The sequence below is a fragment of the Tenacibaculum pelagium genome (genome assembly GCF_014062345.1).
GTDB lineage: Bacteria > Bacteroidota > Bacteroidia > Flavobacteriales > Flavobacteriaceae > Polaribacter > Polaribacter pelagius.
Window position 1 is genome coordinate 1 of record NZ_JACGLS010000001.1, and the last position, 57,671, is coordinate 57,671.

Here is a 57,671-nt window from a genome sequence, read left to right on the forward strand (position 1 = left end):
GATAGTAACTTAGTAGTAATCAAGAGTGAAGTAATTAGCGGAGATCAAGATGAGTGTGGTGTAGAGTATTTAATCACAAGAAAATGGTCAGTATCGGATTGTGCTGGAAACACAACGGAATATATCCAATTAGTAACCGTACAAGACACGGCAGCACCAGAATTCGAAGGAGATTTACCAGCTCAGGAAATTGTAGCGAGTTGTGACGATGTACCAACAATGGTTGATTTAACAGCGACAGATAATTGTGATAGTAATATAGAAGTAATCAAGAGCGAAGTAATTAGCGGCGATCAAGATGAGTGTGGTGTAGAGTACTTAATCACAAGAAAATGGTCAGTATCAGACTGTGCCGGAAACAGAACAGAGTATATCCAATTAGTAACAGTTCAAGATACAGTAGCACCAGTATTTGTAGAGGATTTACCAGAGAATGTGACAGTAAATTGTGATGATATACCAGAGGCAGTGGTATTAACAGCAACTGATAATTGTAGTGCATCAACAGATTTAGTAGTTAATTACACGGAAGAGTTTACAGGACAAGATGATGATTGTGCAACGGTTTATACGATTACTAGAACTTGGGAAGTATCCGATTGTGCAGGCAATAACGTAAGTCATACACAAACAATTAATGTAGAGGATAACGCTGCTCCAGAGTTGGTAGGAGATCTACCAGCAAATGTAACAGTAAGTTGTGATTCGATTCCAGATGCAGCGGTATTAACAGCGACGGATAATTGTACATCATCAGGAGACTTGGTAGTTAATTATACGGAAGAGTTATCAGGACAAGATGAAGGATGTGCATCAGAATATACGATAACCAGAACTTGGGAAGTATCCGACTGTGCTGGTAATAGTGTAAGTCATACACAAACAATTACAGTAGAGGATAACGAAGCACCAGAATTAGTTTCTTCTTTAGAAGATATTAATGTAGAATGTGATTCAGTTCCAGAAGTTCCAACATTAGAGTTTGTTGATAATTGTTCAGAGAATGTAACTCAAACGAACTTTGAAGAGGAGAGTACATTTGATGGAACTGATAGCGATTATCAAATTATAAGAACTTGGACAGTAAGTGATGATTGTGGTAATACCGCCGATTTTGTTCAAACAATTAATGTTACGGTAAAAACATCAGTTACAACCATTGCAGATTCAAAATGTACAGATGACGGTACCATAGATTTAAACGATTATATAACAGATGGATTAAGTACTGAAGGAACATGGGAAGTAACAACAGGAGATGTATCATTATCTAGTGATGCTACTTTCGATCCATTAGATTTAACACTAGGAGATTATGTATTTACTTATACAGTTTCTAACGAAGGATGTTTATCATCAATAGCAGTAACAATTAATATTCATGACGACTGTATTGTATTACCATGTGGTCAAGAAGATGTAAGAATATCAAAAGCAGTAACACCAAACGGAGATTCATGGAATGAGTTTTTCGAAGTAACCGGAGTAGAATCATGTGGATTTATCACCAATGTTAAAATATTTAACCGTTGGGGAGCACGAGTATATGAATCAGACAATTATGCGAATAATTGGAACGGAGTATCAGAAGGAACCACTTTTGGTAGCGCAAAAAGGTTACCAGCGGGAACTTATTATTACATCGTAGTATTAGAAAACAGTGGTTTAAAACCATTTACAGGAGCAATTTATTTAGGAACCAAATAATGTAACGCTATGAAGCACAATTACAAACTATATACAGTTTTAGTACTATTAATTACTACAGTATTTAATGTAGAGGGGCAGCAATTACCTCAATTTACGCAATACATGTACAATACAATATCGATAAATCCGGCATATGCAGGAAGTAGACAAGTATTTAGTGCAGTAGGACTTCATAGAAGTCAATGGGCAGGAATAGATAGAGGGCCAGAAACCCAAACATTATCGTTGCATACACCGTTACGAAATGATAAGATAGGAGTAGGGTTGTCATTCATTAATGACAAGTTAGGATATGAGAAGTTTACTTATTTGTATGGAGATTTTTCATATACAATTCAGTTAAATGATGAGATAAAATTAGCTTTTGGATTAAAAGCAGGATTTACACAATATAATTTAGATGATGATTTAATCGCAGCAGAAGCTTCAGATCCTGGAGTAAGCGGTGTAAGAAACCGATGGGAGCCTAATATTGGTAGTGGAGTTTTTATGCATACAGATAGATGGTATGTAGGTTTCTCGGCACCAAGATTATTAAATATAGACCATAATGATTTAACCATTGGTGGAGTAGATTACGGAATTATAGATCGGGTAAGTTATTATTTAACCGGAGGGTATGTTTTTGATGTAAGCGATAATGTTAAATTCAAACCAGCTACTTTAATTAAAGCAACAAGAGGAGCCCCTTTATCATATGATATAACTGCTAATTTTTTATTCAATGAAAAGTTTTGGTTAGGAGGTTCTTACAGGTTTAATGAGTTTACTGGAGCCTTAGGCGCTTTAGTTGATTTTCAAGTAACAAAGCAATTTAGAGTAGGATATGCGTATGAATATCCATTATCAGATATCAATCAATTCTCAAGTGGTACTCACGAAGTATTATTAATGTTTGAATTGAATAAGCCGAAGTCGTATAGAGCAAAGTCCCCTAGATATTTTTAAAGAAATAGATATGAAGACAAGAATAACATTTTTAGTATTACTTTTTTTATCACTTAGTATTTTTTCACAAAGAAAACTTGCTGATAAATTCTATAAGGAATATGCATATATAAAAGCGGCTGAGTTCTATAAAAAAGCAATAAAGATAGAAGGAGATAATGGAGTAGATTTATTTGCAAAGTTAGCAGACTGTTATTACAACAATTCTAACTCAGAACAAGCAGTTTACTGGTATACTTTAGCCGATCATAGAAAGGTAGGATTAGATAACGAACGTATATACAGATTAGCGCAATCGTTAAGAAGTGTAGGCGAGTATGAGAAAGCCGAGACTTGGCTTAAAAAACTACCAGATGCAGATTTAAAATTAAGAAATGTAGATTATACTAAATTAAAGGAACTGAATAGAGACTCTATAAGAATTGCGAATTTAAATATCAACACAGAGAACTCAGATTTTGGTCCGTACGTACATAACGGAAAGTTCTATTTCGCATCAGCAAAAAATAAGAATGGAGAAGTTTATGAATGGAACCATGAACCATATTTAGATTTATATCAAGCAAAAATTAAAGAAGACGGTACAGAGAAATCAATAGAAGATATTGTTCCAGTAATCTCTACAAAAGTAAATACAGGATTTCATGAATCAAGTATAGCCATTACGAAAGATGGTAAAACAATGTACTTTACAAGAAATAACCTAGATGATAAAAATAAATTAGACCACAACAAAGAAGGAACCGCACATTTAAAAATATTTAAAGCTACATTTTTAGAAAATGGTACATGGAATGATTTAGAAGAACTACCATTTAATAGTGAATTATATTCCAATGGACATCCAGCTTTAAGTCCAGATGAAAAGACATTATACTTTGTTTCAGACAGATCCGATGGCTTTGGACAGACAGATATATACAAAGTAGCAATATTAGAAGATGGATCTTATGGTACTCCAAAAAACTTAGGAGCCAATATCAATACGAAAGGAAAAGAAATGTTTCCATTTGTAGCGAATGACAATACCTTGTATTTTTCTTCAGATGGATATCAAAACTTAGGTCTGTTAGATATTTATAAATCAGATATATTAAATAATGCTTCATCATCAGAAGTAAAAAATATAGGAGCGCCATTTAATAGTGGTTATGACGACTTTGCTTTTTTTATAAATAACGACAATAAAACAGGCTATTTTTCTTCTAACAGACCAGAAGGTAAAGGGCGTGATGATATTTATAGTTTTAGTACCCATGAATGTTTACAATATATTACGGGTAAAACTTTTGATAAACGAACCCAAGAATCATTACCAGAAACCTTAGTAGAATTAATCGATGTAAACGGAAAAGTTATCGAAAGGTTTGTAACAGCAGAAGATGCTACTTATAGATTTGAAAGAAAATGTAAGAAGAACAAGTATACTTTACGAGGCACAAAGTTAGATTATAAAGATGATTTAGGAAGTGTAGAAACCACAGAAGAGCGAGATGCAGAAATAAAACAAGATTTGTATCTAACACCATTAATTGTAGGAAAAGAGATTGTGATTAATCCAATATTCTTTGATTTTAACAAGTGGAATATTCGACCAGATGCAGCTTACGAATTAGAGTTTGTTGTAAAGGTATTAAAGAATCATCCAGATATGATTATTAAGATAGAAGCACATACCGATAGTAGGGGTACAGCTAGGTATAATGAAAGATTATCAGACCGAAGAGCAAAATCAACTAGAGATTATATTTTATCAAGAGGATTAGATGCTTCAAGAATACAAAGTGCGATAGGATATGGAGAAAAGCAGTTGGTTAATAAATGTAAAGATAGAGTAAAATGTACCGAAGAGGAGCATCAAGAAAACAGACGTTCTAAGTTTATCATACTAAACGATTATAATTAAAAATATTGTTTCCCGAATTTTTAATTTTCCTAAACCCTAGCTTTATAAAATAAGTTAGGGTTTTTCTTGTTTTTTAATCAAGTATGTAAGTTTTTATTTATTGATCGACTCAATAAAAGTATAATCAAAAATTTACATAATTATGAAAAGAGCATTTTTAAGCCTATTGGCCATTGCAGCAATTTCATTTACTTCTTGTAGTGATGACGATGATATTGCAACAACAAAAACAGTAAGTCAATCATTTCAAAATTTACCAGATGTAGGTAGTAACTATGTTTATGAAGGTTGGTTAATTGTAGGAGCAGAAAAAATATCAACAGGAAGGTTTACAAATACAGAAGGAGCTAGTCATACAAGCGCAGCGTTAGATATAACAAAAGTAAATGCAGCTACAGAATATGTATTAACGATTGAGCCTACGAATGAAACAGGAGCAGATTTATCAAGCCCGAGTGGGTGGATATTTTCAAAAGGAACATTTACAAATACAACAGCGAATCCATCAACAGATGGTGCGATATATGAAGCAGGCTCTAATTTAGAAACTGCGACTAGTCAATTTTTCTTAAAGGCTCCATCTGCAGGAATGGATGGAACGGATGCTAATGGTATCTGGTGGATTAATGCTTTACCTCCAACAACAGGTGGATTTACGAATTTACCAACTTTGGGAAGCGGTTGGATTTATGAAGGTTGGGTTGTTGTAAATGATAATTCAGGAAGTCCAGTGCCAATTTCTACAGGTAAATTTTCAGATCCAAATATGGCTGATGATAATAATAATGAATTTAAAGGTGCAGGAATGGTACCACCATTTCCAGGTGAAGACTTTATTATGGATCCTAATAATAAATATCCTAATGTTACTTTTCCTATCGATTTAACTAGTGCGAATGTGGTAATTTCTATAGAACCAACTGTAGGAGATGATCCAGCGCCATTTGGTTTAAAACCATTTACAAAACAATTAGATAATCAAACAGTTTCTGTTGCAGTAACTATGGATAATGGTTATGCTAACAAAGTAATTTCAGGAACTGTAACGAGATAAATTTTATATGAATTTTCTAATTCGTTTAGAAATTCAGATATTTGAACCGCCTAAAAAAAGGCGGTTTTTTATGAAATATAGACAACTTACTAAAGAACAATTTGAAGGATTACACGAAGAGTTTGCTCGTTTTTTAGCTTCACAAAGTATTGATGCTAAAGAGTGGAAAGAGTTAAAAGAAGAAAAGCCTCATGTAGCAGAGGAGGAAATGAATGTGTTTAGTGATGTAGTTTGGGATGATGTGCTTACCAAGACTTCTTATTTAGAACATTTTTCGAAAAAGGTGGTAAACCTATTTAAATGTGATGAAAAAGAAATGCATCGTATTGTAATTAATGTGGATAAAGAGATTGATTTATTAACTCAAGAAGGTTTTGAATGGTTAATGAAAAATCCGAATGATGAGAAAATTGAATTTTTTACAGGAACAAAAAAATATGCAGAAGAAAGAAATTCCGAAATATTTGACTTAATAGAAAAAGGAAGTGCCATTTCTAAAGGAGAAATATTCGAATATTTTAATCGATTAACTTCTTAAGTAATTCATCGGTTCCTAAACTAGCAATGTCTTTAATAATTGTTAAATTGTTAAAGGCGTTTTTATTTACAGCAGGTTTTGGGTCTATAAAATAAATAGGCACATTTTCAGAAACATAATCAATTAAACTAGCTGCTGGATATACTTGCATGGAAGTACCAATAATTACTAAAATATCTGCTCTCAATGTAATTTCAATAGCTTTTTCAAGCATAGGAACATCTTCACCAAACCATACAATATGTGGGCGTAATTGAGAATTCTGTTCGCAGGTATCTCCTATAATAATATCAGACTTCCTATCGTAAACTAAATATTCGTAAGCAGTGCTCCTAGCTTTTAATAGTTCCCCATGTAAGTGTAAGACGTTGGTACTACCAGCACGTTCATGTAAATCATCAACATTCTGTGTAATAATAACCACATCAAAATACTTCTCTAAATCAACAAGATTGGTATGTGCTTTATTCGGACTTACAGTAAGTAATTGTCTTCTACGTTGATTGTAAAAATCAAGGACTAATTCTGGATTAGAATGAAACCCTTGAGGAGAAGCTACTTCATAAATATCATGTCCTTCCCATAAACCATTAGCATCTCTAAAAGTATTAATGCCACTTTCTGCACTGATACCAGCGCCTGTTAAAACAACTAATTTCTTTTTCATCTCTAAATAATAAAGCTTAAAAATAGTAAATTTTAGTATGTTTGCTATATGATAGATGAAGGATTATTAGCCTATTTAGAAGGTTATATTACTGAAAAAAGAAAAGCAACTTTCGAAAAGGTTTTAAATGAGCGTACCCGTCATTTTACTGTTGTGTTAGAAGACATATATCAACCGCATAATGCAAGTGCAGTGGTAAGAAGTTGTGATATTTTCGGGGTACAAGATGTATATGCGATTGAAAATAGATTTACAAATAAAGTTTCCAGACATGTTGCGAAAGGAAGTCAGAAATGGTTAAATATTAATCGTTTTAAGGAAGATGGAGATAACACAAAAGCTTGTTTAAAAGACTTACGAGCAAAAGGATATCAGATTATAGGAACAACACCACATACTGATTCTTGTGTGCTATCTGATTTTGATGTAACAAAGAAGTCTGCTTTTGTATTTGGAGCTGAGAAAGAAGGGATTTCAGATTATATTAAACAAGAGGCTGATGGATTTTTAAAAATACCAATGGTTGGCTTTACCGAGAGTTTAAACATATCGGTAGCAGCTGCAATCACTTTAAACGATGTAACTTCACGCTTACGTAAGACTAATGTTGATTGGCAATTAACTGATGAAGAAAAAAGAGTTTTGTATTTTGAATGGATTAAAAATACAATTAAGAACCCTGATAAGTTAATCGAGTATTATCAAAAAGAAAACGAGGCTGAATAGCCTCGTTTTTTATTGTTAAAAATTTCCTCCTGGAGTTTCAGGACTCTGTGCTTGTGCTTTCTGCGGATTTAAAATCATGTAAGTTCCTAAAGCTGTTAAAGCGCTATATTTTCCATATGTACCTAGCTTTTTTAAAGCTTCTTTTCTGGAGATTTTGTTATCTTTTTTATCTATATTTTTGTTGTTCATTGTTTTATTTTTTAAGGATGACTTTCTTGGTTTTTATTCCAATATTGGTTTCCAGACTTATTACATACAGTCCAGTTTCTACAGAAGGTAAATCAATAATATTATTACCAGTTCCATTAAAATGATTTGTATATACGACAGCACCTAAAGTATTGAAGATCGTAAGCTTAAAGGAGTCTCCAGATATCCCTTTTACAAATAATTTACTGTTTAGATTGTAAAGCATAATATCTGCTAGTGTAGTTTCTAGAGTTTCTACTTGTGCTTTGGTGTGTAAATAAAATCTTCCTATTCCGTTTGTAGTTTTTGCTATTGTTAATGAGTATTCTTCTTTATTTAAGTTGATAAACTTTCCTAATTCTCTATCTTCTAAGTACATTTCTATTCCTCTTGGTAATGAAATTCCTTTACCAGAGATAGTTATTGATGTTCCTTCTTTTACTTTAACTCCTATTGGAATAATAAATGATTCTTTCGATTCACTTGGTAAGGACTGATACGTAAAGTTTTTTCCTGAAGAACCATCTAATAATCGGGTATAAATATCTAATCCAGCTCCATCAAAGTTTCCTAAATCATACCCTGCATCTAATCCTTTAGTGGCATTGTTTCTATAACTAATTGTGGTATTTACTTGAACACCTTTAGAAGCTATTGATAATTTAATTGTCGGAATATTTGATCCTTTACCAAAAGTTCCTCCTGTAGCTGGTTGTACCATTCGTTGTGCTTGTTTAAAAGCCATGGAACTTGCACTATTCGTTGTTTTTACAAAAAATCCTTGTCCTGGAGCCAATGAACTCTCTCCACTTACTAAAGTTTTAGGAATGTATTTACTTTGTGTATTATCCCATACATATACTCCTACATAGGTAGGATCAAAACTAGCCAAGTTATCATTGATAAAGTTGGTTCCTGAGTTTTCATTGATTGGTAAAAACGCTGTATATGGATTTCCAATAGCATTCCATTCTGAAACTACAACTGATTTATTTACATCAGTAGTTTCTAAAGATCCAGTAAAGCTAATTGAACCATTACTTGCTCTAGAGATAGCATAACTTTGTCCTTTTTGAAAGGTAATGCTGTTCGATGCTAAATCATCTACAGTATAATACACCCATTTATCACCTGCTGATCTACTATCATCATAATATCCCACTGCATATCTATTTGGTGTAACCGTAGTATTTACTCGAATAGCATTAGAAGAATCTTCAACAAAATCTTTTACACTCTGACCAGATACTGGCGCAGCTACAATACTCCATTGATTTGCCAATAAACCTCCACGTGCATAGGTTACTTGGCCGTTTGAAGTTCCTTTTACTACTAAACTAGCACTATTAGAAGCCGTTGATACCATTGCGAAAGTTCCATTATTAACAAAGTTTCCATCCACCATTATTCCTCCGTTAGCATTGATATCAAAAGAAGAAAGTGATTCAACGGTTAAATCATTTATTTGAATGGCACTAGTTACTTCTGGTGTATTGGTTACATTCGGAACAATTACACTTTGAGTAGTAAGTGGTTCTAGATTGGTAGACCAATTTCCATTGGTTGTCCAACTGGTATTTACACTTCCATTCCAAGTAACTTGTGATGGATGTACTACATTTACTGTTCTAATAACTTCAACTGCTGCGTTTCCTGAAACCCCCGTAGCGTTATAAGTAATACTATAACTTCCAATGGCATCAACAAATGCACTTGCATCTATGGTAACATTAGAACCGTCATTTACACTAGCTCCCAACTCTGTATAACCACTGCCTAATGCAATGTTTTGTGGATTGTCTCCTGTTAATGTAATAACTGGGGTACTACAACTGTCAGTAATATCTTGCACGCTATCCCAAGCGGTTGGATGGGTTCCAACAAATGATAGGGTAGAAGAGCCGTTACCATTATGGATATAATTGAATAAACCACATAAGCTTGTAGTATTTTCTTGGTTCTGGATTACTAATGTATTGGTTACATTTTGTAACCCAAATAAATCAATTGTTAGTAAAGCATTGTTATTTCTAATAGTAGAATCTGTACTAGTTAATTCCGTAACGTTTTGTAAAGCGCTTATATCTGCCAGATTTCCATTAAAGCTAATACCTAAAATACCAATAGATGTTAATGATGCTAAGAAAGAATTATCGAATGTTGTAATTAATTCATTTTCAGAAATACTTAAGGTATTTATAGATGTAATAGTTAATTTAGGAAAACCTTCTAAACTACTAACTAAATCACAATTAGATAAATTAAAACTTCCTAAAGTAGTTAATTCATCAAGTCCCTGAAGATTATTTAAACTAACAAGATCTCTTAATAAAAGTTGACCGCTAATACTTGTTAGATTTTGAAGGAAACTCAAATTGGTTATTCCTAAGTTGTCTAAACTGAAATTACCACCTATGGTTGATAGCGCTGGTGTTGTAATGGTAGTTAGTTGTTGACAATGATCAATAGAAGCATTGTTACTAATACTTGTTAGCTTAGAAATACTTAATGTAGTTAAACCACTACAACTACCAATGGCTAGACGACCTGTAACTGTTTGTAATTCTGGAGCGGTGATAGATTGTAAACTATGCATATCAGCAATTAGAAAATTCCCTGTACTTTCTAGAAGAGCTAAATTAAGATTGGTCATTCCACCTACATTATTATTCATTCTAAATTCTCCACTTACTTGGGTCAATTTTGGAATTGAAATAGAACTTAATGAGCTATTGAATGTAATAGAAAAATTTGAACTTATAGTTTGTATTTCATCAAAAGCAATCGTTGATAATATTGAATTATTTGTGATAGCTATACTTGAAATAGAAGTAAGTTGATTAAGAATTGAAATATCTGTTAGTTGGTCTAGATTGTTAACCTCAAAACTTCCCCCCAAACTTGTAATGTTTGAAAAACTTACTATTGATGTGATGTTAGACATGTCTTTAAATGTGATATTACCTCCAATAGTAGTTAAGTTTGAAAATCCTGATAAATCATTAGAAATATTTCCTTCTAAATGTAGGTTACCAGAAATAGTATGAATCTTAGAAAAACCTGATAAATCAGTAATAGTACCGTTAATAGTTACATCTCCTTCAATAATTCCGCAATCTCCTAAAGTTGCTGTAAAAGTATCTACTTCGGTTTGTGAGGTTAATGTTACATCTCCTATTACTATACAGTCGCAACTATTAGAAACATTATTAGCAGAAGCATCAATCCAGTTACTAGTAACACCTGATAAAGCAAAATTGCTTAAAGTTCCATTAAAATTGTTAGAAGAGCTATCAGTTAAAGTTGTTAATCCGCTATTGTCTGCACCAGAAATCCCCGAATTAAAATTATAACTAGCTATTAAGTTGTTTTGTGACATATCAGCTGTACAACCATTTAATTGACCAACTTCAAATGCACTTAATGTTTTTGTCCAGATACGTAATTCATCTAATTGACCATCAAAATAACCACCCGTATCTCCACTTGGACTATCGGCGGCTGTATATCCTAATTGAATATTTGCCGTGGTAGATGTTACTGTAGGAGTTCCAACCCAACCTGTTGATCTTGCTAGCGTACCATCAATATAACATCGAGCATTTCCTGAATCTAAGGTAATTGCCACGTGATGCCACTCATCATCATCTACTTTAGTTGCTGGACTTAATAAACGAGTAACATAATTTGAAGTACTTGCATAGTAGTAAAATTCTATTCTTCCTCCATCAAGATTAACTCTCCATCCGTTATTGCCATTTGGTGTAAATTTATTAATAACACCACCAAGACCGTCTGTAGTTTTAATCCAAAAATCAACAGAGAAATTTAGATTGTTTTGAGAAGTATTGTGTGAAATAGTTACCAAATCATCAGAACCATCAAAATCTAAACCTGTTCCCGGAGGAATACCAGTTCCTTGGATAGTAAAACTATAAGTAGGTTCATCACAATCATCACTACTAATAACTACCGTAGCCGTTTTTATTCCACCAGAGGTAGGAGTAAAAGTTATAATTAATGAAGCAGATTCTGTAGCGGGTATTGGATTATTACTTGGATTTCGAGTAATTGAAAAATCACTAGTATCACCGGTAAGTACTATTCCACTAACATTTAATGAAGCTGAACCATCAGAATTACGAATAAAAAAGCTCATTTCTTTAGAGCTACCTACATTAACACTATCAGCATCAGTATTATCACCAGAAATAGGAGTAGTGTCTCCAGTTAAGATATCATTACCATTACCTTGTACATTGATTTCAGGAATAGCCACTGAACAATTTCCTGAAATATTATTGGCTGTAGTATCTACCCAATTAGAGCTAGGACCTGTTAAAGAAAAGTTTGTTAGCGTACCATCTAAATTATTGGAAGTTTCGTCATTTGCAGTGGATTTAGATGAATTATTAGCATTTACATTTCCTTCATTCAGTTTATAATAAGCAACTAATCCAGATTCATTTCCTGTTAACTCACAAGTTTCCTGAGCACTTAGTTCATCTGAGCATAATGCACGACTCCAAAAACGAATTTCATCTAATTCACCTGAAAAGTATTGATTAGAATAGCTAGAATATCCAATAAAAGTACTTTCTGTATTGGTAGGTGCATTGGGAGTTGTAGCATAAGAATTACTTGAATTTGCAGTTCCATCAACATAAAACTGAACAGTATTATCTCCAAAAACAATAGAAAAGCGATGCCAATTACCATCATTTAAACCAGAAATACTCGAATTTACTGTAGTGGTTATATTGGAACTTTTATAGTAAAAACGTAACCTCCCTGTATCTGATAATTGAATAGAAAAACCGTTTTCATTGGTAGCATCATATTTACTAATTATTGGGTTATTATCTGTCGTTGAAGATGTTTTAAAATAGCCTTCCACAGTGAATGTGTTGGTGTTAAAAGAACTATTATGACTAATACTTATATGGTCATCCGTTCCGTCAAAATCAAGTCCCGTTGCAGGAGTATATCCTGTTCCTTCGATTGCAAAAGTGAAAGTTCCATTGTCACAATCATTATTTGAAATTTCAACAGTTGCTGTTCTATGTGCATTTGCTGAAGGAGTAAAAAGGATACGTAAGTTTCCTGACGCTCCTGCGGCTATGGTTGTAGGCGATTCAATAATAGAGAAATCTGTAGAACCATTAATAGTAATATTTGAAATGTTCAAACTTGCACTTCCTGAATTATTGATTGTATAATCTGCAGGTTCTGCTTGTCCTAATTGTACGTTACCAAAGGAAGTATTATTAGTTACGACTACATCGGTATCTCCGTTATTAATATCCTTATTATTTGAAGAAATTTTAATAATTGGTTCTGTGTAGGTACTGCAAGTTCCAGTAAGCCCATTTGAGCTAGCATCAATCCAATTTGAACTTGTTCCTGTTAATCCAAAATTATTCAAAGTACCTTGAGGAGGAATACCTGAACTAATGGTATGTTTTGGATCAAGTGTTGAAAACATAGGAAAGTTATTTCCGTTTTCTACACCATTGTTAAATGTATAGTACGCAATTAAATTATCTTCACTTCCTGTAAGTTGACATTTAAACTGATTAGAAATTCTACAACTAGATAAATCCATATCCCATACACGAAAATCATCAATTGCTCCTGCATAGTATTGTACACCACCAATAGCACTACCGATGGTTAAATTATTGCTATTATCTATAAGTGCTTCAGAAAGAGTAAGTGTATTTTCAAGAGTTCCATCAATAAAAATTTGATAATTACTTCCATTATAAATAATAGCTACGTGCTGCCATTGATTGTTTACAATAGGAGGAGTCATAAAGGTTTTAGGACCACTTGAAGTAAAAAATGTAAAATTTAGCTGTAAAGAAGTGTCTATTCGTAAATTATACCCAGAACTCCCACTCATATTATCAAAAATGAAATGTTCATTAGTACCAGAAATTTCAGGTTTTATCCAAAATTCTAAAGTGAAATTCCCACCATTTATATTATAATTACCACTATTAAATGTAATATTATCATTCACACCATCAAAGTGTAACCCACTTCCTTGTTCGTAAGCGGTTCCTTGAATAGCAAACGTAAAAGTACCGTTGGTGGCATCGTCACTGGTAATGGTTACAGTAGCATTTTTAGTACCAACGGTTTGGGGGGTGAACTTGATATTTAATTCTTCACTTGCTCCAGGTGCTACCATTGTAGGAGATGTTCCTTCAATTTCAAAATCGCTTGCGTTAGCCCCAGTAATAGTAATACTAGAAATATTGAGAATATCCATTAGGCTCATGTTTTCAATTGTGAAAGTTGAAAGATTTGTTTCCCCAGCTGCAGTATTCATAAAAAGAGTGCCATCTGGTTCTGATACATTGGTTTGTCCATTGGTAAACGGACTTCCCATAGGATCAAATCCTTTTACTTTAATTTGACCAGCAAAAGTTTTTGCAGGATCTGTTCGTTTGTTTGCATGGATACTTTCTGAAAGAAAGATACATGTTATTGCATACAGCAATGTGAGTATTAGTAGGGCCGTTTTTTTCATAAGAGAGAAGTTTGGTAGACTTTATTAAACTTATAGTTTGTTTTGTGACACAATGGTACAAAACTGTTCTTATTACCAAGCTTTTTTATGGTTACAAAAAGTTTCATCCCTTTGTTCTTAGGGGGTTTGGAGAATTTTGTTTATTTTGGAATTGTAAAGTGTTTATCTTTATCTATTTATATTTGTGTTACTTTTTTAACACTCCCACAGTTTATGAGGCTATTTTTATTAGTTGTTTTTTATACGGTTATAGGTACAGTTTTTGGACAAGTACCTCAAGATTCTTTGGTTATTGAATTAAGGGGGAAAGTTGAAAATGCTCAGAACGACTCTGTAAAGGTTCATTATTTGATTAAGCTTACAAAAAAGGTAGAAAAATCTAATATAGGTCAAGGAAGAGAATTAATAATGGAGACTTTGGGAATTATAAATGATATAGAAATTCCAAATGACTATTTTTTAAAGCAAAAAGCATCTATATTAGATGCCTTAGGTAAATACGAATCCCGACAAATTAATTATCAAAATTCTCTTAATTTTAGGCTACAAGCTTTAAAGATTAGAGAAGCGTTAAAAGACTCAATTGAAATAGCCAAAAGTTATCATAGTATGGGGATGTTATTTCGATATCAAAAGGAATATGATAAGTCAAAATTCTATTTCCTAAAGTCTCTTGAGATACAAAAGAAAAATATAGATAGTGCCCAATTTGCTAGAACTTATAACATGTTAGGAGTAAGTTATTATTATAACAAGCAAAATGACTCGGCAATGTACTGCTATAAACTTTCTAGAAATTATTACCCTACAGCTTTTGGAAAAACAAGACCTAATGAAAACATAGCTGCAATCTATTACACTACAGGTAATTATGAGAGAGCCATTGAAATATATAAAAAAAACTTAGCATTGTATAAATCAGAAGAAAACAACGATTTTATCATTAATGTTCAAATGCATCTTGCTAAAATTCATTCTGATTTAGGTAGACATCAACAAGCAATACATTATATTGATAAAACATTATTCTATGCTAAAAAATATGGAAATACTTCGAAATTGCCACTTATATACCAATTAAGAAGCCATATTTTCGAAAAAATGGGCAATTATAGGTATGCCCTTGGTTATTACAAAACCCATAAATATTACTACGATTCTATTTTCAATGTTAAAAATGCAAAGAAGATTACTGAATTAGAGTTGAATTATAAATTTCAAAAAGAAAAACAAGCTGATAGTTTGCAATTCGCAAATGAAAAACAAGCGTTGGAATTAATGACTGAGGTAAAGCAAGCAAGAAATAGACTTTACATTGTTGTATTATTATCAATTTCTATACTCGGTATTACACTTTTGATTATTGTGAATAATAGAAGAAGACTCAACAGAGAACGTTTTAAAAAGGAACAGTTTGCAAAAGAATTGTTAGATGAGCAATTAAAACATACTACTTATCAAGCAAAACAATTGGTGGCAGATAATAAAATGCGTTTGCAGTTTAAGCAAGAGTTTTTGACTAAGCTAAAGAAGGTAAAAAAGCATGGAGATGATGTAGATGCTTCTGGCTTTCAATCGTTAATCGTAGACTTGACCTCACAAATACAAACTGAAAGTAAATTTGATTCTATTGGAGATAATATTGAACAACTAGACAAAGAGTTTAATGAAAAACTTAGAATTCAATACCCAGATTTAACTAAGTCTGAAAGAGAGATTTGCGCTTTGATGCGAATGAATTTAAGTATCAAGGAAATTATGATCATTAGAAATGTTAGTATGGGATCTGTAAAAGCTTCTCGTCACCGTATTCGAAAAAAAATGGGACTAGAAAGAGGGCAGGAGTTAGAACAAGCTATAATGGAGTTGGTGTAACCTAATTATTAGAACTTAATATTTCAAGAACAAATTCTTTAGTCAATGGTTTTCCGTTGGCTATTTTTTTGATGTTATCGAAGGTAAATACAAAATCACAACCGTTCTTGTATTCAGAACAACCATAGGCCGATTTTCCTTTTAAAACAGTTCCTTTTTTACATTTTGGGCAACTTATAATTTCTGGAATTTTATTTGTAGTAGCTACTTTTTTAGGTTCAAATTTTAAATTAAAATTATCATCAAAACGAATTAAACCTTCAACTTTATTTTCGTTGTGTTTAAAACCTTTTAAGTTAGTTGTACACCCTTTATCTAATAATCTAATTAACTGATTTTCGGATACTTTTTTAGCCATAAATTCAAAAGGCAATTTAAAGTCGCATCCACTTTTGTAAGCAGAACATCCGTAAGCAGTGCTACCTTTTAGTAATTGTCCGTTTTTACACTTTGGACACTCTTTACCAATAATAGTTTTTTTCTTAGAAGTAGATTTTTTTGCAGGAATTTTTCTTGTCTTTTTTTCTGAAGAAAGACGTTTTATTTTATTGCTAGAACGAACTTCGTATACTAATTCGTCTACCATTTTTTTCATGTTATTGATGAAAGTTCCTGCATTAAATTCACCACGTTCAATTTCTTTTAACCGTTTTTCCCAACGTCCCGTTAATTCAGCAGATTTAAGTAGTTTATTATCAATTAAATCAATTAAATCGATTCCTGTTTGTGTAGGAACTACTAGTTTTTTCTGACGCTCGATATATTTACGTCGAAACAAGGTTTCGATAATACTTGCACGCGTTGACGGACGACCAATTCCGTTTTCTTTCATCAATTCTCGCATTTCATCATCATCAACTTGTTTACCTGCGGTTTCCATAGCACGTAATAAACTTGCTTCGGTATAATTACGAGGTGGTTTGGTTTCTTTTTCTAAGAAACTTGGTTCATGCGGTCCTTTTTCACCTTTTTCAAAAGTGGGAAGGATGTCTTTTTCTTCTGATTTTTTTGATTCACTTCCGTATTCAAAAACTTCTCGCCATCCTTTGGTTAAAATTTCTTTACCAGAAGTTCTAAATGGAACTTTATCGGCTTCTCCTTTAACTTCAGTCTTAGAAACCTCACTATCTGGATAAAAAACAGCAATAAAGCGTCGTGCAATAATATCATACACTTGCTGTTGATTATACTGTAAATTATTTTGAATTCCAGTTGGAATAATCGCGTGGTGATCGGTTACTTTTTTATCATCAAAAACCTTTTTAGATTTCTTTATTTTTTTTCCTAATAAAGGTTGTGTTAATTCACTATAATTAGTCAGTTTACTTAAAATACCAGGTACTTTTGGGTAAATATCATTTGGTAAAAAAGTAGTATCAACTCTAGGATATGTAACTACTTTCATTTCGTATAACTTCTGAACTATTTTTAAGGTTTCATCCGCAGAAAATCCGAATTTATTATTACAATATACTTGTAATCCTGTTAAATCAAATAACTTAGGCGCGTATTCTTTTCCTTTCTTTTTGGTGACTGAAGTAATTTCAAAATCACTTTGTTTTACCTTATCAGCAAAGGCTTGACCTTCTTCCTTTTTTAAAAACCGACCTTCTTCACAACTGAACAGTGTATCGCGATATAAGGTTTGCAATTCCCAATAAGGTTGAGGCTTAAAATTTTCAATTTCTTTATAGCGATTTACCAACATGGCTAGGGTAGGAGTTTGCACTCTACCGATGGATAATATTTGTTTATAGCCACCAAATTTTACGGTATATAAACGAGTTGCGTTTAAGCCTAATAACCAATCGCCAATAGCACGAGAAAATCCTGCGTAATATAGGTTATCGTATTGTTCAGCAGGTTTTAGATTATTAAAACCTTCTTTAATGGCTTCTTCGGTTAAGGAAGAAATCCATAAACGTTTTACTTCTCCTTTATAATTCGCTTGGTTTATTACCCAGCGTTGTATTAATTCTCCTTCTGTACCCGCATCCCCACAGTTTATAATTTCATCAGCTTTTTCGAATAAACCTTTTACAATATTAAACTGTTTTTTAATACCAGCATCGTCTGTTACTTTGGTATTAAAACGTTCTGGAAGCATGGGTAAGTTGTTTAAATCCCAACTTTTCCAATGCGGTTTGTAGTCTTTAGGTTCTAAAAGCGTACATAAATGACCGAAAGTATAGGTTACCGCGTATCCATTACCTTCGAAATAACCATCTCGCTTGGTATTGGCACCTAATATATTAGCAATTTCGCGAGCTACACTCGGCTTTTCGGCGATACAAACTTTCATTATTCTAGTTTAGAAACTCGAAAGTAATAAAATATTATGGAATCTATTAATGGTAATTTTTGAATAAAATGATATAGTTTTTGCTAAATGATTTATTGCTTGTTTAAGTATATTATATTGAAAATAATTTAACAACCAAATTTATTCCATCTTTTCAAAGAAAGTCAATTCGTAATTAGATAATAATTCAGGGTGTGTAATTTTAATAATATCTTTTAAAACTAAATCTGGTCGGGTAGGTGCTAATTCAAAATACAAAACACCTCCTGTTTTTCCTTTTTTTAAACTAGGAGAATAAATCTTATCGTTTTTAAAAGCTTTAAATTCAGCATAGTGATTATTACTATTCAGCATTTGTTCTTTTGAAGAAAAATAACCAGGAGCAATCCAAAAATCAGCATTTTTTCCTTTATCTAAAATAGATTCAAAGCTTAACGATAAACTTCCTTTACCTTTGGAATCTTTCCATAAATAATCAAGATTTGCATCTTTTAAATATTGTGCAACAAAACTTTCACCAGCAGGTAAATTCCAAATATCTTTACTCATAATGGCTCCAGAAAGAATTGTAGGTTTATTCGTAGCTCTTTCAGCAATTTTAATAGCTTCTAAGTAGTTTGTTTTTATAGTATTAAAAATACTATCTGCCTTTTTGTTTTCATTGTAAATAGCTCCAAAAACTTTAATCCATTCAGCTCTTCCTAACGGTGTTTCTTCAAGCCAATCTCCGTTAATAATCACAGGAATTCCTGCTTTTTCAATAGTAGTAAATGTTTTGTTAGTTTTACCCATAGAGAAACCAACGACTAATTCTGGTTGAATATCTAATAAAACTTCAGTGTTTAACGATTGCTCTTTTCCTAATTCTCTTACAAATCCGTTGTCTATTAAACCTCTTGTTTTTTCAGATGAAATATACTTTGTGTGCGGAAAACCAATTAAAGTTTGCTCTTTTCCTAACAATTCTAATACAGGAATATGCGTAGTTGAGGTTACAACTATTTTATTAATAGGAGTTTTTATATCTGAATTTTCATTTCCTAAGGTATAAGTAAATGTTTCCTTAGAATTAGGGTATGGAGTTTTAATAATTAATTTGGTTTGATTTTCTTCTTTTACGATATCAAAACCTGTAGCGTGTTCAATGCTAAATGATTTATCATTATTGGCTTTTACAGTATCTTTTTTATCAGTTTTACAGGATGAAATTAAAAGAATTACAAAAAGTATAAGTGTAGCTCTAAATAAAGAAGTAGTCATAGTTGTTAATTTTCTTCAGCAAGATTACAAAACTATTTTGTAATAACAATTTTTGAGCTACATTTGCGGCGATTTTGGTTTTCTATAGGTATTCTATCTAAAGAAATTAAAAGGGAATTTGGTGTAAATCCAAAACTGTTCCCGCAACTGTAAGCTATTAAGCTTGTAACTACAACTTTTGCCACTGTTTTTATAAAATGGGAAGGTAAGTTACAAGACGCAAGTCAGGAGACCTGCCAACATCACAAACGAGTAAAAACTTTCGGGATAAAAGTTACTGTACTTAATACTGTTTCGTACAAAAATTTAACCTGATTAATTGTAAAAATTAAATCATTAAAAATGAAAAAACAATTACTAATTGTTGGTGCTATCGCGATGTCTTTTGCGAGCACAAAAATTACTGCGCAAGAGCAGGAAAAAAATGAAGAGTTAGATGAAGTTGTAGTAACTGCAACTAAAACTAAAATGAGTAAAAAAAATATTGGTAAAGTAGTTTACAAATTAACTTCAAAAGAAATTGAAGAGAGGCAAGGAAAAACACTAACTGAAATTTTAAATGAAATTCCCGGTATTGAAATTAATGGTTCTCAGAGTAATAGAGGGCAAAATAACGAAGTTTATATTAGAGGAGGTCGATCTCATCAAGCAGCTATATTGATTGATGGAGTTAATGTTAATAATGGATCTACAATATCTAACAATTTTGATTTAAGACAATTAGATCTAAATCAAATTGAATCTATTGAGGTTTTGAAAGGAGCTTCTTCTGTATTATATGGTTCTGGTGCGGCAACAGGTGTAATTAATATTAGATTAAAAAAAGCATCTAGAAAAGAGTTTTCAGGAACATTTACAACTTCTTTAGGAAGTAACAGATCAGCTGAGGGTACAAAATTTTCTGGTGATGAATTACAAGCTAATTTTAATTTTAATGGAACTGTAGGGCAAGTTGATTATCTAATTGGCTTAAATTCAAATAGTTCTTCTGGTTTATCAGCTATAGAAAGTAGCAATATCAATAGTCCTAATAAAGAAGATAAGTTTTATCGTCAAAATGCTTTATTGAGAGTGGGTTATAAAGTTGATAATAATTTAAAATTTGGAGTTCAAGGAAGTTTTAATAAATTTTTCTATGAATACGATGATTCTTTTTCTGTAGCAGACGCAGATGACTTTTTCGACGGACAACAAAAAAGAGCATTATTTTTCACAGATTTCAAGTATAACAAAGGTAAATTAAGGGTTGATGCTTTTTATACTAAAATTGACGGAGCTTTTGATACAGCATATGGAGTATACCAATCAGAAGGTAAAGAATATGGGTTTGATGTTTTTAATAATTATAAGGTTTTAGATCAATTCTCTTTTATCGTAGGTTTAGCTGCTCAATATCAGGATATGGAGTCGGGAGGGATTAAATTCGGAAGCGTATCTCAACATTCATATGACCCTTATGTATCTGTAAATTACAATTCAGATTTTGGTTTAAATGTTAATGCAGGAGTTAGAGCTAATATCCATAACGAATATGGAACAAATCTTATATATAATGTGAATCCTTCATATAATTTTGAAGTTTTAGAAGATAAAAATTTAAAATTATTTGCTTCGTATAGTACAGCTTTTATTGCTCCATCTTTATATCAAATATTTAATAAAAGAGCAGATGTGGAAATTTTAGATCCTGAAAGTAATTATACAATAGAAGGAGGTTTAGAGTTTGAAGTTTTAGATAATTTAAATATTAATACAGTTTACTTTTATAGAGAAGAAACAGATAAAGTAGCATATGATAATACAACTTTTAAGTACTTTACAAATAACGGAACGTTTAACTCAAAAGGATTTGAGACTCAAGTTAATTATTCTCCTTTAAATAAGTTAAATCTATCTTTTGATTATGTTTATACGAATTATGCAGGTCTTTTAGAAACTTTAAAATTACCAAAACATAAGTTTGGTGGTAGAGTAAATTATCATGTACTACCAACAACTTATATTAGTGCTAATTATAGATTCACTGGAGAAAGAGAAGGAGGGAGTTCAGCATTAGAATCTTATGGTTTGTTAGATTTTTTTGTAAATCATAAAGTGTTAAAAGACAAAATAACATTATTTGGTAATGTAACTAACCTTTTAAATGAGAATTATCAGGAAATTCCTAATTACACTACTAGAGGTAGAAACTATAATTTAGGATTAAAAGTTCAGTTTTAAGTATTACCTAAATATTTTAAAAAGCCCACTTTAGAGTGGGCTTTTTGTTATAAAAATTTTTCTTGAATTTCTTTAGTAGGAATCATACAGGCTTCTTTTTTACCAAACCATTTGTAACGGTTTTTAGCTATAAAATCATATATAATGTTTCTTAAGATTTCAGGGAATACCCAAAATATCTGTGAAGTACTCCAGAAACCGCCAAATTCTTTCATTATTTTTAAAGCAGCTGAAGATTTTATATCATAAGAAACAGATGATTCGTATAAAATAATAGAGTCAATTTTAGAGGTGTCAATCCCTAAATAGTTTGTTATTTTAATTCCTATTTCAGATTGTAAAGAGGTAAACACAAATTGATTTTTTTTATCATAATGAATAATTTTTAACACTGCATCATTGCAAAAATTGCAAACTCCATCAAACAAAATTATTTTTTTATTAGTAGGTAAATCAATCATTTATTGAATATTAAATAAGATAAAATTAAAAATACATCAATATGTTGTAACATAAATCAAAATTAAGCGTCTAGTAGAAAAGTAAATAATGATTTAACATAAAATTAGTAATCAAACGATGTATCAATATTTATTTTAGTTTAAAAATTAACTAACACTATGATTCGAATAGAAAATTTACACAAATCTTACCCTATTGGTAAAGACTCACTTCACGTACTAAAAGGATTAGACTTACATATTAAAGAAGGTGAATTTGTATCTATTATGGGATCTTCCGGTTCTGGAAAATCGACTTTATTAAACATTGTTGGTTTATTAGATGGTCATGATGAAGGAAATTATTTTTTAAATGGTCAATTAATTGAAAATTTAAACGAAAAGAAAGCAGCAATTTTAAGAAATAAGTTTCTAGGATTTGTTTTTCAGTCATTTAATTTGATATCATATAAAACTGCACAAGAAAATGTTGCACTTCCTCTTTATTATAAAGGAGTGGGAAGAAAAGAACGTTTAAAAATTGCTTCGGAATACTTAGATAAAGTAGGCTTGAAACCATGGGAAAATCACTTGCCTAATGAACTTTCAGGAGGTCAAAAACAACGTGTGGCTATAGCTCGTGCTTTAGCAACTAGCCCCAAGGTAATTTTAGCAGATGAACCAACAGGAGCATTAGATTCTACAACTACAGATTCTGTAATGGATTTGTTAAAAGGAATTAATGATGAAGGTATGACCGTTTTTGTAATTACACACGAAGAAGAAGTAGCAGAACAAACTGATAGAATTGTACGTCTAAAAGATGGAGTAATAATTAGTGATGAATTAACTGAATCTGGTAAATCAAAAACATTACAGAATGTTCGATAGAGATCTTTGGGCAGAAATATTTCACAGTATAAAAAAGAATAAGTTAAGAACTTTCTTAACTGGTTTTTCTGTGGCTTGGGGTATTTTTATTTTAGTATTACTATTAGCATCAGTTAATGGGATGAAAAATGGATTTACACAGCAATTTAATGATGATGCGACGAATTCTATTTTTATATCTCCTTCTGTAACCACCAAACCTTACGAAGGTTTTGAAGCTGGTAGAAGGATAAAATTTACTAATAATGACTTAAAATATATTCAAGGGAATTTTGATGAAGAAGTAGAGTATATTACACCTAGATTTAGAAAAGGAGTTACTGCTAAGTATAAAAAAGAAACAGGAAGTTATCAAGTTAGAGCTGTTTATCCAGATCATAAACATATCGAGAAAACTATTATGAATGCCGGTAGGTATATTAATAGTAATGATGTAGATAAAAAACTAAAAGTTGCTGTAATTGGTAAAATGATTAAAGCTGATTTATTTCCTGATGAAGATCCTATCGGAAAAACATTTGTTATGAATAACTCAACATATCAAATCGTAGGAGTTTTTTCTGACAAAGGTAATGAACGGGAAGAACGAATTATTTATGTTCCTGTTACAACAATGCAGCGATTGTATAAAAACACAGATGAAATTAGTCAGATAGTATTAACATACAATCCAAAATATTCTTATGCTGAAGCTATAAATTTTAGCGATATACTAGAAGTAGTTTTAAAACGAAGACATAAAGTTTCGCCAGATGATCAAGGAGCTATTTATGTAAATAATAACGCTGAAGGTTTTTCAGATGTTTCTAATTTTACAACGATGTTAACATTTGTTAGTGTTGGCGTTGGGTTGTTAATTTTACTAGCAGGTATTGTTGGTATAGGAAATATTTTAGTATTTATTATAAAAGAAAGAACAAAAGAAATTGGGATTAGAAAAGCACTTGGAGCAAGACCATCTCAAGTAATTAATTTGGTTTTGTTAGAAAGCGTTTTTATTACATCGATTTCAGGAGCAGGAGGAATGTTGTTTGCTATGGGATTAGTTAGTTTAATAGCAAAAGTAATACCGAAATCACCAGCATTTGCTGATCCATCTGTAAATGTAACAACCGTAATTATTGCAGGTGTAATATTAGTAATAGCAGGAGTTCTTGCAGGTTTAGTTCCTGCAATACGTGCTGCAAGTGTAAAACCAATTGTAGCTTTAAGAGCCGATTAATTATGAAGAGATTATTCGATAGAGATTTATGGGCAGAGGTATATAGTACGTTAACCAAAAATTTATTACGTACTGCATTAACAACACTTGGAGTATTATTTGCAATGGTAATTTTAATACTATTGTTAGGTGCTACTAATGGAATGAAAAATGGTTTTGATAAACTATTTACAGGAACTGCTACTAATAGTATGTTTGTTTGGGGACAGCGTACAGGAAAACCATACAAAGGTTTTGAAAGAGGAAGACGAATTAGTTATACTTTCGATGATGTAAAGTTAATTGAAAGTCAAGTGAAAGAAATAGATGTGCTTTCTCCTCGAATTCAATTAGGAGACTTTAGAGGTGTAAGTTCTGTTACTCGAAATGGACAATCAAGCGGTTCATCGGTATTTGGAGATTTTCCTTCGATAGATAAAATATCAAAAAAGAATTTAGAAGAGGGACGATTTTTAAATCAAGATGATATTGAGAATCGTCGTAAAGTAGCTGTAATTGGAGATGAAACTTATAAACTATTATTTAAAAAGGATGAAGATCCAATAGGAGAGTATATTCGAGTTAATGGAGTCTATTTTCAAGTAGTAGGTGTTTATAGAAAAACTAAAGGGGTAAATTTTGATGGTCAAAACTCAGTATTTATTCCGTTTACAACTTTTCAAAAAGCATTTAACAGTGGTAACAGAGTTGGTTGGATGGCAATAAATATAAAGTCAAATCATACTGTTGCAGCTGCATTAAAAAAGATTAAAAAATTATTAAAAGAAAAACATAATATTCACCCTAAAGACACACGTGCAATAGGTTCTTTTAATTTATCAGATGTATTTAAAGGTATATCAGCATTTACAACTGTGCTGCAAAGTTTTTCATTTTTTATTGGAATATTTACATTGTTAGCTGGGGTAATTGCAATTAGTAATATTTTATTAATTACAGTAAAAGAACGTACCAAAGAAATTGGTATTCGAAGAGCACTAGGTGCAACACCCAAGATTATAAAAACTCAAATTATTTTTGAAGCGATAGCTTTAACTGTATTTTCAGGTTTACTCGGTTTTGTAATTTCTATTGGGATTTTACATATTTTAGATATAAAATTTAGCGGGTCAGACTTTCCGTTTGTTAATCCAACAGTAAGTTTTCCGCAATTAATAGGTTCGTTTATTTTAATGTTAGTTTTAAGTTTATTGGTAGGATTAATTCCTGCAAATAGAGCAACTAAAATAAAACCTATAGAAGCGTTAAGAGAAGAATAAATTATACACCACAATCAAACAAAAATGAAAAAAACATTAATTTACGTAGGATTAGCTGTTTTAGCTATGGCAGTTATAATAGCTGTTGTTAAGGTAAATAAATCTAATAGTAAACCTGTAAAAAAATATAAGACAGAGCAGCTTAAAAAGATGAATATTGTTAATAAAGTTGTTGCTACAGGAAAAGTAATTCCATTAGAAGAGGTAGAAATTAAACCTCAAATTTCTGGGATTATAGATAAAGTATATTTAGAAGAAGGAGCAATTGTTAAGACAGGGGACTTAATTGCTACGGTAAAAGTTGTGCCAAATGAGCAATCTTTACAAAGTGCTAGAGGAAGAATTAACTCTGTACAAATTCAGTTATCAAATGCAAAAACTCAATATGATCGTAATAAAGCATTATTTGATAAAGGTGTAATTTCTAGTCAACAATTTGAAGCCTCTCAATTATCATATAATCAGGCAAAAAATGATTTAAGAAATGCTAATAATGATTATCAGATTATTAAACGAGGTTCTGCAGGTTCAGGCGGAGCGAATACAAATATTCGCGCAACAGCATCTGGTATGGTTGTAGAAATTCCTGTGAAAAAAGGATATCAAGTTATTCAAGCGAATAATTTTAATGCAGGAACTACCATTGCTACTATTGCGGATATGAAAAAAATGATTTTCGAAGGAAAAGTTGATGAAGCAGAAGTAGGTAAATTAAAAATGGGAATGGATTTAGATATTACTGTAGGTGCTATCGAAGAAGAAAAGTTTCCAGCTAAATTAAATTTTATTGCTCCTAAAGGTGTAGAAGAGAGTGGAGCTATTCAATTTAAAGTTAAAGGAGATATAAGAATTGATAGCGTTAAGCAAATGGTACGTGCAGGGTATAGTGCTAATGCATCTATTATTATTGAAAAGAAAGATAGCATTTTATCAATAAGAGAAGCTTTATTACAATACGACAAAGAAAGTAAAAAGCCTTATGTTGAAATATTAGTTAATAAAGAAGAGGGAAAGTTTGAAAATAAAGATGTTGAGCTTGGAGTTTCAGACGGAATTAACGTTGAAATAATTTCTGGTATAACTAAAGATGATGAAATTAAAGTTTGGAATAAAGAAAATAAAAAAGATAAAAAGAAAGATGATTAATAAATATTAGTTAAATCAAAACAAAAAACCAGCTCTTTGAGCTGGTTTTTTATTTTATAAGTAATTTAAATTATCCTTTGTAAAAAGGTAATTTTACAACCTTAGCAGGAATTTGCTTTTTACGTACTTGGATAAAAATTTCAGAATCTACTTTCGATAATTCTTTAGGTACATACCCTAAACCAATACCTTTACTTAAAGAAGGACTCATAGTACCAGAAGTAACTCTACCAATTTTTTCACCATTAGCATTTACAATATCATAACCTTGGCGAGGAATACCACGCTCTGTTAATTCAAAAGCTACTAATTTTTTAGTAACACCAGCTTCTTTTTGTGCTTTTAAAGCTTCTGCATTTACAAAGTCTTTGGTGAATTTAGTAATCCATCCTAAACCAGCTTCTAAAGGAGAAGTAGTATCATCAATATCATTACCATATAAACAATAACCCATTTCTAAACGTAAAGTATCACGAGCAGCTAATCCGATAGGTTTAATTCCCCAATCTGCACCAGCTTCAAAAACTTTTTTCCAAAGTTGTTCAACATCTTCATTTTTAACATAAACTTCAAATCCACCAGAACCAGTATAACCAGTTGCAGAAACAACAACATTCGGTAAGCCAGCAAAATCGGTAATTTCGAAAGTGTAAAATTTAATTGCAGATAAATCTACTGATGTTAATGATTGCATTGCCTCAGCAGCTTTTGGTCCTTGAATTGCTAATAAAGACCATTCTTCTGAGCGATCTTCCATTTCAACTTTTAAGTCGTTGTGTTGAGAAATCCAGTTCCAATCTTTTTCAATATTAGATGCATTTACTACTAACATATATTCATTCTCAGCAATCATGTAAATAATTAAATCATCTACAATACCTCCATCTGCATTTGGCATACAGCTATATTGTGCCTTTCCAGGAGCTAATTTTGAAGCATCATTAGACGATATTTTCTGAATTAAAGCCAACGCATTTTCCCCTTTTAAGAAAAATTCACCCATATGGCTTACATCAAAAACACCAACGCCATTTCTTACTGTTTCGTGTTCGATATTTACACCTTCGTATTGTACAGGCATGTTATAACCAGCAAAAGGAACTAATTTTGCACCTAATGCTTCATGAATATGTGTTAATGCAGTATTTTTCATTTAATTGTTTGTTTAATGTTTCAAAAGTATTGAAAAATTAAGAAACAAATAGTCAGATTTTGTTTAATCTTTCAATGAATTATTACCAAAAACTTTGTTAATGTTTTCTTGAATTGGTGTAAGAATCTTACATTTGATAGACTATAAAGCTTTATTAAAATGAAACTTAAAAATTTACTATTTATTTGTTTGTTAGGAATGTTGAATGTTGTCATAGCGCAAACACCAGCAGATTATTTGTCAGCTGATTTTCATAAAGATAGAAGAGAAGTTTTACGTTCAAAAATGCCTAAAAATTCTGTAGCTGTTGTATTTGCAAATCCAATACGTAATAGAGCAAATGATGTAGATTATGTTTTTCATCAAGATCCTAATTTTTATTATTTAACTGGTTATCGAGAGCCTAATGCTGTTTTAGTATTGTTTTCTGATAATCAAACTGATGGTAAAGGGAATACTTATAATGAAGTTTTATACGTGCAAAAAAACGATCCCAGAGCAGAAATGTGGAATGGTAAGCGTTTGGGTATAAATGGAACAAAAAAAGAACTTGGTTTTAAAATTGCTAAAAATGCAGAAGAATTTATTTCTGATAAAATAGATTTTAAAAAGTTCGATCAAGTTTTTGTAGAAAAATTTAAAGACGATTATCGTAATTCTGATAGAAATAAAGGTGAGGTTTATGATTTGGTAAGTGAGTTTAAAAATAAGTCAGGATACAGCCCCTCATCATTTTTATCAAAAGAAAAGAAGTACGTGTACGAGTTAATAAAATCTACACCTATTGAAAATAGTGCTAACGTTGCTCAAGTTATAGGAAAAGCAGTTACATATTATCCAAATTTAAGAAAAGATAAATTATTAATGGGTTATAAAAATGCTACTAACGACAAACTAAAAAAGGAGTTTCAGCAAAAAGCAGCGTTAAAATTGGAAGCTAAATCTAATATAGATCTTCAGTTTTTACAAACACGATTAGCTGAAATGCGAGAAGTAAAAACTTCTGAAGAATTAAAATTGTTAACTAAAGCTATTCGTATTTCGGCAGTAGGGCAAATTGAAGTAATGAAAGCAATGAAACCACATATGTCTGAAACGGAGATTCAAGGTATTCATGAATTTGTATATAAAAAATACGGAGCAGAGTATGAAGGGTATCCTAGTATTGTTGGGGCAGGAAATAACGGATGTATTTTACACTACATAGAAAACAATAAAACCAAAGTTAACGATGAATTAGTGCTAATGGATTTAGGTGCTGAATATCGCGGATATACCGCAGATGTTACACGAACTATTCCTGCAAACGGTAAATTTTCTCCAGAGCAAAAAGCGATTTATAATATTGTTTTAAAAGCGCAAGATGCGGGTATAGCTGTATCAAAAGCAGGGAATCAGTTTTGGCAACCGGGTCAAGAAGCAAAAAAAGTAATCAATCAAGGATTATTAGATTTAGGAATTATAAAATCTTTAGATGAAAAGCATATGTATTTTCCTCACGGTACGTCGCATCATATTGGTCTAGATGTGCATGATCCAGGTACTTATGGGAAGTTTCAAAAAGATATGGTGATTACTGTAGAGCCAGGGATTTATATTCCAGAAGGTAGTAATTGTGATAAGAAATGGTGGGGAATCGCAGTGCGTATTGAAGATGATATTTTAATTACTGATGGAGCTCCTGTAAACTTATCAAATGAAGCGCCAAGAACTGTTGAAGCTATTGAAAAAATGATGGCTAAGAAAAGTGTGTTAGATGATTTTGTTCTGCCTAATTTAGATTAATGAAGTTTACTAAAAAAGGAATCTCTAATATTGTATTTGTTGTAATTATTGGCTTGTTATTATACCCGCCAACAAAAGAATATTTTATAAAGTTAATTTCTTTTTCACCTTCAGAAATTAGTATTGATGAGCGTAAACAGTTAAAAAATTATAATTGGAAATTAAAAGGGTTGAATACTTCAAATATTGATTTTAATTCAACTAGAAATAAAGTAGTTTTTGTAAACTTTTGGGCTACTTGGTGCCCACCTTGTAGAGCAGAAATGCCGAGTATTCAAGAATTATACAACGATTATAAAGATAAGGTTGAGTTTGTGTTTGTAAGTAATGAGGATTGGAAAACAATAGCTGGTTTTTATGAAGAGTACAATTACGTTTTACCAACGTTTAATATTTTAAGTAATATCCCAGAGCAATTTAAAAGTAAAACAATACCTGCTACTTTTATTCTTGATAGGAAAGGAAACATTGTTGTAGATAAAAAAGGACCAGCTGATTGGAATAGTGAAAAAACAAGAAAGCTACTAGACGAATTACTAAAGTAGAATCATTATTTTTGCCGATATGAGTCAAGAACAACCAAATAATCCGCTTCACGGAATTAAATTAGCTACCATGTTAGAAGAGTTATACTTAGAATATGGTTGGGAAGAAATGGGAGAAATTTTAAACATTAATGCTTTTAAAAAGAATCCTACGTATAAATCAAGTTTAAAGTTTTTAAGAACCACACCGTGGGCAAGAACAAAAGTGGAAAACTTATATTTAAAAATGATAAGTTAAAAACTTATTACTTTAAAACCACATCACTCCATTCTTTAGGGTTTTCTAACATAGGAAAATGGCCTGTGTTTTCTAACCAAAGCAATTTATTGTTAGGAATCTCTTTATGTAACTGTTCTGCAATTGCTTTTACAGCAATTGGGTCGTGAGTTGCCCAAACTATTTTAGAAGGTATTTTAGTTTGTTTTAAGGCACCAATCCAACGGTTCCAGAAAAAATAGCGTTCGTTTATATAATTACTTAACAAATGAATTATATTTCTTCCGTTGTTATAATTAATTTGAAACCACATTTCATTTAATTCTTCTTTTGAAACCTTTGATTTATTAAAATAGATTTTACGAATATTTCTATTAAAAATTGCTTGATTCGCCAGTTTAGCAACCCATTTTCCTGTGATTTTATTCTTTAATAATTTTTGAATCGTTCTTAATTTTGCCAACTCAATATGCATACTTCCGTTGCATAAAATCAGTTTTTCGATATTGATGGTTAACTGACTTTGATTATTTCTGGTAATAATTTCGGTAGCTACACTGGTGCCGTAATCATGCGCTAAAAGAGTAACATTTTTCAAATTCAACTTTTCCCAAAGTAACAAAGCAATATCAGCCTGTTCTATTAAAGAATAGGAATAGTCTAAAGGTTTATCAGAAAAACCAAAGCCTAAATGATCGTGAATAATTACACGATACTGTTTTGTTAAATAGGGTAGAACTTTGTAATAATCGAAAGAAGAAGTTGGGTAGCCATGTAAAATAACTAAGGTTTTATCAGAATTCCCTTCATCAATAACAAAGATTTTTCGGTTGTTAATTGTTAAAAACTCTCCTTTGTATTTCCATTCTAATGAAGTCATAAATACCTTTGTGTTTCTGATTACAATGTAGTGATTTTTGTGTAGTTTTGATATTAGATGAAAAAGCTTTTAGTATATATAATTCCCGCTTTATTAATAGTTATAGTTTCTTGTTCTAAAACTCCAAAAGAAAGAGTTTTAACAATGAGAGATGTTTTTCCAACTCAAAAAAATACTGATTCAACTTTTGTTTTTGATTTAGATACAGTTAAGAATTTTGAATCATTAACTTCCGTTTTTTGTAAAAACTACTACAATAAAAAAGTAAGATATTTTATAAGAGGAAAAAATAATGACATTCCTTTTTCAATAAGAAGTATTATCGTTTGTACTAATGCAGCTTGTGGATTAATAAAATTTAAAAATGTACTATTTATCGATTATTTCACAGATAGTTTGTTTTATCATAATCGAATAAAATATAATTTCAATAAGGTTAATGTTGAAAAAATGTTGAAAAAACAATTTTTTAATAATGGAAAAAACCCTGAATTTGCAAGTAGTCCATATACAAGTTTGATTTTTTTAGAGTTTTCAGGAGAGATAAATAGCTCTAAAACGAGTTTAAAAAATAAAATAGATACTATTTCTAAATCATATTATAATTTTATAATAAGTTTTAATAAGCAAAATATAGATTCTCTTAAAAAACAATATCCATTAAAACTTATATTAAAAGAAGGAATTCCATTTATAGATGATAATGGTAATGTCACAAATTTTTATAATCCACCACCGCCACCAACACCAATAGAAATAGTAGAATAATGACACATTTCATCGACGTCATATTACCCATTCCGTTAAAAAAAACGTTTACTTATTCGGTAACCGAAGCGGAAGCTACATTCTTAAAAAAAGGAATGCGAGTTGCGGTTCCGTTTGGAAAAAGTAAAATTTATACAGCGTTGGTGTATAACATTCATCAAAAAGCTCCAGAATTATACGAAGCAAAAGACATTCATCAAATTTTAGATGAACAGCCTATTGTAAATGAGCGTCAATTAAACCACTGGCAATGGATTTCTAATTATTATATGTGTTCGTTAGGAGATGTATATAGAGCAGCATTACCGTCTGCTTTTTTATTAGAAAGTGAAACAAGTATTTATAAAAACGAAGCTTTAAAAGATGAATCTGTTTTAACAGATGAAGAGTTTTTAATTTTTGAAGCTTTAGAGCATCATTCGCAATTAACAATTCATCAAGTAGCAGATATTTTAGGTAAGAAAACAGTATTACCAATTATTGATGGATTAATAAGTAAAGAAGCCGCTTTTATTAAAGAAGAAATCTACGAAACGTATAAACCTAAATTGGTTAAGTATGTTCGGTTAAATTCTAATTATACTTTAGATAACGGACTTCAAGAATTATTAGAACAATTATCAAGAGCTAAAAAACAAAAAGAGTTAGTATTAACTTATTTTCAATTAGCAGCTGCTAAAAAGCCAATAAAAGCAAAAGATTTAATTGAAAAATCAGGAGTTTCTTCAGCAGTTTTAAAAGCTTTGGTTGATAAAGAAATATTTGATTTTTATCAGATTAAAACCGATAGAATAAGTTACCAAGGGGAAACAAATCAAATTAAACAATTAAATGAGTTTCAACAACAAGCGTATACAGAAGTTAAAGCATCTTTCGAAACTCAAAACGTAACTCTATTACACGGAGTTACTGGTTCTGGTAAAACAGAAATTTACGTAAAACTGATTAAAGAAGTTATTGGTGAGGGTAAACAAGTATTGTTTTTACTACCTGAAATTGCTTTAACAACACAGATAATTATGCGTTTACAAAACTATTTTGGGAATTTTATATCGGTATTCCATTCAAAATATTCCATGAATGAGCGAGTAGAAGTGTGGAACAATGTATTAGAAAATAAACCGAAAGCACAAATAATTTTAGGAGCGCGTTCATCAGGATTTTTACCTTTTTCTAATTTAGGATTAATTGTGGTTGATGAAGAGCACGAATCTTCTTATAAACAATTTGAACCTTCACCAAGATATAATGCACGTGATGCTGCAGTGGTTTTAGGTCATTTACATAAAGCAAAAGTTTTATTAGGCTCAGCAACACCATCGTTAGAAAGTTATTACAATGCAAAGCAAAATAAATATGGTTTTGTTGAATTAACACGCCGTTTTGGGAATATTCAATTACCAAAAATTGAATTGATTGATGTAAAAGAGAAACATCGAAAAAAGGAAATGACTGGTCATTTTTCTGACCGTTTGTTAAAAATGATTAATGAAGCTTTAGACGAAAAAGAACAAGTAATTCTATTTCAAAATCGACGTGGATTTTCTCCGGTGGTAGAATGTACTACTTGTGGTGTTTCACCACAATGTCCTAATTGCGATGTGAGTTTAACCTATCATAAATTCCGAAAAGAATTAAAATGCCATTATTGTAATTATCAACGATCAATGCCAAATAGTTGTGGCGCTTGTGGTACTGCAACTCTTGATACCAAAGGTTTTGGAACCGAACAAATAGAATTAGAGTTAAAAGAACTATTTCCGAACCATAATATTGGACGTATGGATTTAGATACCACACGTGGTAAATACGGATATCAGAAAATAATTGGTGCTTTCGAAGCACAAGAAATTGATATTTTAGTAGGAACACAAATGTTATCGAAAGGATTGGATTTTGAAAACGTATCGTTAGTTGGAGTTTTAAATGCCGATTCGATGTTGAATTTCCCTGATTTTAGAGCACACGAACGCGCGTATCAATTAATGGTACAAGTATCGGGTAGGGCAGGACGCACCAAAAAACAAGGTAATGTAGCCATACAAACTTATAATCCGTACCATCAAATATTACAGCAGGTTTCCACCACAAATTATACTGAAATGTATAAAGAACAATTGCAAGATCGTTGGCAATTTCACTATCCGCCGTATTATAGAGTAATTAAAATTACTTTAAAGCATAAAGATTATACAAGAGTTGATAATGGAATAAATTGGTTGGTAAAAGCTTTACAAAATGTTTTTGGAGAAAATGTTTTAGGCCCATCTGCACCAGCGGTTTCACGTATTAGAAACTTATATATTAAAAATTTGGTGATTAAGATTCCGCCAAAACAATCACTAGGAAAAACTAAAGAACAAATTGCTAAAATTAGAAATACATTTGAAGCGGTAAAAGATTTTAGACCTATTCGGTTTATTATTGATGTGGATGCTTATTAGGGGTTTCGCTAGCGGTTAGTATATGGCAATTAGGGCAGAAGAAAGAGATAACCTTTCAATTTTGCTGACAACCAAAGCGTTGTATTTTGTTTTTATCTTAATCATTTTAAAAGCCAAATCAACTATTTAGCGGTGTTTGTAAATAGCTATGAACTTCAGTAAACCACCGAATGCCCTATTTGCTATATACCGTGTTAGTATCTTTATATTTCTATTTCAGATGTCATATAATCTAATACTTCAAGATTATATTTCCCGTCAACGTACTCGCAAATCGGTTCAATTCTTTCTTCAAATTGCTTTATCCTTTTAATCAAATGTTCTTCATTATCTTTGAATACTTTAGCATATTTTTCAACAGCTAGTTCAACGACTGATTCTAAGTCATTAATCTTAAAGTATTTGATAAAATCAATTGAAATATCATTGTCAATGAAGTGTTTTTCAAATTCCTTAAATTGATCTATATGAGTGATTAAGCCACAGAATACATTTGTTCTATTTGAGTCCCATAAAGCGGTGAAAAATGGAACCCAATATTCAATTGGAATCAAATCGCCATTGTCCACGAATTTATTGATTTCCTTAGCTAACTCAGATTTACCATTTAAAAATTCTTGTCTCAGTCTTTGTCCGTCTATTAAATTCAGATTTTGTTCAGAAACAATCATCTCAGAAATTCTGGGAAAAACAACACTTGAAATATCGTACCTGTATATTATTCCTGTTTTCATTATTGATGCCAACTCATTTGAGAATATGAATCCGTTTAAATGGTTTATATTAATGCTAGAAGTGTATTAGAAATTAGGTTGAAAATAAAAATAAACTATTTATAAATAAGGTATTTATTTCTAATTGTTTTGAAATCTTCTATACCTTCTTTCCAAGAGTTTTTAATTTCTTGTTCAGTTAAACCTTGTTCAAGTTGTTGTTGTAGCTTTTCGGTACCCGCATGAATGGTAAATGTTTTACCAAAAAAAGATTCCTTTTTTGGGGTTTGTTTATAAGCATCAATTAACCATGTTAAATTAATAGTATTTAAATGGTCTGTTTCTCTAAGGTCTTTTCCGTAGCATAATTTGCCTTTGTGCTTTGGATATTTAGCTCCTTCGTTAGATTTTGGAGTATAACTAAAATCTGATTCTTTAAAAAAAGGAGCACCATAAATCTGAAATTGAATATGAGTTCCTCTACCAGCATTAATAGTAGTTCCTTCGAAGAAGCCTAAACTAGGGTATAAGTTAATTGATTTGTCGTTAGGTAAGTTAGGGGACGGTTTAATAGGTAAACTATATTGATAATCGTGTGTGTAGTTTTCTAAAGGAATTACAGTTAAATCACATTGTACACCATCTTTTAACCATTTTTCGCCATTAATCATTTGTCCATACTCACCAATGGTCATCCCATAAACAACAGGAACTGGGTGCATACCCACAAAACTTTTGTGTTTAGGTTCTAATATAGGTCCGTCTATATAATGCCCATTAGGGTTTGGGCGATCTAAAACCATTACCGGAATATTAGCTTCTGCACAGGCTTCCATTACATAATGCAATGAAGAAATATAAGTGTAAAAACGGGCCCCAACATCTTGAATATCAAAAACAACAATGTCTATGTCTTTTAGTTGTTCGGTAGAAGGTTTTTTACTTTTTCCGTGAAGCGATAGAATTGGTAAGCCGGTTTTGGTATCAACCCCATCGTTTACATGAGCACCAGCATCTTCTTTTCCTCGAAAACCATGCTCAGGAGCAAAAACTTTTTTCACATTAATTCCGTTATAATTATGTAGATAATCTACCAAATGATGACTCACCAATTTAGATCCCATAACATTCGGACTTACTTCTGCTCTCTGTAAAACGTTTAAGACAGAAGTTTGATTAGCAACAATTGCAATGTTTTTTCCTTTTAATTTTGAAAGATATAAATCAGTTCTATCTGCTCCTGTTTTTAGTTTCGAATCAGTTTTTTCAACCTTTTTAATTGTAGATTTTTGCTGTTGCGCACAAGATGTAAACTGAAAACAAATAAAAAGTGAAAATATAATAGAGTGTGAGAAGATGTGTTTCATTAAAGTTGAAATTTTAAAAGATAAAGTTACCAATTAAAAATCTTTATATAATCAAAAAAGACAGTCAAATTATATTGACTGTCTTTTTATTTGATAAATGGATAAAGAAATTACTTTTTAATAAATTTCTGAACCATCTTTTCTTCACCATCATTAATTTCTAATAAATAGATTCCAGTGTTAAGGTTGTTAACGTTGATATAATCATTAGTTAAATAACCTCTAGTAATAACTTTCCCTAACATAGAAGTGATTGTATAAGTTACATTTTCTGCCTCAGAATCATTCAATTGAATATTTAAAATATCGCCTGCGACAGGGTTAGGGTATGCTTTAAAGTCAGTTTCAAATAATTCTAATCCAGAATCGAAATAACGTACATGAGTAGTTTTATTACTTGCAACAGTATTTCTAGCAACAGAATTACCTGTTTTACCAGTAATAGTTACTTGATCTATAAAAATTTGATCCGCATTAGCCGAAGCATCATTTTGGAAACGGAATTGCGCATTATTAACAAAATTATAATCAGCTTTATTTAAAGTTACAGTAGCTACATAGAAACTTGTATTTTCGAAATCAGTTCCGCTTACATAAGTTTCAACTGTCTGCCATGAGTTTCCGTCATAATAGCGTAACCAGAAATCTTCTCCGGTTTCCATACTATAAGAATAAAAGTAAAACTCTACTTCTACAGTATCGTAAGAAGATAAATCATATGGTTGCGAAGTCATAGATGAACTCACACCTGAATTATCTCTAATACGAATTGAATAGTTTCCTTCATAAGAAAGAGAACCTGAGTAACGGTGACAATCATTTCCTCCATCAGTCCAATTATCCCATCCACTTTCAAAATATGAAGTTGATAAAATAGTACTAGTATTTGTTGGAGCGGAAGTTGTGGTAACACCAATAGTATTACTTGCAGCAGAAACATTTCCAGCTTCGTCTTTTGCTTTAAGAGAGAATGTATAATTAGTCGCAGCAGTTAACCCAGTAACATTATAGTTAGTAGAAGTAACCGTAGCAATTACAGTATTTCCTTGGTATACATCATATCCAGTAACAGCAACATTATCTGTCGAAGCACTCCAAGCTAAATCAGCCGTAGTTTGTGTTACATTCGAAACCGCTAAGCTAGCCGGAGCAGTTGGAGCTTCAGTATCAGGAGCAGTAGTTGTAGTTACTCCAATAGTATTACTTGTAGCAGAAACATTTCCAGCTTCATCTTTTGCTTTAACAGAGAAAGTATAGTTTGTAGCAGCAGTTAATCCAGTAACATTATAATTCGTAGCAGTAACAGTAGCAATTACAGTACTTCCTTGATATACATCATATCCAGTAACAGCAACATTATCAGTAGAAGCAGTCCAAGCTAAATCAGCCGTAGTTTGCGTTACATTCGAAACAGTTAAACTAGTTGGAGCAGTTGGAGCTTCAGTATCAGGAGCAGTAGTTGTAGTAACACCGATAGTATTACTTGCAGCAGAAACATTTCCAGCTTCGTCTTTTGCCTTTACAGAGAATGTATAATTAGTAGCAGCAGTTAATCCAGTAACATTATAATTCGTAGAAGTAACCGTAGCAATTACAGTATTTCCTTGATATACATCATATCCTGTAACAGCAACATTATCAGTAGAAGCAGTCCATGCTAAATCAGCAGTGGTTTGCGTTACATTCGAAACTGCTAAACTAGTTGGAGCAGTTGGCGCTTCAGTATCTGGAGCAGCCAAAGTAGTAATGAATACTTTATTACTTAAAGCTGAAATATTTCCAGCAGCATCAATTGCTTTAATTGAATAATTATAAGCTGTTTCAACATCTAAACCAGTTACGTTATGACTAGTTGTAGTAACTGTTGTTACTTTTACATCATTTTGATAGACCTCATAACCAGTAACTCCCACGTTATCGGTTGAAGCTGTCCAAGCTAAATCTACACTTGTTTGCGTAAGGTTAGAACTAATTAAATTACTTGGTGCTGTTGGAGCCTCAGTATCAGAGTTTCCTCCATCAACAGAATGCGTACCTAAACCAGAAAAAGTATCTTTTGAAAGAACATCCCATTCAGCAGCTAAATAAGTAGTGTTTGGAGCTGTTATTGATGATTTTCTTTGTAACGTTTTATCTTGAGCAAATGCAGTACTACTATTAGGGTCACCAATAACATCAACTAAAGTACTTCCTTTGAAAATAGCGACAGCATCATTACCGTTGAATGACATTACGCTACTTGTCGTGTTTAAATTTGCTTTATTTTTTAATTCTGTTGAAGCGCTATTATTAACAATTACATAAACATCACCATGATTTAATGTACCTGTTAAAGCTAAAGTGCTTGACCAAGAACCACCACCATTCGTTGCTTTTTGAATTGAGTAGTCAGCTAAGTTAACAGGTGTTCCTGTAAAGTTTGCGATTTCAATAGCTTTGTTATAAGAAGAACCTTCAACATATTCAGAAATTAATAAGTCAGAAGTATTTCCTCCAGATCCACCAGGAAGTGTAGTTATATTAACACTATTGCTAGATTGTGATATATTACCTGCAAGATCGTAAGCTTTTACCGAAAAAGTATAAGAAGTACCTGCTGTTAAATTTGTCACTGAAAAGTTAGTATTTGAAGTGTTGCCTATTTGAGTACTACCATTAAAAATACTATAACGATATACAGCAACATTGTCTGTAGCTGCTGTCCAGTTTAAGTCAACAGTAGTTTGAGTTGTATTAGAAGCTATTAAATCAGTTGGAGTTGTAGGTGCTTCAGTATCCGATGAACCATTACCATTACCAAATAAGTTTTCCGCTTGTGGCCCTCCCCAAATTTGAGTAGCAAAAGCAGGGTTATCAACAAAAGGATTACGGTTTCCTTGCATTTGTTCTAATACAGGGTTACGCTGTTTTTCTATATCAGAAATTGGATCCTCAGCATTCCATTGTAAAAATAAATCAATCATGTTAATATCTGTTGGAACTGTATTACCAACACCAACACCAGTTGGTAAAGATTGATTTCCGTAACGTAAATACATATACATCATCATACGTGCAACATCACCTTTCCATTCATCACCAGGATACCAATATCCTTCAGGTGTAATATATGAAGGAGTACCGCTACCAGCAGCAAATTTTCTATTGCTTCGAGAAGAATTTCTTTGAGCATCACAAGGACGTAGGTTGTGTGCATCAGCACCAGGACCAGTGGTTCCTAAATTTGGATTTGCTAATGATTTTGAATATACATGTTCGCGATTCCATACTCCAGAACCACTTCCATGGTTGTCTTTTCCACGAGTACGATCGTTTGTTATATCACTATCTGAATCATCCCATCCATAAATTAAAACAACATTAGCACTGTTGTTAGGATCAATATCAGTTTGTTTTAAGGCATTCCATACATCTGGAGTATATGTTAATATTGATGTGTGAGAACCTATAATTTTAACAGCAAGTTCATCTTTTAATGCTGAACCTGTTAGGTTCATATTTACATCATTATAGTATGTAGGAATTTGCTGTGAAAAAATTGATAGTGAAGCTATCAATAAAATAAAGGGTAGTAGTTTTTTCATAAAAAAAGGGTTAAATTTTATAAAATCGTTGCAAAATAAGATTTTATGTAGTTGTATGTGTCGTGTTAGTCAGTAAGTTATCAACAAATTGAATCTCATAAGTAAGCCTCATTATGAGATAATGAGGCTTTGGGATTAAAGAAAAGTAAATTTTACTTTTTAATAAACTTTTTAGTAAATGAACGTTGACCATCAGTAACTTCAAGAATATAAATTCCGTTAGTTAAATTAGAAACATTGATGTTTGCATGATCAACTTTACCTGATGCTATTTTCTGACCGATAGTGTTCGTTATATTAAAATAAGCTTCTCTATCGTCAGCCATTTGAATTTTTATAAAATTGGCAGTTGGGTTAGGAAAGATGTTAGCACTAAATACTGGCGCTTCATTTCCTAATTTACCGTTTATAACTACTGAGCTACTATTGTTACTTCTTGAACTTGCACCTATGTTAACTGAATAATCTTCAACTTCTCCATAAGAAAACGTTTCACAAGCAGTTGGAGCTCCATTCCACTTCATAGAAACACGCATTCTAGTTTTTCCTGATAAAGCGGAAGAAGGAACAGAGAATGTATAAGATAAGTTTCCTGAGCTTGATGATGACCCGCTAACAACTTCTTCGTTACTATCAAAAGTTCCGTTTTTGTTAAAGTCAATCCAAACTCTCCAGTTTTCTGTATAAGATGAACCAGAGAAACCAGCGCTTACAATAATAGTGTTATTTCCATAAGAAAGGTTACCTGTTTGAGTAGTGAAATCACCATAACCACCATTTGCAGATGTGCTATTTGAAATTCCACCTATAACAACATTATCAATATATTCATAACTAGAGTTATTTCCTTTAGAAGAACAATAAGTTACAACTACAGATTTTGTAGTTACTCCAACAGTATTGCTAGAAGTAGAAATGTTATTAGCAGCATCTTTCGCCTTAACAGAGAAAGTATAGTTTGTTGAAGCAGTTAAACCTGTTACTGAATAACTTGTTGAAGTAACTGTTGCTATTTTTGTGCTACCATTAAATACATCATATCCTGTAACAGCAACATTATCAGTAGCAGCAGTCCACGCTAAATTAGCCGAAGTTTGTGTTACGTTTGAAACAGCTAAGTTTGTAGGTGCACTTGGAGCTGTAGTATCTGCATTAGATTTTGTAGTAATTCCTAAAGTATTACTAGCTGAAGAAATGTTTCCTGCAGCATCTTTAGCTTTTACTGAAAAAGTATAATTAGTTGCAGCTGTTAACCCTGTTACTGAATAACTTGTTGAAGTAACAGTTGCTATTTTTGTATTACCATTAAATAGATCATATCCTGTTACAGCAACATTGTCAGTAGCAGCAGTCCATGCTAAATCAACAGAAGTTTGTGTTACGTTTGATCCAGCTAAGTTTGTTGGAGCAGTAGGAGCTTGAGTATCTGGAGTAGATCCATCAATAACATGACTTCCTAAACCACTAAATGTATCTTTAGAAAGCACATTCCATTCAGAAGTTGTGTATGACGAATTAGGCGATTTAACAGAAGACTTTCTTTGTAAAGTTTTGTCTTGTGCAAATGTTGAAGAACTATTTGGGTTTCCAATTAAATCGATAAGAGTACTACCTTTAAATAATCCAATTGCATCATTACCATTAAATGAAGTAACGCTAGTTTCAGTTTTTTGAGCTTTATTTTTTATAGTAGTTGAAGCACTACTATTAGCAACAACATAAGTTTTCCCATTTTCTAAAGAACCACTTAAAGTTAATGTGTTAGACCATCCACCTCCGTTAGAAGCTTTTTTTAATGAATATCCTGATAAATTAATTGTACCTCCTGTAAAGTTAGCAATCTCTAAAGCTTTGTTATTTGAAGAACCTTCTACATATTCAGAAATTAATAAATCTGTAGCTGTACCTGAAGTAGGAGCAGCAGTGGTAGTTACATTAACAGTATTACTAGAAGTAGATATATTATTAGCAGCATCTTTAGCTTTTACTGAAAATGTATAAGCAGTAGAAGCTGTTAATCCAGTTACAGAATAAGAAGTTGCGTTAATCGTAGTTATTTTATTAGCTCCGTTATAAACATCATAACCAGTTACTCCTGTGTTATCTGTAGAAGCAGACCAGTTTAAGTTTACTGAGTTTTCAGTAATGCTTGAAGCAACTAAGTTTGTTGGTGCAGTTGGTGCTTGCGTATCGTTGTTACCGCCACCACCATTACCAAATAAATCTTCAGCCTGAGGACCTCCCCAAATTTGAGTAGCAAATGCAGGGTTGTCAATAAAAGGATTACGGTTACCTTGTATACCTTGCAAAATAGGGTTACGTTGTTTTTCAAAATCAGAAACAGGGTCTTCTGCATTCCATTGCAATAACAAATCAATCATATTACTGTCAGAAGAGTTTGCTGTTCCGATAGTAACATTACTAGGCAAACATTGGTTACCATAACGTAAATATACATACATCATCATACGAGCAACATCTCCTTTCCACTCATCTCCAGGGTACCATCCTCCGTTAGAATCTCCTGCATTTCCAGAACCAGCAGCAAATTTTTTACTACTTCTTTGTCCGTTAAAAGAAATGTCTGCAGGTCTAAGATGATGCACATCGGCACCAGGACCCGAAGTTCCTAAATTAGGATTCCCTAATGATTTAGGATATACATGTTCTCTATTCCATTGAGTGCCGGCAGTACCACCACTTGCATCTTTGCTACGAGTTCTATCAGTTACATAGTTACCATCAGAATCACTATAACCGTAAATTAAAATAACTTTAGAGTTGTCAGTAGGGTCAAGGTCTGACTGCTTTAAAGCATCCCATACACCAGGAGTGTATGATAAATTAGTAGCATGCGTACTAATAATTTTTGTAGCTAAAGCATCTTTTAAAGCTGTACTTGTTTGATTTAAATTTACATCGTTATAATAAGATGGAATTTGAGAAAATACTGATAAAGAAGTTATCAGTAATACGAAGGGTAAAAGTTTTTTCATATAAATGAAAGTTGTGTTATGTGAAAATTAAAGGGACTGCAAAAAAACAAAAATAGAAACCAAGTAATGTTATCAAATCGTTAACAGTCAGTAAACTAAACGCTATTAAAAGAGAATGCGTTTTTTTCCTTTATTTTCCGTAAATTTGCGGGCTAAAATTAGAGATTGATTATGAAGATATCATACAATTGGTTACGACAATTTTTACAAACCGACTGGGAAGCTGAAAAAACAGGTGAATTATTGACAGACTTAGGTCTTGAAGTAGAAGGAATTGAGAAGGTAGAAAGTATTAAAGGTAGTTTAAATGGCGTAGTTGTAGGTGAGGTAAAAACATGCGAAAAACACCCTAATGCAGATAAGTTAAAAGTAACTACTGTCGATTTAGGTGATGGAAATCCTGTACAAATTGTTTGTGGAGCACCAAATGTTGATGCTGGACAAAAAGTACCAGTTGCTACTGTAGGTACTTTATTGTATGATGAGAAAGGTGAGAGCTTTAAAATTAAAAAAGGAAAGATAAGAGGAGAGGAGAGTCATGGAATGATTTGTGCCGAAGACGAATTAGGTTTAGGTAAAGGTCATGACGGTATTATGGTTTTAGACGAAAGTTTAACTCCTGGTACTCCTTGTTCTGAGGTTTTTAATATCGAGACTGATTATGTTTTCGAAATCGGATTAACACCTAACCGTGCAGACGGTATGAGTCATTTCGGTGTGGCTCGTGATTTACGTGCTGGATTAATTCAACAAGGAACAAATATCGAATTAATTTCTCCTTCTGTTTCTGATTTTCATGTTGACGAGCGTACTTTAAAGATTGATATTGAAGTTGAAAACAAAGATTTAGTTCCGCGTTATTGTGGAATTACAATGACTGATGTTGAAGTTAAAGACTCTCCAGAATGGATTCAAAATAGATTAAAAGCTATTGGTATTGCTCCTAAAAACAATATTGTAGATATAACAAATTATGTTTTACATGAATTAGGGCAACCATTACACGCTTTTGACGCTGCAAAAATTAGAGGAGGAAGAGTAGTTGTAAAAACTTTAGATGAGGGAACAAAATTTACAACTTTAGATGAACTAGAAAGAGAGTTATCATCAGAAGATATTATGATTTGTGATGCAGATAACAACCCATTATGTATTGGTGGTGTATTCGGAGGAATTAAATCTGGAGTTACTGAACATACCACAACTATTTTCTTAGAAAGTGCCTATTTTAACCCAGTATCGGTTCGTAAAACAGCAAAGCGTCATGCATTAAATACAGATGCATCTTTCCGTTTTGAAAGAGGTATTGATGTTAACTTAACAAAGTATGCTTTAAAAAGAGCAGCTTTATTAATTGAAGAATATGCAGGAGGTAAAATGTCTTCAGATGTTTTAGATTTCTATCCTGAGAAAATTGAAGATTTCGAAGTGTTTTTATCTTTTGAAAACGCATATAAGTTGATTGGTCAAGAGATTCCGCAAGAAACAATCAAAAAGATTTTAGCCTCTTTAGATATTAAAATTAATAGTGTTACTGAAGCTGGTTTAGGGTTGGTAGTACCATCTTATAGAGTAGATGTGCAGCGTGAAGCTGATATTATTGAAGAAATTTTAAGGGTTTACGGATATAATAATATCGAGTTTTCTCATAAGTTAAATACTTCTATTTCTTTTGATAGTGATAAAGAAGTTAAGATTGAAAACATTGTTGCAAATCAGTTAACAGCTTTAGGTTTCAACGAAACGATGGCAAATTCGTTAACAAAAGCTGACTATATTGAGTTATCAGAGAATTTAAGCCCTGAACATAATGTAGAGATGTTAAATCCTTTAAGTAATGATTTAAAGGTAATGCGTCAATCATTATTGTTTAGTGGATTAGAATCTGTTTCATATAATATTAATCGTAAGAATAATGCGCTTAAGTTTTATGAATTTGGTAAGACCTATCATAAATACGAAAGCGGTTACCAAGAAGATAAGCATTTAACCTTATTTGTTACTGGTAATAAAACACAAGATAGTTGGAATACAGAAACTCAAACTTCTGACTTCTTTTATTTAAAAGGGATAATAACAGCAATGTTAAGCCGTTTAGGATTGAATAGCTTAAAAACTACTCCTGTAAAATCTGATATTTTCTCAGAAGGAGTTTCATTAAGTTTAGGAAAAACGAAGCTAGTTGAATTCGGAGTGGTAAAAAGAGCTATTTTAAAAGGATTCTCAATTAAACAAGAAGTTTTATTTGCAGATTTTAATTGGGATAGCATTTTAAAGTTAGTAGGTAACAAGAAAATGAAAGTGACCGCTTTACCTAAATTCCCTGCTGTAAAACGTGATTTAGCTCTATTGTTAGATAACAAAGTTGAATTTAAAGAGATCTACAATTTAGCTTTTCAATCAGAAAGAAAGTTATTAAAAGAAGTAGATTTGTTTGATGTTTACGAAGGTGATAAACTACCAGAAGGTAAAAAATCATATGCTGTAAGTTTTGTTATTCAAGATGAAAACAAAACGTTGGCAGACAAACAAATTGATAAAATAATGCAAAAGCTACAGCAATCGTTCGAAAAGAATTTAAACGCTGTTTTAAGATAATTCAGAAGCTCCAATAATATTGGGGCTTTTTTTATATTTGATAATTATGTACAAACTAATCATTCGTCCAATCTTCTTTCTTTTCGATCCAGAGAAGATTCACCATTTTACTTTTTCATTGGTAAAGTTTTTATCTAAAATTCCTTTTGTTCCATCAATTTTTAGAGGAATGTATCAGGTAAATGATAAAAAACTAGAACGTAATTTATTAGGATTGACTTTTAAAAACCCTGTAGGTTTAGCAGCAGGTTTTGATAAGAACGCAGTGTTATATAATGAATTAGCTAACTTCGGATTTGGTTTTGTAGAAATAGGAACTGTTACTCCTAAAGGACAAGTAGGGAATCCTAAGAAGCGATTGTTCCGTTTAAAAGATGATAAAGGAATCATTAACCGAATGGGTTTTAATAATGAAGGCTTAAATACTGCGATAGAGCAATTAAAAAAGAATAAAGGCAAGATAATTATTGGGGGTAATATTGGTAAAAACACCAATACAGCCCCTGAAAATTACACTGAAGATTATGTGGAATGCTTTAAAGGTTTACATCCGTATGTAGATTATTTTGTGCTGAATGTAAGTTGCCCGAATGTTGGTAGTCACGCAAAGTTAGATGATGTTGAGTATTTAAAAGAATTAATTACTGAAGTTCAGCAGTTAAATAATAAGGAAAGTAAGCAAAAACCAATATTATTAAAAATTGCTCCAGATTTAAACAATCAACAGTTGGATGAAATTATTGATTTGGTTGCTGAAACTAAAATAGATGGAGTAATAGCTTCGAATACATCAGTAAACAGAGAAGGTCTTAAAGCATCTGAAGAGCGTTTAAAAGAGATAGGTAATGGAGGTTTAAGTGGTCAACCAGTTAAAGACAGAAGTACACGAGTTATTAAATACTTAGCAGATAATTCTAACAAAGCATTTCCGATAATTGGAGTAGGAGGTATACATTCTGAAAAAGATGCTTTAGATAAGCTAAATGCTGGAGCAGATTTAGTTCAGATTTATACAGGTTTTATTTATGAAGGTCCAAGCTTGATAAAAAGAATCAATAAGGCTATTTTAGCTGAAAACTAGAAAGAGTTATGAAAGCTTATATATTATTTGTCTTTTTATTTATTGTATCAATTACTTTTTCCCAGAAAGTAGATAGAAATGGAATTGTATATACTAACCCTAAAAGTTTATTTAATGAATTAAACGGTCAATGGAAAGTTGTTAGTATGAGTGTTGAAAATTTTGAAGTTGATTGCGAAAAATTTGAAGAATCTTTTTTAAATCAATTGAAAAAAAATAAAATAGATAGTTTAAGTCTAAGGGAGAAGTTAAAATTATCCTGTAGAAATATGAATAAACAAATTATTAGTATTTCAAAAGAATCAATGGTGCAAGGAAGAGATACTTTACATGTAAAGAGAGATAATAATTTAAAAAGAAATACTTTAATAACTAAAACTGAGAATAAAGAGTTTGAATTAAAGATAGAAATAATAGATGATAATTATTTCAAATTAATTTCAGCCAAAAAAATGTGGTTAAAGCTTAAAATAATTAATGACTAAATGCTAGAAACCCTTATTTCTTTTGTATTAGCAACTGCAACCTTAGCTTTTTCACCAGGACCGGATAATATTTTTGTACTAACACAAAGTATTGTAAATGGAAGAAAGTATGGATTAGCAACTGTTACTGGTTTAATGACGGGTTGTATTATTCACACCACTTTAGTGGCTTTTGGAGTTTCAGAAGTTATAAAGCAGAATCCAAATTTGTTTTTCGTTATTAAACTATTTGGTGCTGCTTATTTATTGTATTTAGCATATCAAGTATACAAGAGTGATTCTAAAATTGCATTTTCAACCGATAATGTAGAGAAAAAGTCCACATTAGAGTTATTTAAAAAAGGCTTTTGGATGAATGTCTTAAATCCGAAAGTAACTATTTTCTTTTTAGCTTTTTTTCCTCAATTTTTATTTTCAGACACGATTTCTACAGTAATACAGTTTTATGTTTTAGGAGGTTTATTTATTTTAACTTCTTTTATAATTTTTTCAACAATAGCAGTTTTAGCCGGAACTATCTCAGAATCAATAAAGAAGAATGAAAAGATAGGTGTGTTCTTAAAGTGGGCTCAAATAATTGTTTTTATAGGTATAGCAATTTTAATATTATTATAATTTATATTTGGACAACCAAGCTTATACTATGAAAAAAATTGTATTTATTTTTTTGCTATTTAATAGCGTGTTCATCTTTTCTCAAAAACTAAAATTACCTAAAGGATGGAATCTAATTTCTTTAAAAGGAAAACCAGCTTATATTAATTTAGTTACAGGTAAAGTTACTAGAGAATTCCCTAAAAAAGTAAAAGAGAATCTTGACTTTATTATTGAAGAAGAGGATGATGACGATGAAATCTTTGATCCAACAATTACACATAAAATAAAAAAAGGAGAAACAGTTGAATCGATAGCTCAAAAATATGATTTAACCACTGATGACTTATTTCAATTAAATAATTCAAAAGTAATTAAAGAACTAGTAGTTGGTAAAGATATTATTATTGGATATGCTCATAATATGGAAGAGAAGAAAGCTTTTTTAAAAGGTGATATTAGTGTACTTAAACACGAACATTAATTACCAGCCTTTTCTTTTTAAAAGGTTTTCTATATGCGCATAATGATGGTTGCAATGCCATGCATAAATACCAATGTTTTCTTTTAAACCAACATCTTCAAATCCATCTGGATGAATGAAGTTTTTGTTTAAATCATCTACGGTTAAGCCTTTTAAAAAATATACCCATTTAGCATGTAAGGCTTTTAATGAATTTAGTGATAGTTCAATAGGAGCAGACTTAGAATCAAATAATTCAGCCCATCGATCTTCATAATATGCTTTAATTACAGGTTTATCTTCTGTTAATGCCCATTTAAAACGAGTATATGAATTATGATGGCTATCGGCACAATGATGTACAACCTGTCGTATAGTCCAACCACCATCTCTATATGGAGTATCTAATTGTTTTTCAGATAAATTGTTAACTAAAAGCTCTAATCGATTTGGAAAATCCTCTAAAATGGTTATCCATTCAGATATATCTTTAGTTGAAATTTTTTCAGGAATTGTTGGTTTCCCAATCGGATATTTTAATTCGTACATTATTAGTCGTTTTCTTTTTTAGTTAACTTTTTTAATGCTCTTTTAGAACTTCTATTTTCAGGGTTTATACTCAACGACTTTTTGTAATATGCGATAGCATTAACAGTATCTTTCATTTTTAAGTAAGCATCACCCGTACTGTCATATGTGTTAGAACTTTTTGGGTATAATTCAATATTAATTTTAAAAACATTTATAGCTTCTTCAAATCTATCTTTTGATAAATAACGATAACCTAATCTATTTAAGTTTCGTTCTCTAATTACTGGATTTAAACTATCTTTTGCTTTAATGTTTTTGTATCCATTTAAAGCAGCTTCAAAATTGTTAGCAGCTAAATATTCACTTGGGGTTTTTTCACCTTGTTTTAATTTATTGAAAACATATTTTTTTCCTTCATGCTCACGTTTTTCAGCAAGTTTTATATAGTTTTCAGAAGTGTTAAAAACTAGTTTTTCATTTAATTCACGAGCGTAAAATGTACTATCGTTAATTTTTAAAGGCTCTAGGTTTTGTTTTCTCCAGTTTAGTAATAGCTTGCCTTCATCAAATTTTATTTCTATTACTTCATCAGCATTAAAAAAATAGCGTCCAGAGGCTTTTTGTATAAAGTCTTCAGAGTTTTTCTTTGAGGTACAACTTGTAATTAATAACAGAATTGAGATAAAGAATAGTTTAGTTTTCATTGTTAGTTAGCTTTTTGTAAAAATATAATAATATGACGACTGAACGAATAAATAGTTACAAGTAAATTGTAAAGTTTTACTTGGCATAAGAATTGACTTATATATGTGGATAAAAAGATGTTCTATTTATACATCTCTGTTTATCAAATATTTACAGATTTAAGAGTGGTTTTTCTATTTAATTATAAAATGGAGAAATGTCACTATGACAGATACATAAGATATGAGTAAATCAAAAATAATACATTTAGACAATTTGTCGCTTCAAGATGCTTTTAATGAGAATTCAGAGTTAATTCCATTATTAACACCAGAGGATGAAGAAAATATGAATAAGGAAGAGATTCCTTCAGAATTATCAATTTTACCTTTAAGAAATACGGTGTTATTTCCAGGTGTTGTAATTCCTATTACAGCAGGTAGAGATAAATCGATTCAGTTAATAAAAGATGCGAATAAAGGAGATAAGGTAATTGGAGTTGTTTCTCAAAAAAATAGTGAAATTGAAGATCCTGGTTTAGATGATATTCATAAAACAGGTGTAGTTGCACAAATTTTAAGAGTTTTAAAAATGCCTGATGGTAACACAACGGTTATTATTCAAGGTAAAAAGCGTTTTGAAATAAATGAAATCACACAAGAAAATCCTTATTTAAAGGCTAATGTTCAAGAAGCTGTTGATGATAGAGATATTGATAATAAAAAAGAATTTGATGCAATTATCGAATCTATTAAAGAGCTAGCATTAGAGGTTATTAAAGAAAACCCAATGCTACCTTCTGAGGCTTCTTTTGCTATTAAAAACATACAATCTAGTTCTTTCTTGGTGAATTTTATTTCATCAAATATGGAGTTAAGTGTAGCGCAAAAACAAGTTTTATTAGAAAAAGACAATTTAAAGGAACGTGCACTTTTAACTTTAAAAAACTTAGATAAAGAGCTTCAAAAATTACAACTTCGTAATGATATTCAATCGAAAACAAGATCTGATTTAGATCAACAACAGCGTGAGTATTATTTAAATCAGCAACTAAAAACTATTCAAGATGAATTAGGTGGAGTTTCTCATGATCAAGAGTTAGATGAGATGAGAAAAAAATCTAAATCAAAAAAATGGAATAAGAATGTAGCAGAAACATTTGAAAAGGAGATAAATCGTTTAAAGCGTATGAATCCTCAAATGGCTGAATATGGTGTGCAACGTAATTATTTAGAGTTAATGTTAGAATTACCTTGGGGAGAATATTCTGAGGATAAATTCGACTTGAAAAAGGCTCAAAAAATATTAGACAGAGATCATTTCGGACTTGAAAAAGTAAAGGAACGTATTATAGAACATTTAGCTGTTTTAAAATTACGTGGTGATATGAAATCTCCAATTATCTGTTTATATGGACCTCCAGGAGTAGGTAAAACTTCATTAGGAAAGTCGGTTGCGGAAGCATTAGGGCGTAAATATGTACGTATGTCGTTAGGTGGTTTACGTGATGAAGCTGAAATTAGAGGACATCGTAAAACGTATATTGGTGCAATGCCAGGGCGTTTAATTCAGAACATTAAAAAATCAGGAACGTCAAATCCTGTATTTGTTTTAGATGAGATTGATAAGTTAAGTCAAAGTCATCAAGGAGACCCTTCTTCAGCAATGCTAGAAGTATTAGACCCTGAGCAAAATACAGAGTTCTATGATAATTATTTAGAAGTTGGTTACGACCTTTCTAAAGTATTGTTTATAGCTACTGCAAATAATTTAGGACAAATTCCTTGGGCACTTCGTGATCGTATGGAACTTATAAATGTTACTGGTTATACAATAGAAGAGAAAGTTGAAATTGCTAAGAAATATTTATTTCCAAAGCAATTAAAAGAACATGGACTTACCACAGAACATTTAACTGTTGCTAAAAAGCAAATAGAAAAAATTGTTGAAGGTTATACTCGTGAATCTGGAGTTCGTGGTTTAGAAAAGCAAGTGGCTAAGGTTGTTCGTTTTGCAGCGAAGTCGATTGCGATGGAAGAGGAATACAATATCGTTTTAACAAATGAAGATATTGAAGCCATTTTAGGACCTGCACGTTTAGAGCGTGACAAGTATGAGAATAATGATGTGGCTGGTGTTGTTACAGGTTTAGCTTGGACAAGTGTTGGAGGAGATATTTTATTTATAGAATCTATCTTGTCGAAAGGAAAAGGTGCACTTTCTATAACTGGTAACTTAGGTAAGGTGATGAAAGAATCATCTACTATAGCAATGAAGTATATTAAATCTAATGCTGAAGAATTTGGAATTAATCCGGAAGTAATAGAAAATTATGATGTTCATATTCACGTACCAGAAGGAGCTACGCCAAAAGATGGACCTAGTGCAGGTATTACCATGTTAACGTCGTTAGTATCGGTATTTACACAACGTAAGGTTAAGAATAAATTAGCCATGACTGGAGAGATCACTTTAAGAGGTAAAGTATTACCAGTTGGAGGAATTAAAGAAAAAATATTAGCTGCAAAACGAGCTAATATCAAAGAAATCATTTTATGTGATGAAAACAGAAAAGATATTCTTGAGATTAAAGAAAGTTATTTAAAAGGAATGAAATTTCATTATGTAACTGAAATGAGTGAAGTAATTGATATAGCACTTACTAAACAAAAAGTTAAGAATGCTAAGAAATTAATTTAATTGATAAAAATACTACTAACTAATTTTAAAATTAGTTAGTAGTATTTTTAATAGATTTTATCTTTCGTCTGGTCTATCATCTATTTCAGCTTCGCACCAGCAACCTAGCCAATTACATCTTAATACAGTTCCTCTTGGACATTGTATTTGTCCTCCATTAATAGTTTTTTGTTCAGCTTTATTTAAAACTTCACCTAAGTTTGTTATTGTTTTTAACATAATTTCATGTTTTTAGTTTTCCTTACTCTATTTTATACTTTTCAGGTTCCGTATTATCTAATATCTTCTCCTGGTAGTGCAATTGCTTGACACCAACAAGATCTCATAGGAGGTAAACCGATACATACGTACCTAGTACCGTCAGGACATTTTATTATTCCTCCATTAATAGTTCTTTGTTCAGTTTTATTTAAAACTTTACCTAGATTTGAAATAGATTTTAACATTATATTTTTTTTAGTTTCCTTACTCTATTTTATGCTTTTCAGGTTACGCATTATTTAAGTTAACTCATTTACAAATATTGATAGTTTAACGAGATAAAAGAAGTAGATATAGGTGTAATTTATAAAAAAAGGATACATAATTTAAAAATTATGACCTTTAAAAGCATCTTTAACTTGTTGTTTTTTAAGGCTTTGTGTTTTTGTTTAGTGATGAGGGATATAAAGTTGAGTAATCATTTATTAAATAATATAACTTTACCTAAACAAAACAAATACATTATGAAACTATTATCGATTGATACTTTAAAGGCTTATATGTTAACAAGAGAAGAACAATACAATGTTAAAGCTGAAGGCCCAAGTTTAACAAAAGGTGGGCCTGATACAGATGGAGAAGAGAATTGTTTTAATTTACCGTCGGGATCTACATACATTAATAAAAAGGGTGAACCTGTTACATGTTTGTAATCTGTAATAAATAATTAGATATAACTATGATTCCTTATCAATTTTTTCTATAAATTGGTAAGGAGTTATCCCTGTATAATTTTTAAAAATTCGAGTAAACGATTTAGCATTTTTATAGCCTCCAATTTCTCCAATTGCTTGCGTAGTATATGCTCTAACTTTTTTGTCATTACTCATTGTATTTACAATATAATTTATCCGCAACTCATTAGTGTACTCACTAAAACTCATTTTTTTATATTCTCTTATAACCTTTGATAGATAAGTAGTGTTAGTTCCTATCTTTTTAGCGGCATTGTATAAATTAAATTCTTCTTTTAAAAAATATAATTTTTCTTCAATTTTTAATAATCCATTAATGATTTGTTGATGTTGTTCATCTTTTATATTTAAGTTTTTAGAAGATGAAAAGTTTTTATCTTTTACCTTTTCTTTTTTAGAAACCTTTAATAGTAATTCACTCAATCTTTTTTTTGCCTCTTTTTTTTCTTTAATATTTTTAACAATTAAATAAATACTAACCAATAAGATTAGTATTAAACCAATAATAATTGCAGTATAATAATAATTTTTTTTGATAATGCTTTTTGTTAATGTATCAATCTTCTTATTATAATTATTTTCAGCATCTAGTTTAACGGCTCCTATAATTTGTTTATTCTCTTTTATTGAAGCTAGATTAAGTAGTTTATGATAACGATTTGAATAATAACTAGCAGAATCATTATTTTTTTGTTTCAAATATATTTGAAACAAATATTTATGGGTGTTTACGTATTTAGAATCTAAAAGGGTGTCCTTTTTTATTTGAAATACAGAAAAAAAACTTTTCTTAGCTTTTTCAAGATTATTAGCCATATAGTAGTTATAACCGTTATTAAAATGACTCTTGTATAAAAAAGAAAATGAGTTGTTTTTTTTAAAAAGTTTTATACTTTTTTCTAGAAAATGATTAGCTTTTGAATATTCTTTTTTTAAAGTATAAATAGTTCCTAAATTATAATTTATTCTTGCGTATCTATAAGAACTAAGCTTATAATATTTATTTTTGAGTAATGAGTTGTAATGAAATAAAGCTGAATCTGCATATTCATTATTAGTTATACTATCTCTATATAATGTAGTGTATATTGCTCCTAAATTTAATCTGGTCTTATATTTTCTAAGTTGGTATTTGTCAGCTAAAGCATCTTTATTATTCTCTATAAGTTTAAGAGTGTTTTTAGCTTCATTCAAGGCTTTACTAAGTTCTTCCATGTTTTGGTAGATTAGTGCAACATTACCTTTTATTTTAATAATTCGTTCAATATCATTTGCAGATCTGGCATAATTTTCAGCTTTTATATAGTTCTCTAAAGCAGGTTTTATAAGTCCTCTTCTTTTATTGGTATTCCCTAGTAATATATGTATATCAAAAAGTATTGTATAGTTCTTTTTTGTTTTTAATACCTTAGGAAGGTATTTATTAATACTATCTTTATAAAATTGAATATCAACAGCTTGTTTTTCTCTAGTTTTTAAATACTCAATAGCTGCATAAGCAAAAGTTTTATATGAAACATTATCAGTACTTAACATTTCATTCATGTAATATAAAGAGCTGTCAATTCCTATTGTTCTATTCAAATAGAACTTCTCTTTAATTTTATCTAATTGTTCTTGATTGTACTTATTATGTGATTGAGAGTAGCTTACAGTAAGTGAAAAAAAAAGATAAAAGATAAAAAAGCAATGCTTACTCATAATTTCTGAAGGATCAATAGTTAGTTAATACTGCAAAATAAAAAAAAACTTACAGTGTTTATATTATTAATTGTTTAATGATAATTTATTTGAGTTTATACTTAATAGTTTAAGTGATGTTATTTGTATAAAAAAACCGCAGCTAATTAGCTGCGGTTTTTTTATACAAACGATGATAAATATTCTTATCCTTTTACTTTATTTTTAAACTTATCAAACTTGTTAGCTGTTTTCTTAGGCCAGCTATTGTTTGAAGTATCAATATCAGCAGTTTCTAAATCAGGATCTACTACAATGCTTTTGATTTCTTGATCAGATGAAAATACTCTATATGCTTTCGCATCATTTTTCATCCAAATTTGAGCTGGGAAAGTTTCACGCTTCTTAGTTCCATCTGCATAGGTTAGCTCTACTATAATAGGCATTGGTAAACCTCCTGGTTTTTCAAACTCTACTTGATACATATATTTAGGTAACTTTTTTAAGTTTGCCTTTTTTTCAGCAGATAACCCGTTGATATAAGTTTCAACTTCTGTAGCATCTGCATCTTCTTTATTAGTTGTTAAGAAAACTAATTTTCCTAAACGAGCAAAGTAAGAAGGGTATTGTTCTTGTAATTTCTTAGTTCTTTCGTTTGGTTTATTAGTTAAAAATAAAGGTTTAACTTCTTTAATTCCAATATCAGAATAGTCAGTAGTATAGAACCATCCTCTCCAGAACCAATCTAAATCCATTCCAGAAGCATCTTCCATTGTTCTAAAGAAATCTGCTGGGGTAGGGTGTTTAAACATCCATCTTTTAGAGTATGTTCTAAAAGCATAATCAAATAATTCTGGCCCCATAATAGTTTGGCGCAACATGTATAAACCAGCTGCTGGTTTTGTATATGCATTAGGTCCAAAGTTTTTAACATAGTCACCTTGAGACATGATAGGAGATAAACGTTTTTGATCTAAGCTCATATAACGAACAATATCTTTAGGTAAGTTTCCAGTATTAAACTTAGGGTCGTAATCTAATTCAGCTAAAATTTCAACAAAAGAGTTTAAACCTTCATCCATCCAAGTCCATTGACGCTCATCAGAATTTACAATCATTGGGAAGAAGTTGTGACCAACCTCATGCGTAATTACTCCAATCATTCCATTTTTAACTCTATCTGAATATGTTCCATCAGGATTTGGACGACCATAGTTAAAACAAATCATAGGATATTCCATTCCTTGATTCTTTGCGTGTACAGAAATAGCTTTAGAATACGGATAGTCAAAAGTCATTTTAGAATACTCTTCTAAAGTATTTGCAACTACTCTTGTTGAATGCTCTTCCCATAAAGGATTTCCTTCTTTAGGATATAATGAAACAGCCATAACGTCTTTACCGTTAATATTTACTGCCATTGCATCCCAAATATATTTTCTTGATGAAGCAAATGCGTAATCACGTACGTTATTTGCCTTGAAATGCCAAGTCTTTGTTTTTGTAGAACGACCTTTTTCAGCTTTTTCTGCTTCTTCTTGCGTTACAATAAAAACTGGATCTTTATATGATTTTCTAGCTTTTGCCCAACGCTTACGTTGTTCTTTAGTTAATACTTCTTTCTCGTTTTGTAATTCACCAGAAGCATCTACAATATGATCTGCAGGAACTGTTAATTTAACATCGTAATCACCAAATTCTAAAGCCCATTCACTACGACCCCAAAATTGCATGTTTTGCCATCCTTCTACGTTGTTATAAACAGCTAAACGAGGAAAAAATTGAGCGATAGTATAGTTTTTGTTTCCGTCAGGAAATAACTCAAAACCAGAACGACCACCATCTTTAACAGAATTGTTTATTAAATAGTTCCATTTAATACTGAATTTGAAAACCTCACCAGGAGCTAATGCTTTTGGTAAGTTAATACGCATCATAGTTCTATTAATAGTATAAGGTAAATCTCTACCATCAGCATATTTTACAGCTTCTATTTTAAAACCAAAATCTTTTGCTTTCCCCATATTATCGTTAACAAACTTTTCAGGAGTTTGAAAACCACTTGCACCTTTAGATTCCGCCAAAGGAGTTTTAGAATCTGGAGCACGCATATTTTGATCTAACTGCACCCATAAATATTCTAAATTATCTTTAGAGTTATTATGATAAGTAATAGCCTCATCACCATATAATTTATTATTAGCTTCATCTAAACGTAAATCCATTACATAATCAACCTTCTGTTGAGTATACTGATGACCAGGAGCACCAGAGGCAGTTCTTTGATCATTAGGTGTTGGTAATACGTCTTTTAATTGACGAAATTTGTTTTGGTCTATATGACCTTTTTGAGGTTCTTTTTCTTTTTTAGTTTCTTGAGCAAATAAAGATGCCGAAACGAAAAGAGCTGATAACAATAGCGAAGAGTATTTTCTCATTTCTATTTTTGATTGAGTTAAAAAAATAAGCGGGAAGTTACTGATTTTTGATTGGTATAAAAGGAATTTTGTTAAAACTTTAACAGACCTTTAACTTTGTAGTGACTTCAATAAAAAA

42 protein-coding genes and 1 riboswitch are annotated in these 57,671 nt (G+C 31.3%); of the genes, 24 read left to right on the forward strand and 18 right to left on the reverse strand.

Features of this window, described 5'->3' with window-relative positions:
• The 5 genes from H3Z83_RS00005 to H3Z83_RS00025 all read left to right on the forward strand — a co-directional run.
• Positions 1 to 1,707: gliding motility-associated C-terminal domain-containing protein (locus tag H3Z83_RS00005; protein WP_182123430.1), on the forward strand; the 1,707-nt coding region annotated here is incomplete at its 5' end.
• A 9-nt stretch (positions 1,708 to 1,716) separates the two neighbouring features.
• Positions 1,717 to 2,658: a PorP/SprF family type IX secretion system membrane protein gene (locus H3Z83_RS00010; RefSeq protein ID WP_182123431.1), complete on the forward strand. Its 942-nt coding sequence runs from the start codon at positions 1,717 to 1,719 to the stop codon at positions 2,656 to 2,658.
• Positions 2,659 to 2,668: 10 nt separating this feature from the next.
• Positions 2,669 to 4,564 (forward strand): OmpA family protein, encoded by a 1,896-nt coding sequence (locus H3Z83_RS00015; RefSeq protein ID WP_182123432.1) that lies wholly within the window; start codon positions 2,669 to 2,671, stop codon positions 4,562 to 4,564.
• Between the two features lie 142 nt (positions 4,565 to 4,706).
• A complete protein-coding gene (locus tag H3Z83_RS00020; protein ID WP_182123433.1) occupies positions 4,707 to 5,618 on the forward strand; it encodes an anti-sigma factor in 912 nt (303 codons plus the stop codon).
• A 70-nt stretch (positions 5,619 to 5,688) separates the two neighbouring features.
• Positions 5,689 to 6,156, forward strand: a complete 468-nt coding sequence (locus H3Z83_RS00025) for a DUF6495 family protein (protein WP_182123434.1) — start codon at positions 5,689 to 5,691, stop codon at positions 6,154 to 6,156.
• Here the strand turns inward: H3Z83_RS00025 and H3Z83_RS00030 are convergent.
• A complete protein-coding gene (locus H3Z83_RS00030; RefSeq protein ID WP_182123435.1) occupies positions 6,137 to 6,823 on the reverse strand; it encodes an SIR2 family NAD-dependent protein deacylase in 687 nt (228 codons plus the stop codon). The two genes, H3Z83_RS00025 and H3Z83_RS00030, sit on opposite strands and share 20 nt — an antisense overlap.
• Positions 6,824 to 6,871: 48 nt before the next feature.
• Between H3Z83_RS00030 and H3Z83_RS00035 the strand changes: the two genes are divergently transcribed.
• The gene (locus H3Z83_RS00035; RefSeq protein ID WP_182123436.1) at positions 6,872 to 7,549 is read left to right on the forward strand and encodes a TrmH family RNA methyltransferase; all 678 of its coding nucleotides are present in this window, start codon (positions 6,872 to 6,874) and stop codon (positions 7,547 to 7,549) included.
• 15 nt (positions 7,550 to 7,564) lie between these two features.
• On the opposite strand, the gene H3Z83_RS00040 is transcribed toward H3Z83_RS00035, so the two are convergent.
• Together H3Z83_RS00040 and H3Z83_RS00045 are read right to left on the reverse strand one after the other, a co-directional pair.
• Positions 7,565 to 7,738, reverse strand: coding sequence for a hypothetical protein (locus H3Z83_RS00040; RefSeq protein ID WP_182123437.1), 174 nt, complete (start codon positions 7,736 to 7,738; stop codon positions 7,565 to 7,567).
• A gap of 4 nt (positions 7,739 to 7,742) precedes the next feature.
• Positions 7,743 to 14,276: a LamG-like jellyroll fold domain-containing protein gene (locus H3Z83_RS00045; protein WP_182123438.1), complete on the reverse strand. Its 6,534-nt coding sequence runs from the start codon at positions 14,274 to 14,276 to the stop codon at positions 7,743 to 7,745.
• A 213-nt stretch (positions 14,277 to 14,489) separates the two neighbouring features.
• On the opposite strand from H3Z83_RS00045, the gene H3Z83_RS00050 reads away from it, so the two are divergent.
• Positions 14,490 to 16,151 carry a tetratricopeptide repeat protein gene (locus tag H3Z83_RS00050; protein WP_182123439.1) on the forward strand — a complete coding sequence of 554 codons (1,662 nt, stop codon included), beginning with the start codon at positions 14,490 to 14,492 and terminating at the stop codon, positions 16,149 to 16,151.
• Position 16,152: 1 nt separating this feature from the next.
• On the opposite strand, the gene H3Z83_RS00055 is transcribed toward H3Z83_RS00050, so the two are convergent.
• The gene (locus H3Z83_RS00055) at positions 16,153 to 18,453 is read right to left on the reverse strand and encodes a type IA DNA topoisomerase (protein WP_182123440.1); all 2,301 of its coding nucleotides are present in this window, start codon (positions 18,451 to 18,453) and stop codon (positions 16,153 to 16,155) included.
• Between the two features lie 141 nt (positions 18,454 to 18,594).
• A complete protein-coding gene (locus tag H3Z83_RS00060) occupies positions 18,595 to 19,713 on the reverse strand; it encodes an ABC transporter substrate-binding protein (RefSeq protein ID WP_182123441.1) in 1,119 nt (372 codons plus the stop codon).
• Between the two features lie 58 nt (positions 19,714 to 19,771).
• A riboswitch (cobalamin riboswitch) is annotated at positions 19,772 to 19,968 on the forward strand.
• An 87-nt stretch (positions 19,969 to 20,055) separates the two neighbouring features.
• Between H3Z83_RS00060 and H3Z83_RS00065 the strand changes: the two genes are divergently transcribed.
• Positions 20,056 to 21,933: a TonB-dependent receptor plug domain-containing protein gene (locus H3Z83_RS00065; RefSeq protein ID WP_182123442.1), complete on the forward strand. Its 1,878-nt coding sequence runs from the start codon at positions 20,056 to 20,058 to the stop codon at positions 21,931 to 21,933.
• Positions 21,934 to 21,980: 47 nt separating this feature from the next.
• Here the strand turns inward: H3Z83_RS00065 and H3Z83_RS00070 are convergent, their stop codons facing one another.
• Positions 21,981 to 22,394: a thiol-disulfide oxidoreductase DCC family protein gene (locus tag H3Z83_RS00070; RefSeq protein WP_182123443.1), complete on the reverse strand. Its 414-nt coding sequence runs from the start codon at positions 22,392 to 22,394 to the stop codon at positions 21,981 to 21,983.
• Positions 22,395 to 22,553: 159 nt separating this feature from the next.
• Here H3Z83_RS00070 and H3Z83_RS00075 point away from each other — a divergent pair, with 159 nt between their 5' ends.
• From H3Z83_RS00075 to H3Z83_RS00090, 4 genes are read left to right on the forward strand one after another with little or no spacing between them, the layout of a single operon-like run.
• On the forward strand, positions 22,554 to 23,264 hold the full coding sequence (locus H3Z83_RS00075) for an ABC transporter ATP-binding protein (protein WP_182123444.1): 711 nt from the start codon (positions 22,554 to 22,556) through the stop codon (positions 23,262 to 23,264).
• On the forward strand, positions 23,254 to 24,486 hold the full coding sequence (locus tag H3Z83_RS00080) for an ABC transporter permease (RefSeq protein WP_182123445.1): 1,233 nt from the start codon (positions 23,254 to 23,256) through the stop codon (positions 24,484 to 24,486). Before H3Z83_RS00075 ends, H3Z83_RS00080 begins: the two co-directional genes overlap by 11 nt.
• A 2-nt stretch (positions 24,487 to 24,488) precedes the next feature.
• A complete protein-coding gene (locus H3Z83_RS00085; RefSeq protein ID WP_182123446.1) occupies positions 24,489 to 25,745 on the forward strand; it encodes an ABC transporter permease in 1,257 nt (418 codons plus the stop codon).
• A 24-nt stretch (positions 25,746 to 25,769) separates the two neighbouring features.
• The gene (locus H3Z83_RS00090; RefSeq protein ID WP_182123447.1) at positions 25,770 to 26,891 is read left to right on the forward strand and encodes an efflux RND transporter periplasmic adaptor subunit; all 1,122 of its coding nucleotides are present in this window, start codon (positions 25,770 to 25,772) and stop codon (positions 26,889 to 26,891) included.
• A 70-nt stretch (positions 26,892 to 26,961) separates the two neighbouring features.
• Here the strand turns inward: H3Z83_RS00090 and gcvT are convergent, their stop codons facing one another.
• Positions 26,962 to 28,044, reverse strand: a complete 1,083-nt coding sequence (gene gcvT, locus H3Z83_RS00095; RefSeq protein ID WP_182123448.1) for a glycine cleavage system aminomethyltransferase GcvT — start codon at positions 28,042 to 28,044, stop codon at positions 26,962 to 26,964.
• A gap of 159 nt (positions 28,045 to 28,203) precedes the next feature.
• On the opposite strand from gcvT, the gene H3Z83_RS00100 reads away from it, so the two are divergent.
• From H3Z83_RS00100 to H3Z83_RS00110, 3 genes are read left to right on the forward strand one after another with little or no spacing between them, the layout of a single operon-like run.
• On the forward strand, positions 28,204 to 29,829 hold the full coding sequence (locus H3Z83_RS00100) for an aminopeptidase P family protein (protein ID WP_182123449.1): 1,626 nt from the start codon (positions 28,204 to 28,206) through the stop codon (positions 29,827 to 29,829).
• Positions 29,829 to 30,374 (forward strand): TlpA family protein disulfide reductase, encoded by a 546-nt coding sequence (locus tag H3Z83_RS00105; protein ID WP_182123450.1) that lies wholly within the window; start codon positions 29,829 to 29,831, stop codon positions 30,372 to 30,374. Before H3Z83_RS00100 ends, H3Z83_RS00105 begins: the two co-directional genes overlap by 1 nt.
• A 19-nt stretch (positions 30,375 to 30,393) precedes the next feature.
• Positions 30,394 to 30,612 carry a VF530 family protein gene (locus tag H3Z83_RS00110; protein ID WP_182123451.1) on the forward strand — a complete coding sequence of 73 codons (219 nt, stop codon included), beginning with the start codon at positions 30,394 to 30,396 and terminating at the stop codon, positions 30,610 to 30,612.
• Positions 30,613 to 30,619: 7 nt separating this feature from the next.
• Here the strand turns inward: H3Z83_RS00110 and H3Z83_RS00115 are convergent, their stop codons facing one another.
• Positions 30,620 to 31,471 (reverse strand): alpha/beta fold hydrolase, encoded by an 852-nt coding sequence (locus H3Z83_RS00115; protein WP_182123452.1) that lies wholly within the window; start codon positions 31,469 to 31,471, stop codon positions 30,620 to 30,622.
• Positions 31,472 to 31,528: 57 nt separating this feature from the next.
• On the opposite strand from H3Z83_RS00115, the gene H3Z83_RS00120 reads away from it, so the two are divergent.
• On the forward strand, positions 31,529 to 32,239 hold the full coding sequence (locus H3Z83_RS00120) for a hypothetical protein (protein ID WP_182123453.1): 711 nt from the start codon (positions 31,529 to 31,531) through the stop codon (positions 32,237 to 32,239).
• On the forward strand, positions 32,239 to 34,683 hold the full coding sequence (gene priA / locus H3Z83_RS00125) for a replication restart helicase PriA (RefSeq protein WP_182123454.1): 2,445 nt from the start codon (positions 32,239 to 32,241) through the stop codon (positions 34,681 to 34,683). The genes H3Z83_RS00120 and priA overlap by 1 nt, the downstream gene beginning before the upstream one ends.
• A gap of 203 nt (positions 34,684 to 34,886) precedes the next feature.
• On the opposite strand, the gene H3Z83_RS00130 is transcribed toward priA, so the two are convergent.
• The 4 genes from H3Z83_RS00130 to H3Z83_RS00165 all read right to left on the reverse strand — a co-directional run bounded on the left by H3Z83_RS00130 (position 34,887) and on the right by H3Z83_RS00165 (position 43,343).
• Entirely contained in the window at positions 34,887 to 35,417 is a 531-nt protein-coding gene (locus H3Z83_RS00130) for a nucleoside monophosphate kinase (protein ID WP_182123455.1), read from the reverse strand.
• A 95-nt stretch (positions 35,418 to 35,512) separates the two neighbouring features.
• Entirely contained in the window at positions 35,513 to 36,763 is a 1,251-nt protein-coding gene (locus H3Z83_RS00135) for an exo-beta-N-acetylmuramidase NamZ family protein (protein WP_182123456.1), read from the reverse strand.
• Positions 36,764 to 36,873: 110 nt separating this feature from the next.
• On the reverse strand, positions 36,874 to 40,347 hold the full coding sequence (locus H3Z83_RS12910) for a fibronectin type III domain-containing protein (protein ID WP_246337422.1): 3,474 nt from the start codon (positions 40,345 to 40,347) through the stop codon (positions 36,874 to 36,876).
• Positions 40,348 to 40,499: 152 nt separating this feature from the next.
• A complete protein-coding gene (locus tag H3Z83_RS00165; RefSeq protein ID WP_182123457.1) occupies positions 40,500 to 43,343 on the reverse strand; it encodes an endonuclease in 2,844 nt (947 codons plus the stop codon).
• A 171-nt stretch (positions 43,344 to 43,514) separates the two neighbouring features.
• Here H3Z83_RS00165 and pheT point away from each other — a divergent pair, with 171 nt between their 5' ends.
• Genes pheT through H3Z83_RS00190 form a run of 5 tightly spaced genes read left to right on the forward strand, consistent with a single transcriptional unit; the run spans position 43,515 to position 48,585 of the window.
• The gene (pheT, locus tag H3Z83_RS00170) at positions 43,515 to 45,941 is read left to right on the forward strand and encodes a phenylalanine--tRNA ligase subunit beta (RefSeq protein WP_182123458.1); all 2,427 of its coding nucleotides are present in this window, start codon (positions 43,515 to 43,517) and stop codon (positions 45,939 to 45,941) included.
• Positions 45,942 to 45,987: 46 nt separating this feature from the next.
• Positions 45,988 to 47,022, forward strand: coding sequence for a quinone-dependent dihydroorotate dehydrogenase (locus H3Z83_RS00175; protein WP_182123459.1), 1,035 nt, complete (start codon positions 45,988 to 45,990; stop codon positions 47,020 to 47,022).
• Positions 47,023 to 47,030: 8 nt separating this feature from the next.
• Positions 47,031 to 47,507: a hypothetical protein gene (locus H3Z83_RS00180; RefSeq protein WP_182123460.1), complete on the forward strand. Its 477-nt coding sequence runs from the start codon at positions 47,031 to 47,033 to the stop codon at positions 47,505 to 47,507.
• Positions 47,508 to 48,122, forward strand: coding sequence for a LysE family translocator (locus H3Z83_RS00185; RefSeq protein ID WP_182123461.1), 615 nt, complete (start codon positions 47,508 to 47,510; stop codon positions 48,120 to 48,122).
• Between the two features lie 28 nt (positions 48,123 to 48,150).
• The gene (locus H3Z83_RS00190) at positions 48,151 to 48,585 is read left to right on the forward strand and encodes a LysM peptidoglycan-binding domain-containing protein (RefSeq protein WP_182123462.1); all 435 of its coding nucleotides are present in this window, start codon (positions 48,151 to 48,153) and stop codon (positions 48,583 to 48,585) included.
• Here H3Z83_RS00190 and H3Z83_RS00195 read toward each other — a convergent pair whose 3' ends face one another.
• Entirely contained in the window at positions 48,586 to 49,113 is a 528-nt protein-coding gene (locus H3Z83_RS00195) for a YfiT family bacillithiol transferase (protein ID WP_182123463.1), read from the reverse strand.
• A 2-nt stretch (positions 49,114 to 49,115) separates the two neighbouring features.
• Positions 49,116 to 49,799, reverse strand: a complete 684-nt coding sequence (locus H3Z83_RS00200) for a tetratricopeptide repeat protein (protein ID WP_182123464.1) — start codon at positions 49,797 to 49,799, stop codon at positions 49,116 to 49,118.
• 223 nt (positions 49,800 to 50,022) lie between these two features.
• Here H3Z83_RS00200 and lon point away from each other — a divergent pair, with 223 nt between their 5' ends.
• On the forward strand, positions 50,023 to 52,479 hold the full coding sequence (lon, locus tag H3Z83_RS00205; protein WP_182123465.1) for an endopeptidase La: 2,457 nt from the start codon (positions 50,023 to 50,025) through the stop codon (positions 52,477 to 52,479).
• Between the two features lie 57 nt (positions 52,480 to 52,536).
• Here the strand turns inward: lon and H3Z83_RS00210 are convergent, their stop codons facing one another.
• Positions 52,537 to 52,698: a hypothetical protein gene (locus H3Z83_RS00210; RefSeq protein ID WP_182123466.1), complete on the reverse strand. Its 162-nt coding sequence runs from the start codon at positions 52,696 to 52,698 to the stop codon at positions 52,537 to 52,539.
• Between the two features lie 53 nt (positions 52,699 to 52,751).
• Positions 52,752 to 52,925, reverse strand: coding sequence for a hypothetical protein (locus H3Z83_RS00215; protein ID WP_182123467.1), 174 nt, complete (start codon positions 52,923 to 52,925; stop codon positions 52,752 to 52,754).
• Between the two features lie 279 nt (positions 52,926 to 53,204).
• On the opposite strand from H3Z83_RS00215, the gene H3Z83_RS00220 reads away from it, so the two are divergent.
• A complete protein-coding gene (locus H3Z83_RS00220) occupies positions 53,205 to 53,393 on the forward strand; it encodes a hypothetical protein (RefSeq protein WP_182123468.1) in 189 nt (62 codons plus the stop codon).
• A gap of 24 nt (positions 53,394 to 53,417) precedes the next feature.
• On the opposite strand, the gene H3Z83_RS00225 is transcribed toward H3Z83_RS00220, so the two are convergent.
• Positions 53,418 to 55,019 (reverse strand): helix-turn-helix domain-containing protein, encoded by a 1,602-nt coding sequence (locus tag H3Z83_RS00225; protein WP_182123469.1) that lies wholly within the window; start codon positions 55,017 to 55,019, stop codon positions 53,418 to 53,420.
• Positions 55,020 to 55,321: 302 nt separating this feature from the next.
• Positions 55,322 to 57,553 carry a M1 family metallopeptidase gene (locus tag H3Z83_RS00230; protein WP_182123470.1) on the reverse strand — a complete coding sequence of 744 codons (2,232 nt, stop codon included), beginning with the start codon at positions 57,551 to 57,553 and terminating at the stop codon, positions 55,322 to 55,324.
• Between the last annotated feature and the right edge of the window lie 118 nt (positions 57,554 to 57,671).

Excerpts from the sequence above, each read along its gene's own strand:
- H3Z83_RS00230 (WP_182123470.1), bottom strand. The coding sequence starts at position 57,553 with ATGAGAAAATACTCTTCGCTATTGTTATCAGCTCTTTTCGTTTCGGCA.
- H3Z83_RS00165 (WP_182123457.1), bottom strand. The coding sequence starts at position 43,343 with ATGAAAAAACTTTTACCCTTCGTATTACTGATAACTTCTTTATCAGTA.
- H3Z83_RS00110 (WP_182123451.1), top strand. The coding sequence starts at position 30,394 with ATGAGTCAAGAACAACCAAATAATCCGCTTCACGGAATTAAATTAGCT.
- pheT (WP_182123458.1), top strand. The coding sequence starts at position 43,515 with ATGAAGATATCATACAATTGGTTACGACAATTTTTACAAACCGACTGG.
- H3Z83_RS00015 (WP_182123432.1), top strand. The coding sequence starts at position 2,669 with ATGAAGACAAGAATAACATTTTTAGTATTACTTTTTTTATCACTTAGT.
- H3Z83_RS00045 (WP_182123438.1), bottom strand. The coding sequence starts at position 14,276 with ATGAAAAAAACGGCCCTACTAATACTCACATTGCTGTATGCAATAACA.
- H3Z83_RS00060 (WP_182123441.1), bottom strand. The coding sequence starts at position 19,713 with ATGACTACTTCTTTATTTAGAGCTACACTTATACTTTTTGTAATTCTT.
- H3Z83_RS00050 (WP_182123439.1), top strand. The coding sequence starts at position 14,490 with ATGAGGCTATTTTTATTAGTTGTTTTTTATACGGTTATAGGTACAGTT.
- H3Z83_RS00120 (WP_182123453.1), top strand. The coding sequence starts at position 31,529 with ATGAAAAAGCTTTTAGTATATATAATTCCCGCTTTATTAATAGTTATA.
- H3Z83_RS00105 (WP_182123450.1), top strand. The coding sequence starts at position 29,829 with ATGAAGTTTACTAAAAAAGGAATCTCTAATATTGTATTTGTTGTAATT.
- H3Z83_RS00190 (WP_182123462.1), top strand. The coding sequence starts at position 48,151 with ATGAAAAAAATTGTATTTATTTTTTTGCTATTTAATAGCGTGTTCATC.
- H3Z83_RS00035 (WP_182123436.1), top strand. The coding sequence starts at position 6,872 with ATGATAGATGAAGGATTATTAGCCTATTTAGAAGGTTATATTACTGAA.
- H3Z83_RS00185 (WP_182123461.1), top strand. The coding sequence starts at position 47,508 with ATGCTAGAAACCCTTATTTCTTTTGTATTAGCAACTGCAACCTTAGCT.
- H3Z83_RS00100 (WP_182123449.1), top strand. The coding sequence starts at position 28,204 with ATGAAACTTAAAAATTTACTATTTATTTGTTTGTTAGGAATGTTGAAT.
- H3Z83_RS00195 (WP_182123463.1), bottom strand. The coding sequence starts at position 49,113 with ATGTACGAATTAAAATATCCGATTGGGAAACCAACAATTCCTGAAAAA.
- H3Z83_RS00080 (WP_182123445.1), top strand. The coding sequence starts at position 23,254 with ATGTTCGATAGAGATCTTTGGGCAGAAATATTTCACAGTATAAAAAAG.
- H3Z83_RS00180 (WP_182123460.1), top strand. The coding sequence starts at position 47,031 with ATGAAAGCTTATATATTATTTGTCTTTTTATTTATTGTATCAATTACT.
- H3Z83_RS00220 (WP_182123468.1), top strand. The coding sequence starts at position 53,205 with ATGAAACTATTATCGATTGATACTTTAAAGGCTTATATGTTAACAAGA.
- priA (WP_182123454.1), top strand. The coding sequence starts at position 32,239 with ATGACACATTTCATCGACGTCATATTACCCATTCCGTTAAAAAAAACG.
- H3Z83_RS00040 (WP_182123437.1), bottom strand. The coding sequence starts at position 7,738 with ATGAACAACAAAAATATAGATAAAAAAGATAACAAAATCTCCAGAAAA.
- H3Z83_RS00020 (WP_182123433.1), top strand. The coding sequence starts at position 4,707 with ATGAAAAGAGCATTTTTAAGCCTATTGGCCATTGCAGCAATTTCATTT.
- H3Z83_RS00025 (WP_182123434.1), top strand. The coding sequence starts at position 5,689 with ATGAAATATAGACAACTTACTAAAGAACAATTTGAAGGATTACACGAA.
- H3Z83_RS12910 (WP_246337422.1), bottom strand. The coding sequence starts at position 40,347 with ATGAAAAAACTACTACCCTTTATTTTATTGATAGCTTCACTATCAATT.
- H3Z83_RS00070 (WP_182123443.1), bottom strand. The coding sequence starts at position 22,394 with ATGATTGATTTACCTACTAATAAAAAAATAATTTTGTTTGATGGAGTT.
- H3Z83_RS00075 (WP_182123444.1), top strand. The coding sequence starts at position 22,554 with ATGATTCGAATAGAAAATTTACACAAATCTTACCCTATTGGTAAAGAC.
- H3Z83_RS00085 (WP_182123446.1), top strand. The coding sequence starts at position 24,489 with ATGAAGAGATTATTCGATAGAGATTTATGGGCAGAGGTATATAGTACG.
- H3Z83_RS00055 (WP_182123440.1), bottom strand. The coding sequence starts at position 18,453 with ATGAAAGTTTGTATCGCCGAAAAGCCGAGTGTAGCTCGCGAAATTGCT.
- gcvT (WP_182123448.1), bottom strand. The coding sequence starts at position 28,044 with ATGAAAAATACTGCATTAACACATATTCATGAAGCATTAGGTGCAAAA.
- H3Z83_RS00210 (WP_182123466.1), bottom strand. The coding sequence starts at position 52,698 with ATGTTAAAAACAATAACAAACTTAGGTGAAGTTTTAAATAAAGCTGAA.
- H3Z83_RS00010 (WP_182123431.1), top strand. The coding sequence starts at position 1,717 with ATGAAGCACAATTACAAACTATATACAGTTTTAGTACTATTAATTACT.
- H3Z83_RS00090 (WP_182123447.1), top strand. The coding sequence starts at position 25,770 with ATGAAAAAAACATTAATTTACGTAGGATTAGCTGTTTTAGCTATGGCA.
- H3Z83_RS00065 (WP_182123442.1), top strand. The coding sequence starts at position 20,056 with ATGAAAAAACAATTACTAATTGTTGGTGCTATCGCGATGTCTTTTGCG.
- H3Z83_RS00200 (WP_182123464.1), bottom strand. The coding sequence starts at position 49,799 with ATGAAAACTAAACTATTCTTTATCTCAATTCTGTTATTAATTACAAGT.
- H3Z83_RS00175 (WP_182123459.1), top strand. The coding sequence starts at position 45,988 with ATGTACAAACTAATCATTCGTCCAATCTTCTTTCTTTTCGATCCAGAG.
- H3Z83_RS00115 (WP_182123452.1), bottom strand. The coding sequence starts at position 31,471 with ATGACTTCATTAGAATGGAAATACAAAGGAGAGTTTTTAACAATTAAC.
- H3Z83_RS00135 (WP_182123456.1), bottom strand. The coding sequence starts at position 36,763 with ATGAAACACATCTTCTCACACTCTATTATATTTTCACTTTTTATTTGT.
- H3Z83_RS00215 (WP_182123467.1), bottom strand. The coding sequence starts at position 52,925 with ATGTTAAAATCTATTTCAAATCTAGGTAAAGTTTTAAATAAAACTGAA.
- H3Z83_RS00130 (WP_182123455.1), bottom strand. The coding sequence starts at position 35,417 with ATGAAAACAGGAATAATATACAGGTACGATATTTCAAGTGTTGTTTTT.
- lon (WP_182123465.1), top strand. The coding sequence starts at position 50,023 with ATGAGTAAATCAAAAATAATACATTTAGACAATTTGTCGCTTCAAGAT.
- H3Z83_RS00030 (WP_182123435.1), bottom strand. The coding sequence starts at position 6,823 with ATGAAAAAGAAATTAGTTGTTTTAACAGGCGCTGGTATCAGTGCAGAA.